At 71.4% G+C, this 56,705-nt stretch carries 48 protein-coding genes and 1 pseudogene (2 of these 49 only partly in view); 28 read left to right on the top strand and 21 right to left on the bottom strand.

Features of this window, described 5'->3' with window-relative positions:
* The 3 genes from IB242_RS14035 to IB242_RS14025 form a co-directional block, all read right to left on the bottom strand.
* A protein-coding gene (locus IB242_RS14035) for a hypothetical protein (protein WP_192280443.1) crosses the window boundary here: on the bottom strand, window positions 1-503 show its 5' portion. 88 nt of this gene lie to the left of the window's left edge; the window shows 503 of its 591 coding nt (coding positions 1-503); it begins with the start codon at window positions 501-503; its stop codon lies off the left edge, out of view.
* Window positions 504-888: 385 nt separating this feature from the next.
* Window positions 889-2,109, bottom strand: a complete 1,221-nt coding sequence (locus IB242_RS14030) for a diguanylate phosphodiesterase (RefSeq protein WP_192280441.1) — start codon at window positions 2,107-2,109, stop codon at window positions 889-891.
* 296 nt (window positions 2,110-2,405) lie between these two features.
* Window positions 2,406-3,257: a plasmid replication/partition related protein gene (locus tag IB242_RS14025; RefSeq protein WP_192280439.1), complete on the bottom strand. Its 852-nt coding sequence runs from the start codon at window positions 3,255-3,257 to the stop codon at window positions 2,406-2,408.
* Window positions 3,258-4,047: 790 nt separating this feature from the next.
* On the opposite strand from IB242_RS14025, the gene IB242_RS14020 reads away from it, so the two are divergent.
* The 5 genes from IB242_RS14020 (at window position 4,048) to IB242_RS14000 (ending at window position 7,794) form a co-directional block, all read left to right on the top strand.
* Window positions 4,048-4,569, top strand: a complete 522-nt coding sequence (locus IB242_RS14020) for a hypothetical protein (protein WP_192280438.1) — start codon at window positions 4,048-4,050, stop codon at window positions 4,567-4,569.
* Window positions 4,570-4,577: 8 nt separating this feature from the next.
* Window positions 4,578-5,255: a hypothetical protein gene (locus IB242_RS14015; protein WP_192280436.1), complete on the top strand. Its 678-nt coding sequence runs from the start codon at window positions 4,578-4,580 to the stop codon at window positions 5,253-5,255.
* A 60-nt stretch (window positions 5,256-5,315) separates the two neighbouring features.
* Window positions 5,316-6,383 (top strand): suppressor of fused domain protein, encoded by a 1,068-nt coding sequence (locus IB242_RS14010; protein WP_192280433.1) that lies wholly within the window; start codon window positions 5,316-5,318, stop codon window positions 6,381-6,383.
* A 108-nt stretch (window positions 6,384-6,491) separates the two neighbouring features.
* Window positions 6,492-6,896, top strand: coding sequence for a hypothetical protein (locus IB242_RS14005; RefSeq protein ID WP_192280430.1), 405 nt, complete (start codon window positions 6,492-6,494; stop codon window positions 6,894-6,896).
* Window positions 6,897-6,969: 73 nt separating this feature from the next.
* Entirely contained in the window at window positions 6,970-7,794 is an 825-nt protein-coding gene (locus tag IB242_RS14000; RefSeq protein WP_192280427.1) for an N-acetylmuramoyl-L-alanine amidase, read from the top strand.
* A gap of 45 nt (window positions 7,795-7,839) precedes the next feature.
* Here the strand turns inward: IB242_RS14000 and IB242_RS13995 are convergent, their stop codons facing one another.
* From IB242_RS13995 to IB242_RS13985, 3 genes are read right to left on the bottom strand one after another with little or no spacing between them, the layout of a single operon-like run.
* Window positions 7,840-10,125 (bottom strand): xanthine dehydrogenase family protein molybdopterin-binding subunit, encoded by a 2,286-nt coding sequence (locus tag IB242_RS13995; RefSeq protein WP_192280424.1) that lies wholly within the window; start codon window positions 10,123-10,125, stop codon window positions 7,840-7,842.
* Window positions 10,122-11,168, bottom strand: coding sequence for a xanthine dehydrogenase family protein subunit M (locus tag IB242_RS13990; RefSeq protein WP_192280642.1), 1,047 nt, complete (start codon window positions 11,166-11,168; stop codon window positions 10,122-10,124). Before IB242_RS13990 ends, IB242_RS13995 begins: the two co-directional genes overlap by 4 nt.
* On the bottom strand, window positions 11,141-11,731 hold the full coding sequence (locus tag IB242_RS13985; RefSeq protein WP_192280421.1) for a (2Fe-2S)-binding protein: 591 nt from the start codon (window positions 11,729-11,731) through the stop codon (window positions 11,141-11,143). Before IB242_RS13985 ends, IB242_RS13990 begins: the two co-directional genes overlap by 28 nt.
* Before the next feature lie 174 nt (window positions 11,732-11,905).
* Between IB242_RS13985 and IB242_RS13980 the strand changes: the two genes are divergently transcribed.
* Together IB242_RS13980 and IB242_RS13975 are read left to right on the top strand one after the other, a co-directional pair.
* A complete protein-coding gene (locus tag IB242_RS13980) occupies window positions 11,906-12,316 on the top strand; it encodes a hemerythrin domain-containing protein (protein ID WP_192280418.1) in 411 nt (136 codons plus the stop codon).
* A gap of 72 nt (window positions 12,317-12,388) precedes the next feature.
* On the top strand, window positions 12,389-13,021 hold the full coding sequence (locus IB242_RS13975; protein WP_192280415.1) for a hypothetical protein: 633 nt from the start codon (window positions 12,389-12,391) through the stop codon (window positions 13,019-13,021).
* A gap of 51 nt (window positions 13,022-13,072) precedes the next feature.
* Here IB242_RS13975 and IB242_RS13970 read toward each other — a convergent pair whose 3' ends face one another.
* A complete protein-coding gene (locus IB242_RS13970) occupies window positions 13,073-13,987 on the bottom strand; it encodes a hypothetical protein (RefSeq protein ID WP_192280412.1) in 915 nt (304 codons plus the stop codon).
* 135 nt (window positions 13,988-14,122) lie between these two features.
* Here IB242_RS13970 and IB242_RS13965 point away from each other — a divergent pair, with 135 nt between their 5' ends.
* The 3 genes and pseudogenes from IB242_RS13965 to IB242_RS13955 all read left to right on the top strand — a co-directional run.
* A complete protein-coding gene (locus IB242_RS13965) occupies window positions 14,123-15,757 on the top strand; it encodes a serine hydrolase (protein WP_192280409.1) in 1,635 nt (544 codons plus the stop codon).
* Window positions 15,758-15,865: 108 nt separating this feature from the next.
* Entirely contained in the window at window positions 15,866-17,113 is a 1,248-nt protein-coding gene (locus IB242_RS13960; protein WP_192280406.1) for a putative DNA modification/repair radical SAM protein, read from the top strand.
* Window positions 17,110-17,913 (top strand): annotated as a pseudogene (locus tag IB242_RS13955) (TIGR03915 family putative DNA repair protein); the annotation flags it as partial. The gene IB242_RS13960 and the pseudogene IB242_RS13955, both read left to right, overlap by 4 nt.
* Before the next feature lie 110 nt (window positions 17,914-18,023).
* On the opposite strand, the gene IB242_RS13950 reads toward IB242_RS13955, so the two are convergent.
* Window positions 18,024-18,782 (bottom strand): SDR family oxidoreductase, encoded by a 759-nt coding sequence (locus IB242_RS13950; RefSeq protein WP_192280401.1) that lies wholly within the window; start codon window positions 18,780-18,782, stop codon window positions 18,024-18,026.
* A 137-nt stretch (window positions 18,783-18,919) separates the two neighbouring features.
* Here IB242_RS13950 and IB242_RS13945 point away from each other — a divergent pair, with 137 nt between their 5' ends.
* The 8 genes from IB242_RS13945 (at window position 18,920) to IB242_RS20500 (ending at window position 28,735) form a co-directional block, all read left to right on the top strand.
* Window positions 18,920-19,804 carry an AraC family transcriptional regulator gene (locus IB242_RS13945; protein WP_192280398.1) on the top strand — a complete coding sequence of 295 codons (885 nt, stop codon included), beginning with the start codon at window positions 18,920-18,922 and terminating at the stop codon, window positions 19,802-19,804.
* Between the two features lie 138 nt (window positions 19,805-19,942).
* Entirely contained in the window at window positions 19,943-21,205 is a 1,263-nt protein-coding gene (locus tag IB242_RS13940) for an HlyD family efflux transporter periplasmic adaptor subunit (protein ID WP_192280395.1), read from the top strand.
* Window positions 21,206-21,223: 18 nt separating this feature from the next.
* Entirely contained in the window at window positions 21,224-21,988 is a 765-nt protein-coding gene (locus IB242_RS13935; RefSeq protein WP_192280392.1) for an ABC transporter ATP-binding protein, read from the top strand.
* Window positions 21,985-24,423 (top strand): ADOP family duplicated permease, encoded by a 2,439-nt coding sequence (locus tag IB242_RS13930; RefSeq protein ID WP_192280390.1) that lies wholly within the window; start codon window positions 21,985-21,987, stop codon window positions 24,421-24,423. Before IB242_RS13935 ends, IB242_RS13930 begins: the two co-directional genes overlap by 4 nt.
* A gap of 68 nt (window positions 24,424-24,491) precedes the next feature.
* Window positions 24,492-25,229 (top strand): hypothetical protein, encoded by a 738-nt coding sequence (locus IB242_RS13925; RefSeq protein WP_192280387.1) that lies wholly within the window; start codon window positions 24,492-24,494, stop codon window positions 25,227-25,229.
* Between the two features lie 118 nt (window positions 25,230-25,347).
* Entirely contained in the window at window positions 25,348-26,046 is a 699-nt protein-coding gene (locus tag IB242_RS13920; protein WP_192280384.1) for a CPBP family intramembrane glutamic endopeptidase, read from the top strand.
* A 9-nt stretch (window positions 26,047-26,055) separates the two neighbouring features.
* Complete coding sequence (locus IB242_RS13915; RefSeq protein WP_225540577.1) at window positions 26,056-27,447, top strand: sigma-54 dependent transcriptional regulator; 1,392 nt, start codon at window positions 26,056-26,058, stop codon at window positions 27,445-27,447.
* 814 nt (window positions 27,448-28,261) lie between these two features.
* The gene (locus tag IB242_RS20500) at window positions 28,262-28,735 is read left to right on the top strand and encodes an ATP-binding protein (RefSeq protein ID WP_225540662.1); all 474 of its coding nucleotides are present in this window, start codon (window positions 28,262-28,264) and stop codon (window positions 28,733-28,735) included.
* Window positions 28,736-28,888: 153 nt separating this feature from the next.
* On the opposite strand, the gene IB242_RS20670 is transcribed toward IB242_RS20500, so the two are convergent.
* Genes IB242_RS20670 through IB242_RS13900 form a run of 3 tightly spaced genes read right to left on the bottom strand, consistent with a single transcriptional unit; the run spans window position 28,889 to window position 32,294 of the window.
* Window positions 28,889-29,011, bottom strand: coding sequence for a hypothetical protein (locus IB242_RS20670; protein ID WP_255523463.1), 123 nt, complete (start codon window positions 29,009-29,011; stop codon window positions 28,889-28,891).
* Window positions 29,008-30,159: a PepSY-associated TM helix domain-containing protein gene (locus tag IB242_RS13905; protein ID WP_192280379.1), complete on the bottom strand. Its 1,152-nt coding sequence runs from the start codon at window positions 30,157-30,159 to the stop codon at window positions 29,008-29,010. The genes IB242_RS20670 and IB242_RS13905 overlap by 4 nt, the downstream gene beginning before the upstream one ends.
* Complete coding sequence (locus IB242_RS13900) at window positions 30,159-32,294, bottom strand: TonB-dependent receptor (RefSeq protein WP_192280376.1); 2,136 nt, start codon at window positions 32,292-32,294, stop codon at window positions 30,159-30,161. Before IB242_RS13900 ends, IB242_RS13905 begins: the two co-directional genes overlap by 1 nt.
* Window positions 32,295-32,405: 111 nt before the next feature.
* On the opposite strand from IB242_RS13900, the gene IB242_RS13895 reads away from it, so the two are divergent.
* From IB242_RS13895 to IB242_RS13880, 4 genes are all read left to right on the top strand, one after another.
* A complete protein-coding gene (locus IB242_RS13895; RefSeq protein ID WP_192280373.1) occupies window positions 32,406-33,215 on the top strand; it encodes a polysaccharide deacetylase family protein in 810 nt (269 codons plus the stop codon).
* A gap of 62 nt (window positions 33,216-33,277) precedes the next feature.
* Window positions 33,278-33,469 carry a hypothetical protein gene (locus IB242_RS13890; protein WP_192280370.1) on the top strand — a complete coding sequence of 64 codons (192 nt, stop codon included), beginning with the start codon at window positions 33,278-33,280 and terminating at the stop codon, window positions 33,467-33,469.
* Window positions 33,466-34,728 (top strand): NAD(P)/FAD-dependent oxidoreductase, encoded by a 1,263-nt coding sequence (locus IB242_RS13885; RefSeq protein ID WP_192280367.1) that lies wholly within the window; start codon window positions 33,466-33,468, stop codon window positions 34,726-34,728. The genes IB242_RS13890 and IB242_RS13885 overlap by 4 nt, the downstream gene beginning before the upstream one ends.
* Window positions 34,729-34,826: 98 nt before the next feature.
* Complete coding sequence (locus IB242_RS13880) at window positions 34,827-35,705, top strand: GAF domain-containing protein (RefSeq protein WP_192280364.1); 879 nt, start codon at window positions 34,827-34,829, stop codon at window positions 35,703-35,705.
* A gap of 88 nt (window positions 35,706-35,793) precedes the next feature.
* Here IB242_RS13880 and IB242_RS13875 read toward each other — a convergent pair whose 3' ends face one another.
* From IB242_RS13875 to IB242_RS13855, 5 genes are read right to left on the bottom strand one after another with little or no spacing between them, the layout of a single operon-like run.
* Window positions 35,794-36,741, bottom strand: a complete 948-nt coding sequence (locus IB242_RS13875) for a BadF/BadG/BcrA/BcrD ATPase family protein (protein ID WP_192280361.1) — start codon at window positions 36,739-36,741, stop codon at window positions 35,794-35,796.
* The gene (locus IB242_RS13870) at window positions 36,738-37,898 is read right to left on the bottom strand and encodes an SIS domain-containing protein (protein WP_192280358.1); all 1,161 of its coding nucleotides are present in this window, start codon (window positions 37,896-37,898) and stop codon (window positions 36,738-36,740) included. The genes IB242_RS13875 and IB242_RS13870 overlap by 4 nt, the downstream gene beginning before the upstream one ends.
* Entirely contained in the window at window positions 37,885-39,174 is a 1,290-nt protein-coding gene (locus tag IB242_RS13865; protein ID WP_192280355.1) for a D-tagatose-bisphosphate aldolase, class II, non-catalytic subunit, read from the bottom strand. The genes IB242_RS13870 and IB242_RS13865 overlap by 14 nt, the downstream gene beginning before the upstream one ends.
* A gap of 27 nt (window positions 39,175-39,201) precedes the next feature.
* Window positions 39,202-40,113, bottom strand: a complete 912-nt coding sequence (locus tag IB242_RS13860) for a DMT family transporter (RefSeq protein WP_192280352.1) — start codon at window positions 40,111-40,113, stop codon at window positions 39,202-39,204.
* Complete coding sequence (locus IB242_RS13855; RefSeq protein WP_192280349.1) at window positions 40,110-42,206, bottom strand: glycoside hydrolase family 36 protein; 2,097 nt, start codon at window positions 42,204-42,206, stop codon at window positions 40,110-40,112. Before IB242_RS13855 ends, IB242_RS13860 begins: the two co-directional genes overlap by 4 nt.
* A gap of 122 nt (window positions 42,207-42,328) precedes the next feature.
* On the opposite strand from IB242_RS13855, the gene IB242_RS13850 reads away from it, so the two are divergent.
* A complete protein-coding gene (locus IB242_RS13850) occupies window positions 42,329-43,453 on the top strand; it encodes an amidohydrolase family protein (protein WP_192280346.1) in 1,125 nt (374 codons plus the stop codon).
* Window positions 43,454-43,628: 175 nt separating this feature from the next.
* On the opposite strand, the gene agaR is transcribed toward IB242_RS13850, so the two are convergent.
* Window positions 43,629-44,408 carry a transcriptional repressor AgaR gene (gene agaR / locus IB242_RS13845; protein WP_192280345.1) on the bottom strand — a complete coding sequence of 260 codons (780 nt, stop codon included), beginning with the start codon at window positions 44,406-44,408 and terminating at the stop codon, window positions 43,629-43,631.
* Window positions 44,409-44,542: 134 nt separating this feature from the next.
* On the opposite strand from agaR, the gene IB242_RS13840 reads away from it, so the two are divergent.
* Window positions 44,543-47,395 (top strand): TonB-dependent receptor, encoded by a 2,853-nt coding sequence (locus IB242_RS13840; RefSeq protein ID WP_343237147.1) that lies wholly within the window; start codon window positions 44,543-44,545, stop codon window positions 47,393-47,395.
* Between the two features lie 195 nt (window positions 47,396-47,590).
* Here IB242_RS13840 and IB242_RS13835 read toward each other — a convergent pair whose 3' ends face one another.
* Window positions 47,591-49,816 carry a methyl-accepting chemotaxis protein gene (locus IB242_RS13835; protein ID WP_225540661.1) on the bottom strand — a complete coding sequence of 742 codons (2,226 nt, stop codon included), beginning with the start codon at window positions 49,814-49,816 and terminating at the stop codon, window positions 47,591-47,593.
* Between the two features lie 186 nt (window positions 49,817-50,002).
* Between IB242_RS13835 and IB242_RS13830 the strand changes: the two genes are divergently transcribed.
* Together IB242_RS13830 and IB242_RS13825 are read left to right on the top strand one after the other, a co-directional pair.
* Window positions 50,003-51,298 (top strand): glycoside hydrolase family 2 TIM barrel-domain containing protein, encoded by a 1,296-nt coding sequence (locus IB242_RS13830; protein ID WP_192280340.1) that lies wholly within the window; start codon window positions 50,003-50,005, stop codon window positions 51,296-51,298.
* A gap of 182 nt (window positions 51,299-51,480) precedes the next feature.
* A complete protein-coding gene (locus tag IB242_RS13825; RefSeq protein ID WP_192280337.1) occupies window positions 51,481-51,990 on the top strand; it encodes a hypothetical protein in 510 nt (169 codons plus the stop codon).
* Window positions 51,991-52,049: 59 nt separating this feature from the next.
* On the opposite strand, the gene IB242_RS13820 is transcribed toward IB242_RS13825, so the two are convergent.
* The 3 genes from IB242_RS13820 to IB242_RS13810 are packed head-to-tail and all read right to left on the bottom strand — an operon-like array spanning window position 52,050 to window position 54,925.
* The gene (locus IB242_RS13820; RefSeq protein ID WP_192280335.1) at window positions 52,050-52,409 is read right to left on the bottom strand and encodes a GFA family protein; all 360 of its coding nucleotides are present in this window, start codon (window positions 52,407-52,409) and stop codon (window positions 52,050-52,052) included.
* Between the two features lie 17 nt (window positions 52,410-52,426).
* Complete coding sequence (locus tag IB242_RS13815; RefSeq protein ID WP_192280333.1) at window positions 52,427-53,314, bottom strand: TIGR01777 family oxidoreductase; 888 nt, start codon at window positions 53,312-53,314, stop codon at window positions 52,427-52,429.
* A 60-nt stretch (window positions 53,315-53,374) separates the two neighbouring features.
* On the bottom strand, window positions 53,375-54,925 hold the full coding sequence (locus tag IB242_RS13810; protein ID WP_192280331.1) for an EAL domain-containing protein: 1,551 nt from the start codon (window positions 54,923-54,925) through the stop codon (window positions 53,375-53,377).
* A 389-nt stretch (window positions 54,926-55,314) separates the two neighbouring features.
* Here IB242_RS13810 and IB242_RS13805 point away from each other — a divergent pair, with 389 nt between their 5' ends.
* Together IB242_RS13805 and IB242_RS13800 are read left to right on the top strand one after the other, a co-directional pair.
* Window positions 55,315-55,914, top strand: coding sequence for a nitroreductase family protein (locus IB242_RS13805; RefSeq protein ID WP_192280329.1), 600 nt, complete (start codon window positions 55,315-55,317; stop codon window positions 55,912-55,914).
* 262 nt (window positions 55,915-56,176) lie between these two features.
* Window positions 56,177-56,705, top strand: partial view of a TIGR00366 family protein gene (locus tag IB242_RS13800; RefSeq protein ID WP_192280327.1) — the 5' portion only. Its footprint extends 776 nt past the window's final position; the window shows 529 of its 1,305 coding nt (coding positions 1-529); it begins with the start codon at window positions 56,177-56,179; its stop codon lies off the right edge, out of view.

Here is a 56,705-nt window from a genome sequence, read left to right as displayed (position 1 = left end):
CCACGGCCGAACATGATGCCCTGCTGGTTGACGAACAGCGCGTCGTAGCGCGTCTCCAGGACCGCACGGCGGATGTCGGGCGTCATGAATTCGGCGTAGCGCGCGGCGAACGCCCGTTCGTCCTCGATGGCGACCTGGCGTCCACCGATCTCGACCTCGATCGGATAGCGGACCAGCGCCGCCACGGCCGCCGCATCGTCGTCCGCCACCGCGGTCTGCAGGCGCTCGATCGCCTCGCGGTAGCGCGCAGGATCGCCGAGCAGCTTCTCGATGGTGGCGTCCATGCCGCGCTCGGCCTCGCTGCGCGTCGCATCGACAGCGGCGGGCGTGCTGGCGGTCGTTTCCGGTGCGGTCGGCGACATCGGCGCCGCTGGCGGCGTGGTCTCCTGCATCGGGGCGGAAGGCGGTGCGTCGGCTGGCGTGGCCGCCGGGTCCGCGGGTGCGCCGGTGCCGCAGGCGGCCAGCGACAGGGCGATCGGCAGCAGGAGCAGATGCGGTTTCATCGGTGTTCCTTCATGGCGACGTTGCCCCGTTGTAGACCAGACCCGGTGCGTCCGGGGTGAGCGTCGGCCGCCGGGCGATGCCGGCGCGACGCTGATCGGGCACATCACGCAGCCGACCTCGCGCCTGCCACGCAGACGCGCGCGCGACGCGCGCAGCATGCCTGCGCTGTCGGTACATGCAGCACCGACACCCCATCGGCATGCGACCGTGACCGGCAGGACGCGTCGGTGGATGGGAGTGCGGCTGGAGCCTTCCGAGTGCAGCGGCGCATCCATCGTGGCGGCCAGGACGAACGCAACCCACGCACCGGCCTCGAACGGTGGTTTCGCGGAGCGGGATCGACCGTGACCGTGACCGCCGCGCGGCCTGGAACCCGCGACGCGCTCAGGCTGCGGCGTCGACCGCGACCGGCCAGGTCACCGGCGACACGCCGTCGAGCACCGGGCGGGCGAAGAGGAATCCCTGGAACAGGTCGATGCCGGCCGCCTGCAGCCAGCACCACTCGTCCGCGGTCTCCACGCCCTCGGCCACCGTGGTGATCCCCAGCGAACGGCAGCAGGCCACGATGGCGCGCACGATCGCCTGGCGCGGGCCATCGGCGTGGATGCCGCTGACGATCTGCCGGTCGATCTTCAGCTTGTCCGGCTGGAACCGCGACAGCAGCGACAGCCCGGCAAAGCCGGCACCGAAGTCGTCGATCACCACGCTGATGCCCAGCTCGCGCAGCCGCCGCAACGCGGCCTTGAACGGCACCAGGTGGGTGATCGCCTCGTCCTCGGTGATCTCGACCATGATCTGCTGCGGCTTCAGGCCATGCAGGGCGATCAGCTCCGCCAGCCGCTGCACCGCGTCGGGGATCTGCACCAGCGACATCGGCAGCAGGTTGATCGACAGCTTGCAGCTGCCGATGCCGACCTTCGAGGCCAGCTCGAACGCATACGCCTTCGATTCCAGGTCGAAGCGGTAACGCTGCTCCTGCGTCATTCCGGCGAAGCAGACGTGCGGCGGCTCGTTGCCGGGCCCGCGCATCAGCGCCTCGAGCGACGAGATGCGGCCATGGGTGGTGTCCACGATCGGCTGCAGCGCGAAGCGGCACGGCGCGGAGGACGGCATCGACACCATCGACTGCGGGAACGGTGCGGCGCGGCGCACGAACCGCCAGTGCGCGGCATCGTCGCTTTCGGTGGCGTGGTCGCGCCAGCGGCCGGCGGCGAACAGCTGCATCAGCTTGTAGGCACGGTCGCCGATCAGGGTGTCGGCGCCCGGGGTGGCGTCACCGAGCAGCAGATGATCCATGCCCTGCGGATGGGTGCGCAGATCGACCAGGCGCATGCCGCACTCCGCAAAGCGACGGCGTGGTGCGTAGTCCTGCAGCAGCCTGACGATGTGCGTGTGGCGGCCGTCTCCGGCGATTCTTTCGTAGACCGCCTGCACGGCCTGGTCGGGGCCTTCCAGCATCTGCAGGAAGTAGACGCCGTCGAACAGCAGGATGCCGGTCACCGCCCGCGCGTCGTTCGCGCCGCGGGCCAGACGCACCAGTTCGGCCAGTTCGGCCTGCGCGAGCTGGCCGTTCATGCGGCTGCGGTAGATCAGGATCGACAGCATGCGTTCTTGATCCTGCAAGAGGTCGCCTTGGCACGATAGGACCTGCTGCGTGCAGGTGGTGCGAGCTGGGCCGGCCTCGCAACGCGATGGATCGGGGCCGGATGTCCACAGCGCCCTGAGACGTATCGGCGCCGTGCCGCGTTTCCTGAGCCGCGGGCGCTGCGGCGCATGAACGGCTCAGTAACGGGCGGCAGATGCGCGCGCGTAGCTGCCGCGGACGCGGCGTCGGCAGCCGGCACACGCGATGTGCTGCGCGACGCATCGCGTGGTTCCATGCCCGTGATGGTCGTGTGCGCTCAGCCGCGCAGCCTGACCAGCTGTTCCTGCAGCGCGGCCACCTGCCTGCGCAGCAGTTCGTTCTCGCGTTCGAGTTCGGCGACGCGCCGTGCCAGCGCCCTGGCGTCCGGCGCGGACGCCTCGCCCTCGCCCTCGCCGTCTTCCCCGGTCGCCGTGGCCTTCGGCTTCTTCTTCGCATCGCGGGCACGCCTGGCCGCCTGCTTCAGTTCGGCCTTGCCGGCCTGGGCCGCGCTGCGCTGTTCGTCTTCCGGCAGGCTGGCCACCGCTGCGGCGGCGCTGAGCGAGATGTCGCCGGCCTTCAGCGCCTGCACCACTTCCGGCGCCGCCTGGCTGTGGATGCGTTCGATCATCACCACCTGGTTGTTGCTCAGCCGGGCCTCGCGCGCCAGCTCCGCGCGGCTGACCGGAGGCGCCTCGTCCCACGGCGGCAGGTCGTCGTCCGCGGGCGGCGGCGTGGCGGCATCGGCGGCGATGGCCTGCTGACGGGCCTGGGCGTCGCGCAGCTCGGCCTCGCGCTGGGCCTGCTGACGCGCGCCGAGGATCGCGCGCTTGCGCAGCGCCAGTACGCCGCGCTGGTAGTCGGACACGCTGCGCCGGCCCAGATGCTGTTCGATCATCCACAGGTGCACGTCTTCCATCGATTGGAAGCGGGTGTTCTGCACCGTGCTGAACGGCAGGCCATGCTTCTGGCAGATGCCGTAGCGGTTGTGCCCATCGACCAGGATCTCGCCCCACAGCACCAGCGCGTCCCGGCAGCCCTCGGCCAGCAGGCTGCGCTCCAGCGATTCGTGTTCGTCCGGGGTCAGCGGATCGATGTAGGCCTTGAGTTCTTCGAGAACGACGATGTTCATGGGTACGGCTGCGGAACGGGGGGCGCGCATTGTAGTGCGCTCGCGCCGGGGCGGTACGTCGGCCCGACGTCCCAGTGGATCGGCGCGACGTGGCGCTGTCGCGCTGTCGCGCTGTCGCCGAAGGGCGACGGGCGGAGGGCGGAGGGCGTCGCGTCGCTGCCGCGGCCCATACGCTGGCTGGCGGGCGCGATCGTGTGCGTGCCGTCGCGATCAGGCGCCGGCGTTCACCGGTGCAGCGGCGGGGTCGTCGCGCTCGACGACCCGGAGGGTGATCTCGTCGCCTTCCCAGCCGCGCCTCATGCCGGCGGCGGTGCCCGCCGTCGCGCCCGACGAGCCGTGGCGCCGGGCCGGTAAGGCCTGGACTCCAGCCGCACGCCGTCGGCCCGGTCCGCGGTGCAGGGCGAGGCGGTGCCGGGTACGCCGTGTGCGGTCAGCGTGTAAGCCGGCACGCCCGGGTCGTCCGCCCCGGCCCGCCCCGGCTCACGCGAGCGGCTGGCCATGGACACGCAGCTCGAACCCGATCACCTGCGTTCCCCAGCGTTCTCAACGCCTCGCGCGCGGCACGGCGTGCCGGACCCGCAGGGTGCCACGACAGGATGGCCGCCGATCCGGCGCCCGGCCAGCGGCAGCGGCGAGGCGCTGAGCGGCGATGCGGCGCTGTGCGTGCGACGCCGCATCGCCGGTGGCGCCGGAGCGTGGACGCGCCGCCACGCCAGCGCCGAAGATGGGCGCCCGCCCGCCGCAGGAGCGCCGCTCCCGCGCCGCCAGGCGGGTCGAGAACGGAGCTGCGATGCGCGGGAAACGGAAGCATGCGGGACGCGGGGCGGCGGTGTTCGCCGCAGTGCTGGGGTGCACGGCGGCCGCGGCCGCCACGGCGCCGGACGCGCCCTCGCTCTACGCCCGGCCGCACGTGCGGTTCGATCCGCTGGCCGATCAGCGCTGGGCCGTGCCGGAGGCCGACCTGAAGCGGCTGCTGGCGTACCGGGACGCGGCACCCGGGCCGCACCATGTCTGCCTGCTGGGCTACCGCTGGCCCGACGGGCATGAATTCGTCTCGGCGCACTGGCGCGAGGGCCGGCTGATCGTGCGCTGGTACGGGCCGGGCAGCTGGGACGAGACCGCGCTGGCCTGGTACATCCACAAGGGCGTCGATCTGGTGACCGGCGTGGTCGAGGGCGACGACACCGGCGGCAGCACGTTCCTGGAGACGCGCCGCAATGTGGAGGCCGGCATCGCCGACTGCGAACGCGAAGGCCGCGTGGTCGTGATCGAGCATGTCGCCCCCGACGCGTCCACGTCGGGCGACGACTGAGCACGCGCATGCCGACGGATGCGGAACATGTGCCGCCCCGGCACCCGGCCGTACCGCACCACCGGCCTGCGCGTCTGGTGCGCGCGGCAGGCGCGGTTCCGGATGCGGCGACCGCGGCCGGTTTCCTGCTGCTGTGGTGGGCGCCGCACTGGCTGCCCGACCAGGCACTGCAGACCGCGGTGGCGGTGATGGCGGTGGAGTTCATCCTGCTGCATGCCACGGCGATGCTCGGCACGCGCGCGCTGTCCGCGGGCGGTGGCGTGCCGGCGCGGTGGCGCGGGCTGGCCGGCCTGGTGCTGGTCTATCTGCTGTTCGTCGCGGTGTGGGCCTGGATGTTCCAGGCGCTCTGGCCGCTGCTCGCCTTCGCCTGGCTGCTGCTGGGCAAGCTGTGGCTGCTGGTACGGCCGCCGGCCGGCGATGCGCGCCGGCAGTTGCTGTCGGACTGGGCGCTGGCCTCGCTCGCCTATGTGGGTGCCTGCCTGACGACCGCGCTGCTGCCGCTGCCGCGGCTTGGGCTGACGCCGGAGGTGGTCGCGGCGTCGGGCCTGCAGGGCGGAGGCCTGTGGGTCGAGCAGCCGCAGACCGTGGCCGTTGCGGGGCTTCTGTACTTCGCGCTGGTCGCCGTCGCGCGGATGTGGGGCTGGCGGCTGCCGCTCGAACCGACCGGGACGCGCGCACGGCGCTGATACACCCTTTCGACACGGGATGCCGGTACCGTTCGACTTCCTTCCAGAGGACACGCACGCATGACCGAACACGAGCAGGACCCGCCGGCGCATGGCTGGGACGCCATCGACGCCGCGCTGGCGCCGATCTACGGTGCGCAGCGCCCGCGGCATTACGGCAGCGCCATTCCGGCGATGCTGGGCGGCAACGACCCGCTTCAGGGCATCAGCGCGTACTGGCGCGATGCGCCGGTACCGCACTGGCACTTCGTCACCTACGGGTTCTCCGAGCTGTACGACAAGGAAAGCGACGACCCGGAGGTCAGCGGCTTCGGGTTCGAGCTGAGCTTCCGGCTCGCCGCCGACGTGGCCACCGACGAGCCGCCGATGTGGGCGCTGAACTTCCTGCAGAACATCGCGCGCTACGTGTTCCAGAGCGGCAACACCTTCGATGCAGGCCACTACATGAACCTCAATGGCCCGATCGCGCTGGAGAACGACACGAAGATCCGCGCGATCGCCTTCGTCGAGGATGCCGAGCTGGGCACGATGCAGACACCGAACGGCCGCGTCGATTTCCTGCAGGTGGTCGGCATCACCGAGCCGGAGGAGCTGGCGCTGATGCGCTGGTCGGGGCGCAAGGCGCTGGCCGCGTTCGGCGAGCGGCTGCCGCTGCATGTCACCGACCTGGCGCGCGGCGATCTGCTGGCCGACCCGGCGGTGGCGGCATTGCTGGAGCAGGGCACCCGCGAGGAGGGCTCTTCCACCGGCTTCCTGTTCGTCGACGAGCTCGGCTGGGAGCGGCACAAGCGACTGCTGCGCGGCGATGCCTGGAGCCTGCGCGTCGGTGCGCGCCAGGTGCCGGTGATCGTCGACCTGCTGCTGCTGCGGCTGCCGTTCGAGCGGCCGTTCGCGCTGATCGGCAGGACCGCGAAGGTGCGTTTCGTGCCCGGCAGGACGTTCTCGGCCAGGGTCGATGGCGACGACCTCGAGGTGACCCTGGATCCGGCGTCGGTGCAGGCGCTGGCCGCCGCGGTGCCGCCGGTGGCTGGCCGTTACACGCTGCCGGGCGTGCCTGAGCTGACCTTCGAGGTGGTGCAGACCCACATCCGCAACCAGCAGGGCGAGGTGGTCGAGACCATCGGCTGATCCGGCGATCCGGCTGGCATGTGCTGGAAGTCGCAGGGCTTCCGGCACATGGTGGAGCCCCGGTGGCCTGCAAGACTGCGGGCATCTTCCCGACCCGTGAGAGTCAGCGTGGCCGATGTCTCCCTGCTGCGCCTGCACCTGCTGCGCGCGATGTATCTGCTGATCGCCATCGGTCTGGGGCTGACCGTGTGGCCGCTGATCGTCGCACCGCCCGAACTGTTGACCGATTCGCGCAGCATCGTGCGGGCGATGCTCGGCGCACTGGCGCTGGTGTCGCTGTTGGGCCTGCGCCATCCGCTGCAGATGCTGCCGCTGCTGCTGTTCGAGCTGGCCTGGAAGCTGGTCTGGGTGTTGTGCTTCGCATTGCCGGCATGGCTGGGGCCCGGGCTGGATCAGACCGGCTGGGAGAACCTGTTCGCCTGCATGCTGGGTGTGGTGCTGGTGCCGATCGTGCTGCCGTGGCGGTATGTGATCCAGCGGTATCTGGTGGCACGCGGTGAGCGCTGGCGCTGAGCCGGCGGGCACTGCTGTCGCCGCATCGGGCCGCGCGTGTAAGGTGGCAGATCCGCCCAGCACGTTCTCTGCCATGCACCGCCTGCTTGTCACCATCACAGCCGCACTGCTGCTGTCCGCCTGCGCCTCGCAGGGGCTGCGCATCGATGACCGCCACGTCTCGCAGAACCAGCACAGCCGCGTGCAGTACCTGGTGCTGCATTACACCGTCGCCGATTTCCCCGATTCGCTGGAGATCCTGACCCGCTCGCCGCGCGGCGTGTCCTCGCACTACCTGGTGCGCGACACGCCGGTGGAGATCTACCGCCTGGTCGACGAAGGCCGGATGGCACGCCACGCCGGCGACAGCTACTGGGCCGGCGCGAGCATGCTCAACGCCGGCTCGGTCGGCATCGAGATCGTCAATCCCGGGTATGTGGACACGCCGGCCGGTCGCGTCTATGCGCCGTATCCGCAGGCGCAGATCGACCAGGTGATCGCGCTGTCGAAGGACATCGTCGCCCGCCACGGCATCCGCCCCGAACACGTCCTCGGCCACGCCGACATCGCGCCCGGCCGCAAGCAGGACCCCGGTCCGTTGTTCCCTTGGAAGCAGTTCGCCGAAGCCGGGCTGATCCCGTGGCCGGACCAGGCCCAGGTCGCGGCGAAGCTGGCGCACTACCAGGCCGGCCCGCTGCCGGATGTGGCGTGGTTCCAGCAGCGGCTCGCCGCGGTCGGCTACCGGGTGCCGCAGGGCGGCGAACTGGATCCGGCCACGCGCGACGTGATCAGCACCTTCCAGATGAAGTACCGCCCCGGCGACATCGGCGGTCTGCCCGACAGCGAGACCGCCGCGCTGCTGGACGTGGTGTCCACCCCGGGCGGCCTGCGCATGCTGGTCGACGCCGGACTGCCCTGAGGCGCCGCGCGCCGCGGCGGCCCGCGGCGCACGGCCGGTGCCGGCTCACTCCTGCCGCATCACCATCCACGGCAGGATCGGCGTGCTGCGGATCCGGTTGCCGGTGGCATGGAAGATCGCGTTGCAGACCGCGGCGGACACGCCGACCAGGCCGATCTCGCCGACGCCCTTCGCGCCCAGGCTGCTGACCACGCGGTCGTCCTCCTCGACGAACAGCACGTCGATGTCGTGGATGTCGGCGTTGGCCGACACGTGGTACTGGGCCAGGTCGCGGTTCATGAAGCGGCCGAAACGGTGATCGGATTCGGTGTGCTCGTGCAGCGCCGCGCCGATGCCCCAGACCACGCCGCCGACGATCTGGCTGCGCGCGGTGACCGGGTTGAGGATGCGGCCGGCCGCGATCGCGCTGACCACGCGGGTGACCCGCACCGTGCCCAGCTCCTCGTCCACGCGCACCTCCACGAACACCGCGCTGTGGGTGGCGCGCACGTACTTGCGCTGCCTGGGCAGGTTGGGCAGCAGCAGGTACTTCGCATCGAGCCGTTCCTTGCCGGCCGTGCGCATGAGGTCATCCAGGGCGATGCCGGTGGACGGATCATCGCGCAGGGCGATGCGTCCACCGGCGAAGACCACGTCCTCCAGCCTGGCACGCGACAGCGCGCTGCCGCGCATGCGCCGCGCCAGCGCCAGCAGTTCGCGGCACAGCTTCTGGCAGGCGCCGTGCACGGCCGAGCCGACCGTGGTCACGTGCGAGGAGCCGCCCTCGATCGGCGCGACCGGCAGGGTCGAGTCGCCCAGGACGAAGGTGACCTGCTCCAGCGGCAGGCCCAGCGCCTCGGCGGCGATCATCGCCATGACCGTGTAGGTGCCGGTGCCGATGTCGCTGGCCGCGCTGGACACCACCAGGCGGCCATCGGCGTGCAGCACCGCCTCGGCGCGCGCGAACATCTGCATCGCGTCCCATTGCCCGGTGGCCATGCCCCAGCCGACCCACTCGTGGCCCTCGCGGCGCGCGCGCGGCTGCAGCGGCCGTCGTGCCCAGCCGAAGCGCTCGGCGCCCTGGCGGTAGCAGTCGCGCAATGCCTTGGTCGAAAACGGCTTGCCGTCGGCCGGGTTGGTCTCGGCGTAGTTGCGCAGCCGCAGCTCCAGCGGATCGATGCCGACTTCGTAGCTGAGCTCGTCCATCGCCACTTCCAGCGCGTGCATGCCGTGCGCCGCGCCCGGCGCGCGCATGTCGATCGGCGTGTACTGGTCCAGGTCGACCAGGCGGTAGCCCAGGTGCACGTTGTCGCAGCGGTAGAGCTGGCCGCTCCAGTTCACCACCACCTCGACGTAGTCCTCGATCCGCGAGGTCTCGGCGATGGCCTCGTGCCAGATCGCCTGCAGCCGCCCGTCGCGGTCGGCGCCGAGCTTGATCCGCTGCACCGTCTCCGGGCGGTGTCCGAAGGTGAACATCTGCTGCCGGGTCATCACCACCCGCACCGAGCGTTCCAGCGCCAGCGCGCCCATCACCGCCAGCGGCAGCTGGTACTGCGGACGCAGTCCGGAACCGAACGCACCGCCGACGTAGGGGTTGCGCACCGTGACCTTGTCCTTGGACAGCCCGAAGACGTGAGAAACGTACCAGCGGCTGTTCTGCGAGCCCTGGGTCTTGTCGTAGATGGTCAGGTGGCCGTCGTCGCCGCGGATCACGGTGGTGGCGAACAGCTCCATCGGATTGTGGTGCTCGACGCCGTTGTAGTAGTCGGCCTGGTGCTGGCAGGCGGCGTCGACGAACGCGGTCTGCGGATCGCCGGTGTCCGACGGTGGCGCGGAGAAGCCGGCCTTGAGCGGCCTGGGTGCGTGGGCGCGATCCAGGCTGGTCATCAGGTTGGTGTCGTGCGGCTCCTGCGCGTAGTGCACCCGCACCAGGCTGGCCGCGTGCCGGGCGGCCTCGAAGGACTCGGCCAGCACCAGCGCGACCGGCTGACCGCTGTACAGCACGCGTGCATCGTGCAGCGGCCGGAACGGGCGGCCGGCCGGCGCGGTCATGTCCTTGTAGAACAGGCCGAGGCTGCGCATCTTCGGCCGGTCCAGGTGGGTGAGGATCGCCAGCACGCCCGGGACCGCGCGCGCGGCATCGAGCGCGAAGCCTGTGATCTCGCCCCTGGCGATCGTGCTGTTCACCGCCACGCCCCACGCCAGGTCCGGCGCCGGCCACTCGGCGGCGTAGCGGGCCTGGCCGGTGACCTTGGCGCGGCCATCGATGCGCGGCGTGCCGGTGCCGGTGGGGACATGCCCGGTGCCCGGTTCGGCCACCGGCCACTGCGGTTCGAGGATGCGTGCGTTCATCCGGCGGCCTCCGGCCGATGGCCGCGGTTGTCGATGGTGCCGGCGGTGGCCGCTTCCAGCGCACGCACCACGGTGCGCCGCGCCAGGACCGGCTTGAAGGCGTTCTGGCCGTCGACCTGCGCGCCGGCGAGCAGGCGCTCGGCGGCCGCCTCGAACGCCTCGCGTCCGGGCGTGGCACCGGCCAGCAGCGCTTCGGCATCCGCGCGCCGCCATGGCTTGTGGGCGACGCCGCCCAGGGCCAGCCGCGCCTCGCGGATGCGGCCGTCCTCGCCGATGTCCAGCGCCGCGGCGACCGACACCAGCGCGAACGCGTACGAGAGCCGCTCGCGGATCTTCAGGTAGGCGCTGTGGGCGACGAACTGCGGGGCCGGCGGCAGGGCGAGGTGCACGATCAGCTCGTCCGGCGCCAGCGTGCTGTCGCGGTCGGGCGTGTCGCCGGGCAGGCGGTGGAAATCGCCGAATGCGATCACCCGCTCGCCGCGCGCGCTGCGCACGTGCACGCGCGCCTCCAGCGCGGCCAGCGCCACGCACATGTCGGACGGATGGGTGGCGATGCAGTGCTCGCTGCCGCCGAGGATGGCGTGGTACTTGGTCAGCCCGCCGTGCGCGGAGCAGCCGCTGCCGGGATCGCGCTTGTTGCAGGGCGTGGCGTGGTCGTAGAAGTAGCTGCAGCGCGTGCGCTGCAGCAGGTTGCCGCCATTGCTGGCCATGTTGCGGATCTGCGGCGAGGCGCCGGCGAGGATCGCCGCGGTCAGCAGCGGATAGTCGCGCGACACCAGCGGGTGGTAGGCGGTATCGGCATTGCGGGCGGTGGCGCCCAGGCGCAGGCCGCCGTCGTCGGCCACCTCGATCGCATCCAGCGGCAGCCGGTTGATGTCGAGCAGGGCGGGCGGCTGCATGATCTGCAGCTTCATCAGGTCCAGCAGGTTGGTGCCGCCGGCCACCGGCCTGCATGCCGGGGACAGCGCGGCCAGCGCCTGCTCGACCGCCTCGGCGCGCTGGAACGCGAGCGGGATCATGCCGGCACCGTCCCGGGCGTCCAGCGGCATGGCCCGCCGCGATCGTCGTCGTCCTGCCCGGCCGGGTTCCCCGCATCCTGGCGCAGCACCGACAGCACCGCGTCGGTGATCTGCGGATACGCGCCGCAGCGGCAGATGTTGCCGCTCATCAGCTCGCGCACCTGGTCGCGGTCGTGCGCCTGGCCTTCGTTGATCAGGCCCTGTGCCGAGCACAGCTGGCCCGGCGTGCAGTAGCCGCACTGGAAGGCGTCATGATCGATGAAGGCCTGCTGCAGTGGATGCAGGCGCTCGCCGTCGGCCAGTCCCTCGACGGTGACGATGTCCGCGCCGTCCTGCATCACCGCCAGGGTCAGGCAGCTGTTGATGCGGCGTCCGTCGACCAGCACGGTGCAGGCGCCGCACTGGCCGTGGTCGCAGCCCTTCTTGGTCCCGGTCAGCAGCAGGCGCTCGCGCAGCAGGTCGAGCAGGCTGGTCCAGGTCTCGACCTCGAGCGTGTGCGCCTGGCCGTTGATGCGCAGGTGCACCTGCAGCGTCGGCGGCGGTCGCAGCAGCGCTGCATCGTCGTGAAGGGAGTGGCTGGCGGACATGCTGGCTCTCGCGGGCTGGGACCTCAGGCGACCTTGCCGCCGCCGCCGTTGGCAGAGGGTGTAGGACCGATGCATGTGTTGCGAAAGAACGCGCGCGCCATCGCGGATTCAAAAAACGCGGCCGGCGGCCGCTATCGGGTCCGACCCATCCGCTTCACGCAAGGCACCACCGTCATGGACATCCAGCGCTACCACCAGGACCACGCCGACATCCTTCGCCAGATCGAGGCACTGCGGGAGCTGTCCCGCGCCGGCATCGCCGACAATGCCGAGGCCATCGGTGAACTGATCGTCACCACCGCCAGCCGGATCAAGTTCCACCTGGCCGCCGAGGACCAGGTGCTGTATCCGGCGCTGGTGCAGTCCGGCGACACGCAGGTGGCTGCGCTGGGCGCGCGTTACCGGGACGAGATGCACGGCCTGGCCGAAGAATTCGCCGGCTTCGTCGGCAAGTGGCGGGTGCCGGCACGCGTGGCGGCCGATCCGGAGGGATTCCGCGCCGGTGCCAACACAGTGCTGCGCCGCCTGTTCGAGCGGCTCAAGCGCGAGGATGCCGAGCTGTATCCGGCGGCCGAACAGCTCTGAGGCCGGCACGCGGCTGCCTCGGAGCGGGTCGATCCGCGCTAGCATCGCGCCCGACTCCCGGCCGGCGATGCCATGATGCGATGTCCCGCGATGTTCTTCAGCGTGCTGGCGGCACTGATGCCGGCCGCGCCGGTGCAGGCGGCCGACATCGTCGCGGCGCGGATCCTGCCGCAGGCCACGTCCGCAGGGTCGTTCGCCGGCTGGCAGAGCGATGGTCCGCTGACCGGCGACGCCGGCGTGCCGCTGGAACTGGGCGATGTGATCGATGGCGCCACGCTGCAGCTGCAGCCGGCCGATCCGCAGGCGAGGCTTCGCGTGCGCATCCAGTACGAGACCAGCCTGGTGCTGTCCGACGAGGGGCCGCATCTGGACCTGGAGGACTGGAAGCACTGCCGGTCGGACTGGGAGGACGCCGAGCCGCTGGATGAGGCCGCGCATGCGTTCGTGCTGCCGACGGCATCGCCGGACCAGCACGCGTGCTTCCCGGCCTACGGCCAGGCCGAGCTGGAACAGGCGATCGCCGCGCATCCGCTCGTCGTCGGCGATCCGGAGGCGGCGCAGCGCTGGATCGCGGTATCGCGCCGGCCGGAGCGGCAGGCGCATGTGGTGGTCATCAGCACCATCCGGATGCGGGTCGACGTACGGCGCGACGGACGCTGGAGCGAGGCGGCGACCGTCGACTTCAGGCCGCCGCCGGGCTGCTGAGCGTCCCCCAGCACGGGGAATCCCGCTGCGCTGCCCGATTCCCCGCAGGCCTCACCGGGACGGAGGCGGTGCCGGTGCCCAGCGCCAGGCCTGCAGCGTGTCGTCGCGCAGCCGCGGCATTAGCAGCAACTGCTGGTCGGGCAGGTAGTGGATGTCGGCGGTGCCGATGCTGAGCGTCAGCAGCGTGGTCACGGCGCCCTCGGCGGTGACGTGCAGCAGCCGGCCCGGGGTGAAGTCGGTGAGCAGCCAGCCGCCCTGGCCATCGGGCTCGATGCCGTCGATGTGCCCGATCGGCGTGGTGCCGATCCGGTCCATGCGGCGGTCGGCCAGGTCGAAGGTGGTCAGGTGGCCGAGCTGCTCGCCGTCGGCGCCCGGCACCCGCCAGCTGCCTGCCAGCAGGCGCGCGCCGTCGGCGCGCAGGCCGTTGAACTTGCCGGTCACCTGCGTGTCCACCTTCACCCAGGGCGCGAACGTGCCGCCGGACAGGCGGTAGAGCGTGTCCAGGCGGCTGCTGAACACGTAGACGTTGCCGTCGGCATCGGCGGTGCTGTCGTTGAACTGGCCCGGGCCGCCGTCCTCCGGCGCGTGCCGGGCGATCACCGCGCCGGCGTCCAGATCGATCTCCAGCAGCGCGTCGTCGTCGCCGGCGTACAGGCGGCCGTTGGCCAGGCTCAGGCCCTTCGGATTCTCCAGCCCCTCGATCCACTTCAGTTCGATGATCCGCCCGTCCAGGCCGACCCGGCTGATGAAGCCGTCGCCCGGTGTCGCGCCTTCGCCGCGCGTGGCCATGTTGGACACGTAGTACTGCCCGCGCTGCGGGTCGAGGACGATGGATTCGGGCGCGGAAAAGCCGCGGGTTTCCCACAGCAGCTCGGGCGTGGGCTGCGCGGCGTGCGCGGGTGCGGCGCTCGCGCCGAGGATGGCGAGCGCGGCCAGCGGCGCGGCCAGGCAGGGGGGGCGGGACATCGGCGTTCTCCATCGACAGGCAGGCCGCCGATGATACCGGCCGCCTCCACGCCGGCCCGCGCAGGGATGACTTCCGGCCCCTCCGTGGGCATGGCCGCGCTGCTAGGGTCCGCTCTTTCGCAACGGAGCGCTGCGATGGACCACCGGATGCGCAGGACGATGCTGGCGGCGGGGCTGGTCATGGTGATGGCCGTGCCGGCCCACGCGGCCGCGCCGCCGGAGCCGGCGGTGGATGCGCTGTTCGCCGCATGGTCGGGCACCGGCACGCCGGGCTGTGCGGTCGGCGTGGCGCGCGCCGGCGATCCGCTGCTGCTGCGCGGGCATGGCATGGCCAGCCTCGAGCATGCGGTGCCGATCATGCCCGATACGCCGTTCCATGCGGCATCGGTGGCCAAGCAGTTCACCGCGTTCGCGATCGGGCTGCTGGCCCGGGACGGGCGTCTGCGCCTGGACGACGACGTGCGTCTGCATCTGCCGGAACTGCCGGACCAGGGCCATGTCATCACGCTCGAACAGCTGGTCCACCACACCGCCGGCCTGCGCGAGCAGGGCGTGCTGCTGTCGCTGGCCGGCTGGCGCGGCAGCGACCTGGTCACCTGGGACGACATCCTCGGCATCGTCGCGCGCCAGCGCGGGCTCAACTTCGTCCCCGGCAGCGAGCTGGGCTACGGCAACGTCGGCTATACGCTGCTGGCGCAGGTGGTCGAACGGGTCTCCGGCCAGTCGCTGCCGGCCTTCGCGCAGGCGCGCATCTTCGCGCCGCTGGACATGCGCCATACCCGGATCGTCGACGACCCGGGCCACCTGGTCCACGGGCGCGCCAGCGGCCATCGCGCCCTGGCCGAGGGCGGCTGGGCGCTGAGCCAGCCGATGTTCGCCCACACCGGGCCGAGCAATCTCTCGACCACGGTCGGCGACCTGCTGCGCTGGCAGCGCAACCTCGCCGATGGCCGCGTTGGCGGGCCGGCGCTGCGCGACTGGATGCGCAACAGTGGCCGCGTCGATGGCGACGAGACCGGCTACGCGGGCGGCCTGATCCTGGGCGCCCACCGCGGCCTGCGGACGTTCGGGCACGACGGCATGGATGCGGGCTATCGGGCCAATGTGGTGAGTTTCCCGGCCCAGGCGCTGGACGTGGCCGTGCTCTGCAACGCCAGCGGCATCGACGCCGAGGCGCTCAGCCTGCAGGTGGCCGACCTGTACCTGGATCCGCCGCTCGCACCGCGGGTGCCGGCCGCCATCGCATCCGCCGGCCCGCCGGCCACGGCATGGGCCGGCATCTACTGGAGCGAACGCAGCGACGAGGTCATCCGCCTGGAGGCCCGCAACGGCGCGCTGCGCCAGCACGGCGGACCGGCCGCGTTCGTGCCGATCGGGCCCGGGACCTTCCGGCCCGGCGAATCCACGCATCGCTGGCGGTTCCGCGCGCTGGAGAACGGGGGTGCGGAACTGACGCTGTGGGACCACTGGCCGGCACCGCGCCGCTTCGTCCGGATCGCCGGGACCGTGCCCGATGCGGCCGCGCTCGCCCGCTTCGCCGGCCGCTACCGCAGCGACGAGGTCGGCACCACGTTCGAGGTCGCGCTGCGCGGGAGCGGGCTGGAACTGGCGTGGCCACGTGGCCAGCGCGCGGTGCTGCAGCCGGTCGGCGGCGACCGCTTCGTGCTGCCGCTGGGCACGCTGACGTTCACCCGCGCGCAGGACGGCAGCGTCGATGGCTTCAGCCTCAGCAACCGCCGCCTGCGCCGCCTGCCGGTGCCGCGCCTGTAGCAGGGCCGGCGGTGCGGTGCCCGATGGCGCGCGCGCGAAACCGAACCGTTCAGATGCGCGTGCCGCCGCGTCTCACGGATCGAGACGCGGACGTGCCACCGTGCGCGCATGGAACTGACCGAGAAGCTGGCCGTGCTTGCCGATGCCGCCAAGTACGATGCGTCCTGCGCGTCCAGCGGCGCGGGCAAACGTCACTCGCTGGGCAGCGGCGGCGTCGGCAGCACCGAGGGCATGGGCATCTGCCACTCGTACACGCCGGACGGGCGCTGCGTGTCGCTGCTGAAGATCCTGCTGACCAACTTCTGCGTCTACGACTGCGCGTACTGCGTGAACCGGGTCAGCAGCAACGTGCGCCGCGCGCGGTTCGCCACCGACGAAGTCGTGCGGCTGACGCTGGATTTCTACAAGCGCAACTACATCGAAGGCCTGTTCCTCTCCAGCGGCATCATCCGCAACGGCGACTACACGATGGAGCAGCTGGTCGAGGTCGCGCGCAGCCTGCGCGAGGACCATCGCTTCGCCGGCTACATCCACCTGAAGACCATTCCCGAAGCGTCGCCCGAGCTGCTTGAAAAGGCCGGCCGTTATGCGGACCGGCTGAGCATCAACGTCGAGCTGCCGACCAGCGAGGGCCTGGCGAAGCTGGCGCCGGAGAAGCGCGCCGACGGCATCCGCACCGCGATGGGCGAGCTGCGCTGGCGGATCGACGAGAACAAGGAAGCACGGCGGCAGCAGGCGGCCATCCGCGCGAAACCGCCGCGCTTCGCGCCCGCCGGGCAGAGCACGCAGATGATCGTCGGCGCCGACGGGGCGGACGATGGCGTGATCCTGCGCGCGAGCAACGCGCTGTACGGCGACTACCGCATGCGCCGCGTCTACTACTCGGCCTTCAGCCCGATTCCGGATGCCTCGGCCCAGCTGCCGCCGAAGTCGCCGCCGCTGGCGCGCGAACACCGCCTGTACCAGGCCGACTGGCTGCTGCGCTTCTACGAATTCAGCGTCGACGAGATCGTGCCGCCGGGCGAGGGCGGCGGCATGCTCGACCTGGACATCGACCCGAAGACCGCCTGGGCGCTGCGTCATCCCGAGCGCTTCCCGGTGGACCTGAACACCGCCCCGCGCGAACTGCTGCTGCGCGTGCCCGGACTGGGCGCGCGCAACGTGCAGAAGCTGGTCGCCGCACGCCGGCATGGCCGCTTGCGGCTGGACGACCTGGGCCGGCTGCGCGCGCCGCTGAAAAAGATGCTGCCCTTCGTCAGCGTGCTCGACCATCATCCGCGCCGGCGGCTGGACGACGCCGGCCGGCTGCGCGCGCAGCTGGCGCCACCGCCGCGCCAGGCCGACCTGTTCGGATGAGCGCCTACCGCGCGACCGTCGATCCAGCCTGGGGCCTGGATGCCTGGCGCCACGCCGCGCGCCAGGCCTGGGAGGCCGCGCTGCCGCCGGACCAGGTGGACTGGGGCGGCGATGCGCAGGCCGGCCTGCTGCCATGGCCGCCGCTGGAGCAGGCACCGCGCGTGCGTGGCGGGCTGTCGGTGCCGGGCGCCTTCATGGCGATGGCCGCGGCCGTGCTCTGCCACCGCGACCCGCAGCGGCACGCGTTGCTGTACCGGATGCTGTGGCGGATCGGCGAAGGCGAGCGGCACCTGCTGGAGCGGGCGACCGACGCCGACGTGGTCCGCGCGCAGGCGCTGGAGAAGGCGGTGCGGCGCGACACGCACAAGATGAAGGCCTTCGTCCGCTTCCGCGCCGTGCCCGGCGAGGACGAGACCTACGTGGCCTGGTTCGAACCCGGGCACTGGATCGTCGACCGCGTGGCGCCGTTCTTCATGCGCCGCTTCGCCGGCATGCGCTGGACCATCGTCACCCCCGACCGCAGCGTGCGCTGGGATGGCGCGCAGCTATGGGCCGGACCGGGTGGCGCGCGCAGCGACGTGCCGGCCGAGGACGCGCACGAAGACCTGTGGCGCACCTACTACGCGCACATCTTCAACCCGGCGCGGCTGAACACCACGATGATGCGCCAGGAGATGCCGCAGAAATACTGGCACCTGCTGCCCGAAGCGCAGCTGCTGCCGGACCTGGTCCGCCAGGCTGGCGCACGCGTGCGCGACATGGCCGAGCGCGAACACCAGCCGGCGCGCCGGCGGATCCCGGGGCGTGCGCGCGTCGAGGCGGCGCATCCCGCACCGCCGCGCGATGGCGGCGCCTGACTCCGCGCGTCGCCACCGTGCGCAGCGCGTGGTGACGCCGGCGCGGATCGGCCTCAGATCGCCTGTCCGCCGGAAACCTCGATGCGCTGCCCGGTGACCCAGCGATTGTCCGGGGAGAGCAGGCTGGCGATCATCGGCCCGATGTCGTCGGCCACGCCGACCCGGCCCAGTGCGGTCATGCCGGCGAACGCCTGGTTGAGGTCGGGCATGTCGCGCACCGCGCCGCCGAGGAAGTCGGTCTCGATCGCGCCGGGCGCCACCGTGTTCACGGCGATGCCGCGGCTGCCGAGTTCCTTGGCCAGGTACACCGACAGGATCTCCACCGCGCCCTTGGCCGCGGCGTAGGCGGCGAACCCCGGATACGACACGCGGGTCAGGCCGGTGGACAGGTTGACGATGCGGCCGCCGTCGGCGATCAGCGGCAGCAGCGCCTGGGTGAGAAAGAACACGCCCTTGAAGTGCACGTCGACCAGCCGGTCGAACTGCGCTTCGGTGGTCTCGGCGACCGACGCCATGTCGCCGTGGCCGGCGTTGTTGACCAGATGGTCGATGCGCGTTCGCTGCCAGGCCTGCTGCAGCGCCTCGCGCAGGCGTGCAGCGAAGCCGGCGATGCCGACGGTGCTGCCGATGTCCAGTTGGAGTGCCAGCGCGCGGCGGCCGAGCGCCTGGATCTGCGCGACCACGGCCTGCGCCTGGTCCGCATTGTGCTGGTAGGTGACGATGACGTCGCCGCCGCGGCGGGCGATGGCCAGCGCGGTGTTGCGGCCCAGGCCGCGGCTGGCGCCGGTGACGAGCGAGACGGTGGTGGTCATGGCGGACTCCGTGTGGTGGTGGACGTGTCACCAGTCTCGGCATCGCCCTGCCTGCCGCGTTGCGCGATCGGCGCCGATGCTTGCCCATTCCTCCAGCGTGCGGCCGGCGCTCGCAGGTGCGCTGCATAATCGCGGCCATGCTCGACGACCTGGTCCATGCGGTCCGCCGTTACGCCGACGCGCATGCCGACGGCGAGGGTGTCGCGCGCGCGCCGCTTCCCGGCCTGGCGCTGGTCCGCGCGGTTGCGCCCAGCGAAATGCAGTACGCGATCAACCGCCCGCTGGTCGCGCTGGTGCTGCAGGGGAACAAGCACGTGACGATGGGGCGGCAGGCGTTCTCGTTCGGTGCCGGCGATTCGCTGCTGATCGCCGCCGACGTGCCCACCGTCAGCCGGATCACCCACGCCAGCGCGGCCGCGCCCTACCTGTCGCTGGTGCTGGAGCTTGACCTGGCACTGATCGCCGGACTCGCGGTGGACATGCAGGGGCTGCCGCACGCCGAGGCCGCGGTGCACGTCGAGCCGACCGATGCGGACGTCGCCCATGCCGCGCTGCGGCTGATGCGGCTGTTCGAGCGCCCGGACGCGGTGCCCGTGCTGGGCGCGCAGTTGCTGCGCGAGCTGCACTACTGGCTGCTCGCAGGCCAGCACGGCACCTTGATCCGGCAGCTGGGTCGCCCGGACGGCCAGGCGCGGCGCATCGCGCGGGCGGTGGCGATCCTGCGCGAGGAATTCGCCTCGCCGCTGCCGGTCGAGCGGCTGGCCGCCGCTGCAGGCATGAGCGCCTCGGCCTTCCACCGGCATTTCCGCAGCGTGACCACGCTGTCCCCGCTGCAGTTCCAGAAGCAGCTGCGGCTGATCGCCGCACGCCGGATGATGCTGGCCGAGGGTGCGGCCGCCAGCGTCGCCGCGCATGCGGTCGGCTATGCCAGCGTGCCGCAGTTCACCCGCGAGTACGGGCGCATGTTCGGCCAGCCGCCGGCACGCGACGCCGCCGACGCGCGCGGTCGCGCACGCGGCTGAGCCGCCCGGCCCGTCCGTTTGCGGATGGCTGATGTACGGAATCGGACGCGTCGCCGCCTGCTGTCGGCGCCGGCTTCCGGGAAAATCAACCGCTTGCGCTGCGGCCGATGCTGGCACGCGTCCTGCTCCTGTACTGGCATGGATATCGCCAAGCCCGCTGCATCGTCGTCCCGCTGGTTCCGCCCGCGCCCCCGCACCTGGTGGCTGGCCGGTGGGGCCGTTTCCATCATCGGCGTGGCCGCGCTGGGGCTGGTCGGGCTCGGCCAGGCGGCGCCGGGCGTGGCCCGCACCAGCCTGTGGATCGACCGCGCCGATCAGGGCGACATGGTCCGCGAGATCCGCGCCAACGGCCTGCTGGTGCCGCGCGACATCCGCTGGATCACCGCCGGTGCGGTGGCCACGCTGCAGCAGGTGGTGGTCGAGGCCGGCGCGCGGGTCGAGGCCGACACCGTGATCCTGCGCATGGCCAACCCCGAGCTGCTGGCCAATCAGGAAAAGGCCGAAGCCGCGCTGGCCGGCGCCGAGGCCGATGTCGCCGCGGCACGCACCGCGCTGGCCTCGCAGCTGCTCGACCAGCAGGCGGTGCAGGCCCAGGCCGAGTCGGAATGGAAGATCGCCCAGGTCAAGGCGCAGGCCTACGAACGCGCGCATGCGGCCGGGGTGATCTCGGCGATCGACCTGCGCGAGGCGACCATCACCGAGGAACAGCAGGAAGGGCGTGCGCGGATCGAGACGCGCCGCGTCGCCGCGTTCCGCGAGAACATGGCCGCGCAGCTGCGTGCCGCGCAGGCCCGCCGCGACGAGGCCGCCAGCGTGCTGGCGATCGCGCGCCAGCAGGTGGCGGCGCTGGAGGTGCGCGCCGGCAGCGCCGGCATCCTGCAGCAGGTCGACGTGGAGCCGGGCCAGCAGGTCGAACTGGGCGCCAAGCTGGCCCGCGTCGCCCGCCCGGAAGAACTGATCGCGCGCCTGCAGGTGCCCGAGGTGCTGGCCAAGGACCTGCTGCTGGACCTGCCGGTGCGTGTCGACACCCGCAACGGCGTCGCCGAGGGCCGGGTCAGCCGGATCGACCCGGCCGTGCGCAACGGCAGCGTCACCGTCGACGTCGCTCTGGGCGAACTGCCGTCCGGTGCGCGTCCGGACCTGTCGATCGAGGGCCGCATCGGCCTGGGCACGCTGCGCGACGTGGTCAGCATTCCGCGCCCGTCGCTGGCGGTGCCCGACAGCGACGGCGAGCTGTTCGTGCTCGCGTCCGGCGACGACGAGGCCCGGCGCGTGCCGGTGCGCTACGGCGCCGCGTCCAGCGACCGCATCCAGATTCTCGAAGGCCTGCGCCCCGGCGACCAGGCCGTCCTGTCCGACACCACGCAGTGGGCGCAGTCGCCGCGCCTGCGCCTGCGCTGACCCATCACGGAGACCACCATGCAGCCCACCGAAACGCCCGCCGCTTCACCGCTGATCCAGCTCGACGGCCTCGGCAAGGTGTTCCACACCGACGAGGTCGAAACCCATGCGCTGGCCGAGATCGCGCTGCGCATCGCGCCCGGCGATTTCGTCGCCATCACCGGCCCATCGGGCTGCGGCAAGTCGACCCTGCTGTCGATCCTGGGCCTGCTCGACGCGCCCAGCCATGGCCGCTACCTGCTCAACGGCCGCGATGTCGGCGGCCTGGACGCGCGCGGCCGCGCGCGCATCCGCAACGGCGAAATCGGCTTCATCTTCCAGGCCTTCAACCTGATCGCCGACCTCACCGTGGAGGAAAACGTGGCGCTGCCGCTGACCTACCGCGGCGACGCCGACGGCCGCCGCATCGCCCAGCGCGTGCGCGAGGTGCTGGAACTGGTCGGCATGGCCCACCGCAGCCGCCACTACCCGGGTCAGCTGTCCGGCGGCCAGCAGCAGCGCGTCGCGGTCGCGCGCGCGCTGGTCGGCAACCCCTCGATCCTGCTGGCCGACGAACCGACCGGCAACCTCGACAGCCGCAACGGCGAAGCGGTGATGCAGCTGCTCGAACAGCTGCACGAGAACGGCACCACGCTGTGCATGGTCACCCACGACCCGGCCTTCGCCCGGCGCGCGCAGCGCATCGTGCACATGCTCGATGGCCGCATCGTCGACGAGGACACCTTCGAGCGGCTGCGCCACGAGCACGACGTGGCCCTGCCGGGGCTGGAGGCTGGCGCATGAGCATCGCCATCCTCTGGCGGGAAACGCGCCAGTCCTGGCGCGGCCTGCTGCGCCGGCCCGGTTACCTGCTGCTGGCGGTGCTGACCCTGGCGCTGGGCGTGGCCACCACCACCGGCGTGTTCGCGCTGCTCGACCAGGCGCTGCTGAAGCCGCTGCCGTTCCCGCAGCCGGACCGGCTGGTGACGCTGGGCTACCCGATGGGCCCGGTCCGCAATGTCGCCGCGCCGGGTTACTACCCGCCGCTGCAGCGCCTGCCTGGCGTGCAGTCGGCCGGCCTGCTGCGCGCGTTTCCGGTCAACACCAACATCGCCCGCGGCGATACCGCCGAGGTGGTGAGTTCGATCTCGGCCGACCGCGGCTTCCTGGACACGCTCGGATTGCCGCTGGCGCACGGGCGCAACTTCAACGACGAGGAGAACCGGCCTGGAGGTCCGAAGGCGGTGATCCTGGGCCACGGCTTCTGGCAGCGCCGCTTCGGCGGTGATCCGGCCGTGATCGGGCAGACCCTGCAGGTCGAAGGCCGGGCGGTGCCGGTGATCGGCGTGCTGCCGGCCGGTTTCCAGTGGGCCGACCCCTTCGACATGATCCAGAGCCTGCAGCCGGATCCGAACGCGACCGACCTCTCCACCAATGAGCTGATCGTGGCGCGGATGCGTCCCGACGCCGACCTGCGCACGGTGTCGGCGCAGACCGCCGAGGCGATCAAGGGCCTGCTGCGCAACCATGCCGCGATGAACGAGCGCTGGTGGCAGCGGCTGCTGGAAGATCCGCCGAACGCGGTGCCGCTGAAGGGCAGCGTCTATACCGCGCAGAGCGGCAACATGCTGTGGCTGTTCTTCGGCGCGGGCGCCTGCGTGCTGCTGATCGCGGCGATCAACCTGGCCAGCCTGATGCTGCTGCGCGCGCTGGGCCGCAGCCACGACAGCGCGGTACGCGCCGCACTGGGTGCGCCTTTGGGCCGGTTGAGCCTGCCCGCGCTGGCGGAAGGGCTGCTGGTCGGCGTGCTCGGCAGTGCGGTCGGGCTGCTGCTGGCCTGGGTCGGGCTGCGCCTGTTCGGCGGGCTGGTGCCGGTGGACTGGCTGCGCGGCGAACCGGTCCGGCTGGGCGCGACCAGCGTGGCCTTCGCGCTGGGCGCCGGCGTGGCCAGCGCGCTGCTGGCGGCGCTGCTCGGCGTGCTGCGCGGACGTCGCCGCAATCTGGCGGCGGAACTGGTCGGCGGCGGCCGTGGTGGCTGGAGCCTGCACGCCGGCCGGCTCGGCCGGGCGCTGGTGATCGCCCAGGTCGGCGTGGCGGTGTTCCTGCTGGTGGTGGCGGCGCTGTTCGGTCGCACGCTGCAGACGCTGTCCGCGATTCCGATGGGCTTCGAGGCGCGTTCGGCGGTGACCTTCACCATGGCGCCGGTGAGGGAGCGCTATGCGACCGCCGCGGACGCGATCGCGCTGGGCGAGCAGGTGACCGAACGTCTGCGGCGGATGCCCGGCATCGCCCAGGCGGGGCTGTCGTCCAATCCGCCCGCCGGCCGCCAGCTCAACTGGAACGTGTCGGTGGCCGAGGGTCAGGACATCACCGTGCAGTACCGGCTGGCCACGCCGGGCTTCCTGGACGTGTTCCGCATCCCGATCCTGGCCGGGCGCGATGTCGCGCAGACCGATGCGGCCGGCGCCGAGCCGGTCTGCCTGGTCAGCGCCGCGTTCGCCGAGCGCTATCTGGATGGCGACGCGCTGGGCAGGATCGTGACCCTGCCCGACGACGGCGGCGGCAACAGCCTCCGCATGCGCGTGGTCGGCGTGGTCGGCGACATCCGCCAGGCCGGCCCGGCCGAACCGGCGCCGCCGATGGTCTACCAGCCGATGGCGCAGATGACCGAACCGATGTGGCAGCTGCTGCGCGGCTTCGGCGCGATGACCTTCGCCGTGCGCACGCAGGCCGAGGGCCTGGGCGCGGACGAGCGCGCGCTGCGGCAGGCCATCGCCGAGGTGGCGCCGCAGCAGCCGATCGCCGATCTGGAGCCGATGGCGCTGACCGTGGCCGCGACCACCCGGGAACAGCGGCTCAGCCTGCTGCTGGTGGGCCTGTTCGCCGGCCTGGCGCTGCTGCTGGCCGCGGTGGGCCTGTACGCGGTGATGGCCACTGCCGTGGCCGCCCGCACGCACGAGTTCGGCGTGCGCGCCGCGCTCGGTGCCGAGCCGGCACGACTGCTGCGCCAGGTGCTGCGCGAGGCCGCGCTGCAGATCGGGATCGGCCTGGCGATCGGCCTGGGCATCGCGATGGCGCTGTCGCGGCTGATCCAGCGCCTGCTGTTCGGCGTGCAGGTCGCCGACCCGGTCGCGATCGGTCTGGTGCTGCTGATCCTCGGCGGGGTCGGCCTGCTGGCGGCGCTGGTGCCGGCACGGCGTGCGGCGGCGGTGTCGCCGATGCAGGCGCTGCGGACCTGAGCGCGGCCCACGACGTCGCCGATCACACGTCTCCCCCCTTTCTCGTTTTCGCACAGGAGCATCGCGCCATGTCCCATGACCTCATCCAGCAGCTGCAGCGGCAGAACCGGCTGCTGCGCGGCCTGCTCACCGTCTGCGTGGTGGCCGCCACAGGCGCATTGCTCACCGCTGCTGCGTCCACCGGCGGCAAGGCGCGTTTCGCCGAGATCGACGTCGAACGCATCAACATCGTCAACCCGGACGGCTCGCGCGCGATGGTGCTGGCCGGTCGCGGGCGCCTGCCCGGGCCGGTGATCGACGGCAGGGAAGAGGCCCGCGACGGCGACGACCGGCCGGGGATCGCGTTCTACAACGCGGAGGGCAACGAGGTCGGTGGACTGATCCATGACGGCCGCATCGACGAGAACGGCAAGCCGGTCGGCGGCGTGCACTTCTCGATGGACCGTTACGGTGGCGACCAGCAGATGGCGCTGCACCACTACGAGCGCAATGGCCTGATGCAAACCGGCCTGACCGTGTTCGACCGCGGCCTGCAGGCCGAGTACGCACCGCTCTACGACGCCTACGAGAAGGCGCCGCCGGGGCCGGAGAAGGACGCCCTGCTGCAGCGCTGGAAGGAGGCGGGTGGGCAGCAGACCAAGCGCCTGTTCGTCGGTCGCACCGCCGGGAAGTCGCCGGCGGTGGTGCTGGCCGACCCGCAGGGACGGCCGCGGATCATGCTGCTGGTGACGCCGGACGGCGAGCCGTCGCTGCAGTTCATGGATGAAGCCGGCCAGGTCATCCAGCAGCTGCCGAGCGCGCAGTGAGCGTGCCGGCGCACTGGTGCGCATCGGACCTTCGCCGATCACCGTGCCGGTGCCCGTCACCGCCGCTGCGCCATGCGGCGCAGCGGCCGTGCTCCACCCCGGCAAGGAATCCCACACCATGATGTCGCTGCTCTGGCGCAGTGCGGTGCTGCTGCTCGTTCTGCTGCTCGCGCCCTGGATCGGCGACCTGTGCGCGATGGCCGGCTGGCCGCTGCCGCCGCTGCGGGTTCCGTACGGCGGCGCGATCGTCGACAACCTGCTGTCGGTGACCGCCGTCTGCATCGCCGCGCTCGCACTGCGCCGGGCCTGGCAGCCCGGCCTGCCACGGCTGATCGGCCTGCATTGGAACGGCCTGCGCTGGATGGCTGGTGGCGTGGCCACGTTCGAGCCGCGCGCCCTGCTGATGCTGGCGCTGCTGTTTCCGCTGGCCGAGGAGATCGTGTTCCGCGGCTTCGGCTACGCGTTCGCGCGTGGACTGGGCTGGCCGGCCGGGCTGGCGGTGCTGGTCCAGGCGCTGGCCTTCGGTGCGGTGCACTGGCTGGGGGCCGGTGGTGGCGCCGGCGAGGCGCTGCTGATCTTCGCGATCACCGCCGTCGGCGGCGCGCTGTTCGCGGTGGCCGATGCCTGCGATGGCCGCGCGATCTGGAGCGGCTGGGTACTGCATGCCTCGCTCAACGCGGCCTGGAGCGTGTTCGATGTCTCCGGCAGCGCGGCCAGCGGCCTGGCCGGCATCGCGCTGCGGATCGGCGCGGTGCTGCTGGCGATCATGCTGCTGCGGCGCTTCGTGCGCGCGCAGCAGATGCCCGTCGCTGGCTAGAATCCGCAGATGCCGATGCCCACTGCTTCCCACATTCCCCGCATCCTCGTCGTCGACGACCAGGCCGACGTGCGCGAGGCGTTGCGCCTGCTGTTCAAGACCGCCGGTTACGGCATGGTCGGCGCCGAGTCGCCGGAGGTCGCGCTGGGCTGCCTGCGCGGCGACAGCTTCGCCGCGGTGCTGGTGGACATGAACTACCACCGCGATACCACGTCCGGTGAAGAAGGTCTGGCTTTGGTCGAACAGATCGCCGCGCAGTGGCCGGGCCTGCCGGTGGTGGCGATGACCGCCTGGGGCAGCATCGAGCTGGCGGTGGCGGCGATGCAGCGCGGCGCGGTCGACTTCATCGAGAAGCCCTGGCAGAACGCGCGCGTGCTGGCGGTGCTGGACAGCCGCATCGCGCTGGACCGCAGCCGTCGCGACACCGAGAAATTCGGCCAGGCGCAGGCGGCGCTGCTGCGCGACGCCGGCCAGGGCTTCATCGCCGAGTCGGTGCCGATGCGGCGTCTGGTCGAGGACCTGATGCGGATCGCCGACAGCGACGCCAACCTGCTGCTGCTCGGCGAGAACGGCACCGGCAAGAGCCTGCTGGCCGGCTTCGTCCACCAGTGGTCGCAGCGCCGCGACCAGCCCTTCGTCAAGGTCAACATCGGTGGGCTGGCACCGACCCTGTTCGAGGCCGAGCTGTTCGGCCATGTCCGCGGCGCCTACACCGATGCGCGCCAGGACCGTGCCGGCCGCTTCGAGCTGGCCGATGGCGGCACCCTGTTCCTGGACGAGATCGGCAACCTGCCGCTGGAGCAGCAGCCCAAGCTGCTGCGCGCGATCGAGGACGGCGAGTTCGAGCGGCTGGGGTCCTCGCGCAGCCAGCGGGTCGATGTGCGGATCGTCGCGGCGACCAATGCCGATCTGGATGCGGAGGTCGCGCAGGGCCGTTTCCGCCAGGACCTGCTGTACCGGCTCAACACCTTCCAGCTGCGGGTCCCGGCGCTGCGCGAGCGCGGCGAGGACATCGTGCCGCTGGCCCGGCATTACCTGGCCGCCGCCTGCACACGTTACCGGCGCACGCTGCCGCAGCTGGGCGCCGATGCCGAGCGCGCGCTGCGCGCCCATGCCTGGCCGGGCAACGTGCGCGAACTGGCGCATGTGATGGAGCGCGCCGCGCTGCTGGCCGATGGCGGCCTCCTCGACGCGGCGGCGCTGCGCCTGGCCGGCGATGGCGACGCCACGATGCTGGGCCCGCGGATGACCCTGGAGGAAGCCGAAGGCGCGCTGCTGCGGCGTGCGCTGAACGATCACGACGGCCACCTGCAGCGTGCCGCCGATCAGCTCGGCATCACCCGGCAGAGTCTGTACCGGCGGCTGGAGAAGCACGGCCTGCGCAGCGATGCCGTCGACTGACCGGCATCGCGAGCGGCGCCGTCTGCCCTGGGTGGTGGCGCCCGCCTTGCTCGCGCTGGCGAGCGTGCTGGCGGTCGGTAATCCGCGTGCGTTCGAGTCGGTGCTGCTGCTGGGCTGCGTGCTGCTGCTGACCTGGGTGGTGTGGCGCTGGCAGCGGCATCGCGACGGCCTGCGTCTGCGCACGCTCGGCGGCCTGCTGGATGCACTGCACGAAGGCGACTACGGCGCGCGCGCGGCGCCCGCCGCCGGCGGCGAGGTCGCGCGGGTGATGCAGCGCTTCAACCTGCTCGCGCAGCGGCTGCAGGACGAACAGCGCGATGCGCACGAAAGCCTGCAGCTGCTGAGCAAGACCCTGGCCGCGCTGGATGGTGCGGTGTTCGCGTTCGAGCAGGACCAGCGCCTGCGCCTGGTCAATCCCGCCGGCGAGCGCCTGTTGGGGCAGAACGCCGGCGCGCTGCTCGGCCGCAGCGCGGAGGAACTGGGACTGGCGCCGCTGTTCGCGGTGGACAGTGGACAGATCCACGCGCATGCGTTTCCCGGACAGCAGGGTCGCTGGCAGGTCGCGCACGCCAGCCTGCGCAGCCGCAGCCAGGCCGGGCGGCTGCTGGTGCTGCAGCCGATGGAGCGCGCGCTGCGCGACGAGGAGGCGCAGGCGTTCCGGCGCCTGCTGCGCGTGCTCAGCCACGAGACCAACAACTCGCTGGCCCCGATCGCCTCGATGGCCGACACCCTGGCGCGGCTGCTGCCGCCCGGACTGGAGCCGGAACTGCGCGAGGACCTGCAGGGCGGCCTGCAGCTGATCGAGCAGCGCAGCCTGGCGCTGCAGCGCTTCCTGGCCGGCTACGCGCGGCTGGCGCGGCTGCCGCCGCCGCAGCCGGCCGCGACCGCGCTGGCGCCGCTGTGCGAGCGGGTGCTGCCGCTGCTCGACGCGGCACGGATCGCGGTCGACATCGATCCGACCCTGGTCGTCAGCGCCGATGCCGACCAGCTCGAACAGGTGCTGATCAACCTCGTGCGCAACGCGCTGGAGGCCGGCGGCGACGCGCCGGTGCGGGTCGAGGCGGTGCGTGCCGGGGCGCAGGTGCTGATCCGCGTGCTCGACCGCGGCCAGGGCCTGCCGTCCAGCGACAGCCTGTTCGTGCCGTTCTTCACCACCAAGCCCGGCGGCTCGGGCATCGGGCTGGTGCTGTCGCGGCAGATCGTCGAGGCCCAGCAGGGCACGCTGGAGCTGCTGCCGCGCGAGGACGGCGCCGGCAGCGTGGCCGAGATCCGGCTGCCGGCGGACTGACTGCCCTGGCCGGCAGCGCATGCCGGCAGCGGCGGTCGATCGCGGCACATGCAGCCGCGCGCGCAGGAACCGACGGTGGTCGTGTCGGCATCCCGCCGGTTGCTGCGGCTCCACGCCGGCGCGTGCCGGCATCGCGGGCCGACGCAGGCAGGCCTACTTCGCGAACTCGCCCGGCATCAGGTACAGCCACACCAGCAGCAGCGCCAGCCACAGCCAGCGCCAGCGGCCCATGCCGTGCCAGGCCAGCGCCCAGGGGCCGCGGGGTTTTCCGCTCATGCCGGCTTCCTCCTCTGCGCCGAGCGCAGCGCGTCGGCCACGCGCAGGCCGTACAGGTACACGCCGGTGAAGCTCAGCGCGGTCAGCGCCGCACCGAACAGGAACCACAGCAGCCGCACCGGCCAGCCGCCGAAACTACCGAAGTGCAGCGGGTCGGCCATCTCCGAGATGCGCTGGTGCACGCCGAGCTCGCCGCCTTCGTGGCGGCCGAGCAGGCGGCCGTCGCGCAGGTCGATGCCGGCGACGTTGGCGCGGTCGCGTACCAGCCAGGCCTGTGCCTGCCCGTCGAGCACCAGCGCGCCGCCATCGGGGCTGACCTCGACGCCGCGGATCTCCAGCGCCGGCCACTGCGCGCCCAGCGTGGCGACCGCACGATCGATCGCGGCCGCATCGGCGGGGGCGGTCGGCCCGGGCTCGGGCAGGGCGATGTCCCGCTGCGGCGGCGCCTTGCCGCCCAGCGATTCGATCAGGTACCAGCCGCCGGTCAGTGCGATCAGCGCGACGAACCACAGGCTCCACACCCCGAGCAGGCGATGCACGTCGCCCCACAGCCGGCGCGGCCGGTCCGCGCGCGGCCAGCTGAAGAAGCCGCGCCACCAGCGCTTGTAGATGTACAGGCTGCTGAGCAGCGAGAGCAGCAGCGGCAGCGACAGCGCCGCCACCAGCGGCACGCCGTACTTCGTCGGGATCATCAGGTGGCGGTGGGTGTTGCGCAGCAGCCGGTGCGCGCTGAACCAGTGCGTGTCGCCGGTCACCTGGCCGCTGTACGGATCGATCCAGACGAAGCGGCGGCGGCCATCGGGCCGGCGCATCTGCGCCTTGGCCGCGAAGTGCGAGGCATGCGGCGCGCGCAGCCCTTCCAGCACCCAGTCCGGGTGCGCGCGCTGCGCGGCCGCCACCAGCGTGCCCCAGCTGGCGTGCTGGTCGGTCGGCGTGACCCGCATCTGCGGGTGCAGCAGCCAGTCGATCTCGGCGGCGAACACCGCCAGCGTGCCGGTCAGGCAGATGAAGCCCATGAACAGGCACAGCTTGAGGCCGACCCAGCTGTGCAGGTCGAACCACAGGCGCCGGCCGCCGCCCTTGCCTGGCTTGGCGGCTTTCGCGTTGGCGCTGGTCGCTGGCGTCGGCTGGCGTGCGGTGGCGGACATCAGAACGTGTAGGCCGCCTGCAGGTACAGCCGGCGCGGTTCGCCGGGGAAGTGGCCGGTGCGGCCGGTGAAGCCGCTGGCCGCATAGACCTTGTCGAACAGGTTCTTGACGTTGGCCTGGAAGTGCCAGGCGTTCCAGCGCGTCTGCCAGCTCAGGTCGAACACCGTGTACGGCTTGACCCGCTGCCCGTCCAGGCTGATCCGCTCGTCGGTGTAGTCGGCGCCGAAGCCCACCGCCGAGGCGATCGCCGGCAGGTCGTAGCGGGTCCACAGGCCGAGCTTGTTGCGCGGCGCGTTGGCGAAGCGGTCGCCGGAGGCATTGGTGATGCCGCCGCTGCCGGCATCGACCACGCGCGCGTCGTTGTAGGCGTAGGCCAGGTTCAGCACCCAGCGTTCGGTCAGGTCGGCCAGCAGGTCCACTTCCACGCCCTTGCTGCGGACCAGCCCCAGCGTGGCCAGCTGGTTCACCCCGCCGACGACTTCGCCGGTGGCCTGCACGATGTTGCTGCGCTCGATCCGGTACAGCGCGGTGTTGAGGGTGTAGCGCCCGCCGAGGACGCTCTTCAGGCCCACCTCCCACTGCCGGCTCTGTTCGGCGTCGAACGGTCCGCCCGCGGTCGGGTCCTGGTTGGCGGTGGACTGCGGCACGAAGCCGCTGGCCAGGCTGGCGTAGGCGTTGATGCCCTCGCGCAGGACCACGGTGCTGCCCAGGCGCCAGCTGGTGTCGTGGCCGTCCACGCGTTGCCCGCTGACCAGGTCCTCGTCCTCGAAGCCGTCCCAGCGCAGGCCGGCGAGCAGGTGCCAGCGCGGGGTCAGCGTGACTTCGTCCTGCAGGTAGCCGCCGTAGCGCAGCCCGCGGGTGTGGGTGTCGCGCCACGGCAGGCCGGCCAGCCCGTAATCGCGGAACGAGGTGACCCCGTAAACCGGCGCGAACAGGTCGATGCCCGGCACCGGGCCGGCGTTGCGCGCCAGGTCGGCGCTGTTGGCGGTCTGCGCGCGGAAGTCCGCGTCCAGCCGGTACCAGTCGCCGCCGAACAGCAGCTTGTGGTCGATGCCGCCGGTGGAGAAGCGCCAGACCGCGTTGGCGTTGGCGGTGAAGCCCTCGTTGTCGCGGTACTGGTTGCGCAGCTGCCGGGTCATCCACTCGGCCACGCCGTCGCGGTCGCGGTCGATCAGGCCCATCGGCTCGTGGTAGATCTGGTGCTCGCTGTTCTCGAACCAGCGTGCGGCCACGTCCACGTCCCAGGCCTGCGACGGCGAGAAGCGGTACTGCGCCAGCGCGATCCTGGCGCGCATGTCGAGGAAGTCGCTGGCCTCGTTGTGGTTCCAGCGGCGGCTGGTCAGGAACTGGCCGGCGTCGTTCACCGGCACGCCGCGCAGGCGGTTGCCGCCCAGGTTCTGGGTGATGTCGGTGAACTGCAGCACCAGCTCGCCGGTCTGGCCGACGTCGAAGGCGATCGAGGCATCGCCGATCACGCTCTCGCTGTCGGCGTTCCAGCGCACCCCCTCCTCGCTGTCGGCATAGGCGCCGAGCCGGTAGCGCACGCCGCCATCGGCGGTCAGCGGGCCGGTGGCCTCGATCGAGCCGCCGAGGAAATCGGCATTGCCCAGCTGCAGCTCGACCCGGCGGCGGGCCTGCGCCTGCGGCTTGCGGGTCACGTAGTTGATGACGCCGCCGGCATCGCCGCCGCCGTACAGCGCGCCGGCCGGGCCCTTCAGCACCTCGACCCGCTCGATGTTGAACAGCTGCGGCACCGAGAAGCCGGCGTAGGGATCGCCGCGCAGCCCGTCGTACAGCACGTTCTCCTGGCGGAAGCCGCGCAGGGTCACGCCGGCATAGCTGAAGAAGCTGATGCCGCTGATGCTGCGGTACAGGTCGGTGACCTGGCGCGCGGCCTGGTCGTCGATCAGTTCGCGCGGCAGCACCTGCACCGACTGCGGCACCAGCGCCAGCGGCGTGTCGGTGCGGGTGCCGACCGCGGCATCGTCGGCCTTGTACAGGGTCTGGGCGCGGCCCACGACCTGGACCGAATCGAGCTCGGTGACCGGCGAACGCGCGTCCTGCGCATGCAGAGGGGCGGAGGCCAGCAGCAGGGCGCTGGCGAGCAGGGACAGGCGGGGTACGGAAGAGGGCATTGGTTGCGAATGAGAATGAATACCAGCCGCAAAGCGTAGCATCTTCGACCACCCCACATACACTGCCGCCACCGCATCGGCCCGGTCCGATGCCCACGCAAGAGGCGTCGCATGAGGTGCAGATGGGCCCTGATGCTGGTCGCGATGGCGGTCACGCTGCCTGCAACCGCGGCCGGGCCGACCGCGTTCGCCTGGCCCGATGGTCGCCGTGCGGCGGTCAGCCTGGCCTACGACGACGCGCTCGATTCGCAGCTTGACACCGCCATCCCCGCGCTGGACCGCCACGGCCTGAAGGGCAGCTTCTACCTGACCCTGTCCGCCGAGCCAGTCCGGTTGCGCATGCAGGAATGGCGCGCGGCCGCGGCCAACGGCCATGAACTCGGCAACCACAGCCTGTTCCACCAGTGCTCGGGCAAGGGGCCCGGGCGCGCATGGGTACAGCCGCAGCGCGACCTCGATGCCACCAGCGTCGCGCAGATGCGCGACCAGCTGATCGTCGCCAACACGCTGCTGCAGGCGCTGGACGGGCACAGCGAGCGCAGCTTCACTGCGCCCTGCGGCGACCGTCAGGCGGCCGATGGCGACTACATCGCCGCGGTCGGCGACCTGTTCGTCGGGATCAAGCTGGTCGGCGGCGCCCACGTCGACGACCTGCGCACGCTGGACCCGCTGGCGGTGCCGGTCACCGCTCCGGTCGGCGCCAGCGGCGCGGACCTGATCGCGATGGTGGAGGAGGCCGGCCGCCGCGGCACGATGGTCAACTTCACCTTCCATGGCATCGGCGGCGACCATCTGGCCATCAGCGCCGAAGCGCACGAGGAACTGCTGGCCTGGCTGGCTGCGCATCGCGACCGCTACTGGACCACCACCTTCATCGAGCAGATGCGCTGGGTGCGGCAACAACGTGGGCTGGCGCGCTGACGCTGGCCGGCTTGGCAGCGGCGCCGGATCCTGAAACCATCCGCTCGCCGGCCGGAACAGGGATGACGATGCAGCAGACAGCGGACAGGGACGCACCTTCGCAGGAACTCGGTTTCACGCTGCTGGAAGCGCGCATCGCAGGACTGCCGGACGGACCGGTGTCGATGTATGCGACGCCGCCGGGGATCGCCTCGCGCCTGCTGCGCCTGATCGATGGCGATGGGGCTTCCCGCGCCGCGGAGCCGACACCATGACCCCCCTGCGCATCGCCATCGTCGGCTACGGCAGTGCCGGCCAGGCGGCGGCGTTGCTGCTGTCGCGCGACGGACATGCGGTCAGCGTGTTCGAGCGCGTGCCGTCGCCGGGGCCGGTCGGTGCCGGTTTCCTGCTGCAGCCGACCGGCCTGCAGGTGCTGTGGAAGATGGGCCTGCTCGAGCAGGTGCTGCGGCATGGCGCACCGGTCAGGCGGCTGTACGGCGACACGCCGTGCGGGCGCGCGGTGATGGACATGCGCTACGCCGGCCTGGATGAGCGCCTGTATGGCGTCGGCCTGCAGCGGGGCGCGTTGTTCTCGCTGCTCGACAACGCCTGGGCCGGGCGCGCGCAGTCGCTGCTGGCCGGGCACGAGATCGTCTCGGTGGATGCGCAGGCCGGGCTACTGCAGGACCGCGATGGGCGCACGCACGGCCCGTTCGACCTGGTGGTCGTGGCCGATGGCGCGGCATCGCTGCTGCGCGGCCACGTCGACACACCGCGCATCGACCGGCCGTATCCCTGGGGTGCGCTGTGGTGCCTGCTGCCCGCGGGCGACTGGGCGCACGTGGATGAACTGCGTCAGCGCTACGTCGGTGCGCGCCGGATGATCGGACTGCTCCCGGTCGGTGGCTGTCCGGCCGATCCGACGCGGCGGCTCAGCTTCTTCTGGAGCCTGCGCACCGACCGCTTCGCCGACTGGGAAGCGCAGGGGCTGGCACCGTGGCGCGAGGAGCTGCACCGCCTGTGGCCGGAGGCCGAGGCGGTGTTCGGCGGCATCGCCGACGCGGCGCAGCTGGCGCGCGCCCGTTACCGCGACACCTTGATGCGGCGCTGGCACGGCGGGCGTGTGGTCCTGATCGGCGACGCCGCGCATGCGATGAGCCCGCAGCTGGGCCAGGGCGTGAACATGGCGCTGATGGACGCCGATGCGCTGGCCGGCGCGCTGCGCACCCAGCCGCCCGCGCAGGCGCTGGCCGTCTTCCAGCGCGAGCGCCGCGCGCACGTCTGGATCTACCAGCTGTGGAGCCGCTGGCTGACGCCGCTGTTCCAGTCGGATGGCGATCTGGCCGCGCAGCTGCGCGACATCAGCTTCCTGCCGATGGGACGGGTGCAGCCGGGGCGGGGCCAGATGCTGCGGGTGCTGACCGGTACGCAGCGCGGCGTGTTCGGCACGCTGCCGCTGGAGCCGGCGTTCCTCGAGGCGATGGCCGCCGCGTCGTCGACGCCGGGCGCGGTGCAGGCCGCTGCGCCGGCCTGAGCGGCCAGGCTGTACGCAGGCCGGCAGCAGACTGAACGCGTCGCCAGGTGGCCGGATCCGCGCATCCGGTGCGGAATCGCCGATGCTACTCTCGGCCCATGACACGTCCTTCCACCGATCCGCATTGCCCCGGCATCGTCGGCGTCGATCTCCCCGCATCCGGGGCGGTCGGCGAACAGGAGCTGATGGTGCTGCTGGACATCGCGCCGTCGGCCGCCTGGCGGGAGCTGTTCGGCGGACACGCCGATGCCTTCATCGCCGCCCATGGCCTGCGCGCGCTGGGTGTCAGCGGCCGCGCGGTGAACGCCGTCGGTGCGATGGGCGACGGCCGTGCGCTGGCCGCCGATCTCAAGGCACTGGTCCATCGCGTCTCGCGGCAGTGCCTGCAGCAGCGGATGGTGGTCGGGATCGGCGAGGACGAATCGGCCTGGCCGCGTCCGCGCACGCCGCGGACCCCAGCACTGCTGCGCGACCTGGTCGCGATCGCGGAGATGCCCGGCGTGCCGGTGCTGCTGGAGACGGTGAGCCGCGCCACCGGCATGCGCTTCGTCGCCATCGCCCGCATCACCGACGACCGCTGGACCGCCTGCGCGGTGCACGACCAGCTCGCGTTCGGCCTGCGTCCCGGGCAGGAACTGGACCTGGACACCACGATCTGCAGCGAGATCCGCCAGCATCGGCGCACCATCTTCTTCGATCGCGCCAGCGCCGATGCGGTGTATTCCGCGCACCCCACGCCGGCCATGTACGGCTTCGAGAGCTACGTGTCGGTGGCGATCGTGCGCCGTGACGGCAGCTTCTTCGGCACGCTGTTCGCGTTCGACCCCGAGCCCGCGCTGCTGGATGCCGAAACCATCCGCACGCTGGAGATGCTGGCGACGATGATCGGGCAGCAGCTCGTGGACGAGGGCGACGCCACGGTCCCGCCCGTGCGCGAGGCCGGCTCCTGCAGCGTGGCGGCGGCCTCGGGCGCCTGATCACGGTGCGATCCCGCGCTGGCCGCGCGCCCGGCGTCGCCGGCCCTCGGCTCCTACCAGGGCCGCGACGGTCCGCCCGTGCAGCAGCTCAGGATCCGGCGTCGCCGGCCAACCGCATCGCATACAGCGCCGCGCCGTAGTGCGGCTCGTGCAGCGGCATGCGCAGGTCGAAGCCCACGCAGCGGGCCTTCAATGCGTCCTCGAACGGATCCAGCAGCAGCGCACCGGCGCTGAATGCGCCGCCCGACCACGACAGCGGCACGGTCTCGTCCTCGCCGAAGCCCAGGGTGCGGCGCAGCGCGTCGGCGATCAGCGCCAGCTCCTGCCCGGCGCGGGCGTAGATGCCCGCGGCCATCGCGTCGCCGTCGCGTGCGGCCTGCGCGACCAGCAGCGACAGGCGCGCGATCTGGTCGCGGGTGAAGGCGTGCTCGCCATGGATCCGCGCGCACAGGTCGAGATCGTCGCCCAGCGCGAAGTGCGCGTTGAACGCCGCATGCAGCGGGCCGCGCGGCAGACGGCCGTCGCTCATCCTGGAATAGGTGTTCAGGCCCTGCACCGCGATCCAGTAGGCCGAGCCCTCGTCGGAGAACACCTCGCCCCAGCCGCCGGCGCGGGCATCGCGGCCCTGGCGCTGGCCGTAGCCGATCGAGCCGGTGCCGGCGACGATGTTGATGCCGTCGGCGCAGGCGAGCGAGCCGGCCCAGCCGCAGACCATGTCGTTGCCGCAGGTGTAGCGGTCGTGGCCGAGGATCGCTGCCGGAATCGCATCCAGCTGCGGCGTGACCGCACTGTCCTCGCCGTGCGCGGGCAGGCCGAAGAAGGCGTGCCCGATCGCCGCCGCATCGAGACCGGCCAGCTGCAGCACCTCGCCGATGCCGTCGGCGAGGATGGCACGCACCCCATCCAGCCCGACCTGCGGGTGGTAGGTGGTGCCGCGCTGCGTCTGCGCGACGATGCTGCCGGCGGCATCGACCAGCACGAAGCGGGTCTTGGTGCCGCCGCCGTCGACGCCGAGATAGGCGCTGCCGGTGCTCATGAGGCCAGCGGATGCAGGCGCACGCCCTGGACCACGCGGTTCACCGTGCCCTGCGTGTTCGGGCTGTCCGGGCTGATGCCCGAGGCGCGCGAGGCGTGGAACGCGAACAGCTGGGCCACGGCCACGTACGGCCACAGCAGGTCGACATCGGCGGCGCCATCCAGACCGGGCACCACCACCGCGTCGCGGGCGTCGCCATGCGGCGTGCCGGCGGTGATCTCGATCACGCGTCCGGCGGCGCGGTCGCCGCGCAGTTCGTCGAGCAGATCGAGGTCGTAGCGGCGGGTCAGCGCGTCGTTGGAGACGAACACGAACACCAGCGTGCGCGCGGTGACGAAGGTCTTGGGGCCATGACGGAAGCCCATCGGCGATTCGAAGCAGGTCGCGACGCCGCCATTGGTCAGCTCGCCGAGTTTCAGCGCGGCCTCGCGCGACAGGCCCTTGAACAGCGCGCTGCCGAGGTAGACCACGCGGTCGAAGCCGTGCAGCGCCAGTTCCTGGGTCAGCCCGCGCGCGTTCTCGAGCACGCGGGTGGTGGCCGCGGTGATCGCGCTGATGCGCGCGTCCAGCGTCGCCGGGCCGCTGAGTGCGGCCAGCGTGGCGTACATCATGCAGCTGAAGCTGGAGGTCATCGCGAAGCTGACGTCGTGGGTCTCTTCCGGCAGCAGCACGGTCATCGCCTGGCGCACCGCGACCCGGCCGAGCGCGCCTTCGGCGTTGCAGGTGACGACCAGGTGGCGCACGTCGGCGACCAGCGCCTCGGCCAGTTCGACCGCGGCCACGCTCTCGGGGCTGTTGCCGGAGCGGCCGAACGAGACCAGCAGCAACGGCTGGGCCGGATCCAGGTACAGCCGCGGCGCGCTGACGATGTCGGTGGTGGCGACCGCGTCGACCCGCGCGGCGAGCTGGCGGTCCAGCAGCGGCGCCAGGCACTCGCCGATGTAGGACGAGGTGCCGGCGCCGGTGAGGATCACCCGCGCGGCCGGATTGCCGGTGACTGGACCGGCGAACGCGGCGAGCTGCGCGGCGAGGTCGCTGACCAGGGCGTGGGTGCGGGCGAGCATGCGCGGCTGCTGCTCGATCTCGCGCGCGGTCCACAGCGCGCCGCTGGCGGACAGGTCCGCCTCGGGAATGCCGAGGTGCTCAGTGCTGGTCATGGGGGAGGCATGCATGGAGGTAGTCGTCGAGGGTGGTTGCGATGTGGGCCATCACGAGAGCGGCCGGGTCGAGCGGGGCGTGGCCGGCGCGCAGCGCGCGCAGCGCCTGCGGCAGGTACTGGCCGACCAGCGGCATCGGGGGCGGGGTGTCGCGCAGGTTGGCGAACAGGCGCTGGCAGGCGGCGTCGATCAGCGGATCGGGCCAGTAGTAGCGGATGCGGTCGCTGAGGCTGTACTGCAGGTCGATCGTCAGCGCCTCGCCCTGGCTGTGGTAGTAGCGCTGCCAGTAGCCGGGCTGTTCGCGCAGGCGGGCCAGCGCGGTGTCGCGCAGGTTGGCGCGCCGTTCCGGGGCGATCCATTCGCGCTCGATCGCATCCAGCGCCCACAGCGCCTCGCGCAGCGCGAAGGTCAGGCCAGGGCCGACCTTGAGGATCGCGAAGTGGTCGCGGACCAGGGCGGCCAGCGCGTCGCGGGTCTGGTAGTCGGTCGAATGCGCCTCGAACACCAGGCCGGGCGCATCGGCGATCGCGTCGCTGAGCGCGCGCGCATCGGCCGGCGCGTAGTCGATCACCTGGTGGTGGTCGAACTCCACGCCTGGTTGCACCACCGAGGCGATCACCCGCGTCCATGCGTCCTGCAGGCCGGCGTCGGCGAAGGCGACGCGGTGCGCGTCGATCGTCGCCAGCGCGGCGGCCGGCGTGGTCACCTGCAGGCCTTCGATGTCCTCGGTGGCGCCGCCCGGCACCGGCACTTCGGTGCCGATCACGTATACCGGCGGTTCGCCGCCGGCCTGCGCGTACGCGGCCTCGGCCGCGCGGCACAGGCGCACCGCGCGTTCGACGATCACCGGTTCGGGCAGCGGCACCGGATCGCCGGCACAGGACATCGAGCAGTCCAGGTGGATCTTGCGGAAACCGGCGACGACATACGCAGCGACCATCACTTCGGCCCTGGCCATCGCCGCGTCGCCATCGAGCGCGGTCCACGGATTCGGGCCCAGGTGGTCGCCGCCGAGCGCGATCCGCGCCGGGTCGAAGCCGACCCGTGCGGCGATGCCGTGGACGAAACCGACGAAGTCGGCCGGGGTCATGCCGGTATAGCCGCCCTCCTGGTTGACCTGGTTGCAGGTGGCCTCGATCAGGACCAGCGGCAGGGCGTGGCGCTGCGCATGGCGCAGCGAGGCCTCCAGCACCAGCGGATGAGCGCAGCAGATGGAGGTGATGCCGACGGCATCACCGCGCTTGTGGCGCGCGACCAGGTCGAGCAGGGCGTGCATCGCGATTCTCTTTCTTTGGGGGAGTCTTCAGTCGGCCGGGCTGTCGCGTTCCGGCTCCAGCGCCAGCAGCACCGAGGCGATCAGCGCCATCACCAGGCCGACGATCTTCAGTGGGCCCGGCACCACGCCGGCCAGGATCAGCGACAGCACCGCGGTGATCAGCGGGCCGCCGGCATTGGTCAGCGGCGCGACCACGATCGCCTTGCCGTAGCGGAACGCATACACCAGGCACAGCGCACCGACCGCATTGAGCACCTGCACCGCCGCGACCAGCCACGGCCCGTCCAGTCCGGTGGCGATCGGCTGGCTGAAATCGGTCATCCGCCAGGCCACCGGCGCCAGCACCAGCGCGCCGACGGTCATGTAGAAGAAGATGCTTTCGGCTCGCACCACGGTGTTGGCGCGCTTCATGAAGTAGGCCTGCACGCCCCACGCCGCCATGATCAGCAGCGACAGCACGAACCAGCCCAGGCCTTCGGCACCAGCGTTGTCGAACGACAGGTCCAGCAGCGGCAGCGCGAGCAGGGCCAGCGCGACGCCGACCGCGCCGATCCGCGTGGTGCGCTCGCGCAGCAGGCTGAAGGACAGTGCGATGGTGATCACCGGCGACAGCGAGATGATCGGGAAGATGAAGTAGGCCGGGCCGCTGGCCAGCGCCTTGAACAGCAGCATCTGCCCGCCTGCGCCGAGCAGGCCGATCATCATCCCGTACCAGATCGCGCGCGGGCTGCGGTCGATCGTCCAGCCGTTGCGCCACAGGATGAACAGCGTCGGCGGCACCATCGTCAGCGCCCACACGCAGTACACCAGGGTCTCGGGAAAGGCCGGGCTGGCGGTCAGCCCGGACAGCGTGCCCCAGACGCCCCACAGCAGCACCGTGGACAGTGCGAACCACAGCCACGCGCGGTGGCCGGTGGGCGCGGCGGCAACCGTGCTCATGCGGCACCTTCCGGCGTGGCCTGCAGCAGCAGGAAGCTCTGGAACGGAGCGGAGGCCAGGGTGTTGCTGCGCGCGTCGACACTGCCGAAATCGGTGCCGTTGAACAGGTCGCGCACCCGGTAGCGGCCACGGCCGAGGCCACGCAGCTGCAGCGGGCCGTCCCACTGCTCGGCGTAGAACGCGTAGTACAGCGCGCCGTCCTTTCCGATCACATGGGTCTCGGGCCTGTCGAAGCCGATGTCGTACAGCGTGCCCAGGTAGTCGCCCTGCGGCAGCATGTGCGCGCGGTACAGGTCGATCCACTTGCGCCACAGCGCTTCCTTTTCAGGATTCAGCACCAGGCCGCCCGGCGGCATCGCCAGCTTCGGGTCGGGGATGTCGTGCGGCCAGGTGAACTTGGTCGAGATCACCGCGCCGATGCCGACGCTGGAGGCGAAGTCGCGGCCGCCATCGGCCAGCTCGACGTGGTCGCCGGCGTAGCTGCCGCGCTTTCCGATCAGCGCCTTGATCGTCTTGCCCTTGTGCCGCACCTGCCACGAGGACAGCGGATCGGACGAGGGGTACTGGTCGGTCGCCGGCATGTTGTGGAAGGCGAACGCGGTGCCGCAGGGGCACAGTTCGACCACTGCATCCGGGTTGGCCTCGTGCGCGGCGTCATGGATGGCCTGCCAGAACGTGGCCACCGCCTCGCAGGACTCCATCGGGTCGGCGTGGTTGTGGGCGGGGTTGTAGCAGGGCGCGACGGCGTTCAGGTGCTGGCCGTCCAGCTTCAGGCCTTCGAAGCCCCAGTCGCCGATCGCCTTCTTCACCAGCGCCACGTAGAAATCCACGGTCGGCTGGTAGCCCGGGCACTGGGTGAAGGCGTTCCACCAGGTCACGTTCTGGCTGGCGCCGTCCCGGTCCAGCAGCAGCATGTCGGTGTGGCGGTACAGCACTTCGCTGCCGGGATCGGCCGCCAGCGGTGCCAGCCACAGGCGCGCGCGCAGGCCCTGGGCCTTGATCGCCTGCACGAAGGCGCGCATGTCGTCCTCGCCGCGCGGGAACTTGCGCGTGTCGATCCGCCAGTCGCCCTCGTTGGTCTGCCAACCGTCGTCCAGCACCACCCATTCGAAGCCCAGCTCCTTCACCTTCGGCAGCGTGCCCAGCACCTGCTCGGTGGTGAAGTCGCGCTCGTAGCCCCAGGCGCACCAGATCGGCGCGAACGCCGAGGCCGGCACTTCGGGCGCGGCGATGCCCTCGTCGGCCATGTAGCGGGTGTAGTGCAGCAGGGCGGCGAAGTAATCGCCGGTGTGCACGCTGATGAAGGTCCGGTCGCTGGCCAGGCTGGCGCCGGGCGCGAGCGTGTCGGCGCGGGTGCTTTCGATCGCGATGCGGGCGCCACCGTCGTCGCTGCGCGCGACCGGCAGGTCGAGCAGGCGCGGCTTGGGTTCGACATGGCCGACCGCCAGGCCGACATCGCGGCGCCAGATGTTGGCCACCGGCGTGCCTCCGCCGTAGTCGGAGGAATCCATCGCCAGCGTGTTGCGCTGGTCGAAGCCTTCGCCCAGCGGCTGTACCCAGTCGCGGCGGTCGGTGTGGGTGGCGCCGGAGAAGCTCCAGAAGCCGTCGCCGGCATCGGCCATCGCATGCGCGCCGTTGCGCCAGCCGGCGATCTCCAGCGGCGCGGCGCCCGCATTGAGATAGCGCGTCTGCAGCAGGGCCATGCCGGGATGGCGCTCGTGGAAGGTCAGGATCACGGTCTTCTCGACGCCGTTGCCGGCGCGGCCGCGCACGGTGTGGCGGCGGCCGGGGCCGTGGCGGCGGTCGCGCACGCGTTCGATCCGTTCGTCGACGAAGGCGAAGTCCTCGACCGTACTGCCGTTTGCCAGCAGCAGCGCCTCGCTGGCGTCGAAGCCGGTGATCGCCTGGCCCTTCGCCGAGATCCGGGTCTTCAGCGCGTGATCGAACTCGACCGACAACAGGCTGTCGTTTGCGACCGCGCGGGATGCGGCGGTGCTGGCGGGGATGGCGGCCTGGACCAGCGGCAGGGCGGCGGCATAGGCGGCACTGCCGGAGACGAGCTTGAGAACGGTGCGGCGACGGATCGGCAGCATGGGCTGGCTTTCCCCTTTCGGTCGGTTTCGCCGGAGTCTGCCCCGAACGCCGAACCGCTGCAACAATTTTCTTTCGTTATGTGTTAGAAAGGTTTCGTTTAGAAACTGAGCCGAGGTGAGGCATGCGTCTGTCCAGCACTGTTCCGGTGGCCCTGGCGGCCTGTCTGCTCGCCGCCTGCGGTCGCGGCCAGCCGCCCGCGCAACCCGTCGCAGCGCCGCCCGCCCCCGACACCACGACCTATGCGATGGACGACTTCGCCTCGGTGCGCAAGTTCGATGCGCATGTGCACGCCAATGCCGATTCGACGGCCTTCCTCGAGCAGGCGCGGTCCGATGGATTCGAGCTGCTGTCGATCAATGTCGATTACCCGGCGTTCCCGCCGGTGGCCGACCAGCACGCGATCGCGCTGAAGCAGGCCGCCGCCGACCCGGCCCGTTTCCACTGGGCCGCGACCTTCACCATGCAGGGCTTCGGCGATGCCGGCTGGGCCCAGGCCACCGGCAATGCGCTGGCGGCCGAGGTCGCCAGCGGCGCGCGCGCGGTCAAGATCTGGAAGAACATCGGCATGGTCGAGAAGGACGCCGATGGCCGCCTGATCATGCTCGACCATCCCGGCCTGGAGCCGGTGGTGCAGCGGATCCAGGCGCTGGGCATCCCGCTGATCGGCCACCAGGGCGAGCCGCACAACTGCTGGCTGCCGCTGGAGCAGATGACCACCGACAACGACCGCGAGTACTTCGGCAACCATCCCGAGTACCACATGTACCTGCAGCCGGATCAGCCCGGCTACGAGGACCACATGGCGGTGCGCGACCGCTTCCTGGCCGCGCATCCGCAGCTGCGCTTCGTCGGTGCGCACATGGCCAGCCTGGAATGGGATGTGGAGCGCCTGGGCGCGTTCCTGGACCGGTTTCCGGATGCGACCGTCGACCTGGCCGCGCGCATGGCCCAGGTCCAGTACCAGGCGGTGCGCGAGCCGGCCAAGGTCCGCGACTTCTTCATCGCCTACCAGGACCGGCTGTTGTACGGCACCGACCTGACCCAGGATCCGGCCGGCGATCCGGCGGCGTTCAAGGCCGCGGCGCACGATGTCTGGCGCTCGGACTGGATGTTCCTGGCGACCGATGGCGTGCAGCGGATCGACACGATCCGTGCCGACGTGCCGGGTCTCGCGCTGCCGCGCACGGTGATCGACAAGGTCTACTACGGCAACGCGGCGCGGGTGTTCGGCGCAGGTGCGCGCTGAGGCCGTGTCCGCCTGCTGCAGCCGCTCCTGCAGGAGGAAGCCTGGCCCCGACCGCCATCACGCCGCTGCGGCGCTGCGCTGGGCGGATGCATCGCGGTCGGCCTCCAGTGGAGGTCTCGCATGGCGCGGTCGTCCGGAAGGGGCGCTCGCCCGATCCCGACCTGCGGCGGCGGGCTCAGGCCAGCTGCAGGTCCACGCCGAGCTGGCGCACCGCCTCGCGCAGTTCGTCGGGCGTGCCGTTGTCGGTGATCAGCGCATCCAGGCCGGACACCGGGATGATCCGGTGCAGGCAGATGCGGCCGAACTTCGAGCTGTCGGTGATCGCCACCACCTTGCGCGCGGCCTCGACCATCTTGCGGTTGAGCATCGCCTCGGGCTCGTGGTGGGTGGTGATGCCGCGCTCCAGATCGAAGCCGTCCACGCCCAGGAACACCACGTCCACGTGCAGCGCGTCGAGCGCATCGACGGTCAGGCCGCCGTAGAAGGCCATGTTCTTGCGGCGCAGCTCGCCGCCGAGCATCACGATGTGGATGTTGCTCTTGGGGGTCAGTGCGGTCAGCACGCCGAAATCGTTGGTGACCACGGTCACCTCGATGTTGGGCAGCGCCTCGGCCAGCTGGATCGCGGTGGTGCCCGAGTCGATCGCGATGATGTCGCCGGCCTTGACCAGGGTCGCGGCACGCCTGCCGATCCGGCGCTTCTCGTCCAGATGCACGGTGCGCTTGGCCTCGTAGGCCGGCTCGGCCACCGGGCCGCCGACCACGCTGCTGTCGATCGCCCCGCCGTAGGCGCGGGCCATCACGCCGCGTTCGGCCAGGTAGCGCAGGTCCTTGCGCACGGTCTGCACGCTGACCCCGAACCGGTCCGCCAGCGTCGCCACCTGCACGCTTCCGTGCTGGCGCACGAGCTCGCTGATCTGCAGACGGCGTTGGCTGGTGTCGCGGCGTGCGGTCATGGTGGCTCCATCCGTGTGCCGAAAGTATGACCCTTTTCGTTAAATTTCGCTATTGATGCATAACGAAACATAAGATAGTCTCGCTTTCGTTTGTTAAGCCCCCGCTACAGCTACCGCCTTCGAGGAGAGACGAAGTGACGACCGCACTGCACCGGAACACGCTTTTCAGCTGCATCGCCCTGGCCCTGCTGGCCGCCCAGCCCGGCCTGTCCCACGCCCAGTCCGCCGACACCGGCGCCACGGTGCCTCCCGACCCCTCGGTCGACACCCTGGACACGGTGGTGGTCACCGGCGTGCGCGCCAGCCAGGCCCGCGCGATCGAACTCAAGCGCGAGGCCGGCACCGTGCAGGATTCGATCAGCGCGCTGGAACTGGGCAAGTTCCCGGACGACAACGTCGCCGACTCGCTCAGCCACATCACCGGCGTGTCGATCAGCCGCACCGCCGGCGGCGAAGGCCAGAAGGTCTCGGTGCGCGGCCTCGGCCCCGAGTACACGCTGACCACCTTCAACAACCGCATCCTGGCCACCGACGGCGCAGGCCGCGACTTCGCCTTCGACGTGCTGCCGGCCGACGTGATCAGCGGCGCCGACGTGGTCAAGGGCGCGCAGGCCTCGCTGACCGAAGGCGCGGTCGGCGGCCTGGTCAACCTGCGCTCGGCCAGCCCGTTCGACCAGAAGGGCCAGCATGGCGTGGTCCGGCTGGAAGGCGACCGCAACCAGATGTCCGAGGAGAACGGGCACAAGGTGTCGGCCGTCTACAGCAACACCTTCGCCGACGACACCTTCGGCATGGTCCTGGGCGTGGTCTATGCCGACCGCCGGGACCGCACCGACATCGCCGGCAACGACGGCGGCTGGACCCGCAACCCGGTGCCGGGCACCGACTGGTCCGGCAATGCCTGGGGCGGCAACATCGACCTCGACGGCAACGGCGAGCTGGATCCGGACGAATACGGCCTGATCGCACCGGGCCAGTTCCGGATCGGCTCGATCATGGAAGAGAAGAAGCGCCGGGCCTACTCGGCCAAGTTCGAGTGGCGCCCGACCGACGACATCAAGGTGGTGTTCGACGGCCTGAAGACCCGGCTCGATTCGCCGCAGGTGGGCTACCAGCAGTCGTACTACCCGCTGTTCGCACCGGGCCGCTGGTCGGACATCACCGTGCAGAACGGCATCGTCACCGGCTTCACGATGGACAACCCCGACCCCGAGCAGCGGCTCAATCCGGAGCTGCTCAACCAGACCGAGCACCGCGTGGTCGACACCGACCTGTACGGCCTGAACGCGCAGTGGGACGTCAGCGACAGCCTCACGCTGAGCGGCGACGCGTACCGCTCCACGTCCAAGCGCTATTCCGGCGGGCAGGACACCTACGTGGTGCTGCGCATGAACCAGCCCAACGTCGCGCGGATCTGGCTCAACGGCGGCATGCCGAACGTGGAGGCCACCTTCGCCGACGGCCGCGACCTGGCCGGTGGTCTGGCCAACGGCGAGTTCGACGGCTCGGACTTCAACACGCACTACATGGAACTGCGCGGCGACGACATCCGCGACGAGATCACCGGCGGCACCCTCGGCGGCAAGCTCTACGTGGGCCGCGGCGTGTTCGACACGCTGCACGCGGGAGTCACGCTGACCGACCGCAGCAAGTCGCGCGACCTGGTCAACAACACGCTCAACGGCGGCGCCGACTACTACTCGTCCGACAACGCGATCAACGTCGGCGAGCTCGGCGGCAACGTGCTGTCGCACAGCTTCAGCCTGCCCAACTTCATGCGCGGCGTCGGCAGCACGTTCCCGCGCACGTTCCTGGCCTTCGACGTGCCCAACTACCTGGCCCAGCTGCGCGCGTACGACGGCAAGCTGCGCCCGGACGGCAGCGCCTACGACTTCTCCAACGCCGCGCCGAAGTGGAATCCGCTGGAGAGCTACCGGGTCAGCGAGAAGACCCGCGCGCTGTACGTGCAGGCCGACCTGGCCGGCGAGCGCTGGAGCGCCGACGTCGGCGTGCGCCTGGTCAAGACCAGGACCCAGGCCGAGGCCTGGGACGCGAAGATCCTGAGCATCACCGAGTACGGTGCGTTCAACTACACCGCCCAGTACGCCGAGCCGACCCCGATCCGCCAGGAGGGCGACTACAGCTTCGTGCTGCCGTCGGCCAACTTCACCTGGCGTTTTACCGACGACCTGCAGCTGCGCCTGGGCGCGGCCAAGACGATGGCGCGGCCGGCGGTGAACCAGCTCGCGCCGACCAACACCACCGCCAGCGTGTCCTGGGGCGAGTTCACCCAGATCTACGGTGGCAACGTCGACCTGCAGCCCTACAGCGCCCGTCAGGCGGATGCCTCGCTGGAGTGGTACTTCACCGGCAACTCGATCGCGAACATCGCGGTGTTCCAGAAGCGCATCGAGAACCAGATCACCACCAGCTGGGAACCGGGCCAGGACATCGGCGTCGGCCCGATCCTGGGCACCGACGGCAGCCCGGTCAGCAGCGGCCCGACCCTGTTCAACGTGATGCGCCCGATCAACGGCGACCACGCCAAGGTGCACGGCATCGAGGCGGGCCTGCAGCACTTCTGGGAGAGCGGCTTCGGCGTGCGCGCGCAGTACACCCGCAACTGGTCCAAGAGCTTCGTCGGCGGGCTGGAGCGGCCGCTGGAAGGCATCGCGCCGTCGGTGTATTCGCTGGGCCTGATGTACGAGAAGGGGCCGTGGTCGCTGGGCGCCACCGCCGACCACACCGATGGCTTCGTCACCGCGATCAACGTGCTGGGCGAGGGCTACAACGAGCAGGCCGATGCGATCACCTGGCTCACCGCGCACGTGTCCTACACCCTCGACGATACCTGGACGTTCTCGCTGGAGGGCAGCAACCTGCTCGACGACGAGCAGACCTACAGCATCAACGGCAACCCGCTGCTGTCGCAGGGCTACTACCGCTATGGCCGCGGCATCACCCTGGGCGTGAGCCTGCGCTTCTGACCGCCGTGGCGGACATGGGCAGCGCTGTCCCGTACCCGCCGCGCCGTGCCGGCGGAACCGTGGCGTTGACCGCGGCTGTCGGGCCTCCCTGACGGAGCCGGAGCGCAGGGACGCACGCCCTGCGCGCGCGCATCGACGCGCCGCCATCGCAGGCTGCGTGCGGCGGCCCGGAGCCTGCCGCACGCAGCCCGTCGATCAGAACTCCGCCCAGTCCGCGTCCTGAGCCAGCGCGGTGTTGCCCACCATCGGAGCGGGCCGTGCCGGAGCCGGCCTGCGTGCCGGCGTCGCGGAGGTGGCCGCAGGACGTGCCGCCACCGCGGGCGTGCGCACGTGGCGCGGTGCGGCGCCGTCGATCCGGAACACCGATACCGCCTGGGTCAGCCCGGCGGCCTGGTCTTCCAGGCTGCGCGCGGCCGCGGTGGCCTCCTCGACCAGCGCCGCGTTCTGCTGGGTGACCTGGTCCAGGTCGACCACGGTGCGGCTGACCTGCTCGATGCCGGCGCTCTGCTCGGTGCTGGCCGCGGTGATCTCGGCCATGATGTCGGTGACGCGGCGCACCGAGGTCACCACCTCGTCCATCGTCGCGCCGGCGCGGGTCACCAGCTCCGAGCCCTGGCCGACCTTCTCGACCGAGTCGGAGATCAGCGTCTTGATCTCCTTGGCCGCCTCGGCCGAACGCTGCGCCAGGCTGCGCACCTCGGAGGCGACCACCGCGAAGCCGCGGCCCTGCTCGCCGGCGCGCGCGGCCTCGACCGCCGCGTTCAGCGCCAGGATGTTGGTCTGGAAGGCGATGCCGTCGATCACGCCGATGATGTCGCCGATGCGCGAGGAGGCGCTGCTGATCGCCTGCATCGTGCTGACGACCTGGGTCATCACCTCGCCGCCGCTGGTGGCCACGTTGCCGGCGCCCAGCGCCAGCTGGTTGGCCTGGCGCGCGTTCTCGGCGTTCTGGCGCACGGTGGAGGTCAGTTCCTCCATCGACGCGGCGGTTTCCTCCAGGTTGGCCGCCTGCTGCTCGGTGCGCGCCGACAGGTCGGTGTTGCCGGTGGCGATCTCGCCGGAGGCGGTGCTGATCGATTCGGCCGACTGCTGGATGCCGCGGACGATGCCGGTCAGCTGCTCGGCGGTGCTGTTGGCGGCGCTGGCCAGCTCGCCGAACGCGCCTTCGTAATGGCGTTCGACGCGCTGGGTCAGGTCGCCGGCGGCGATCGCGCCGATGATGCGGCCGACGTCGGCCAGGCCCGAATCGGCCTGCTGCATCAGCCGGTTCAGCGCAGCGACCATGTCGCGGAAGGCGAACGCATAGCGGGCCTCGTCGCCGCGCGCGCTGAAGTCGCCGCGGGCGGCGGCGTCGGCCAGCTGGCGGATCTCGGCGTTGATGCCCGACAGGTTGCGCTTCACCGCGTCCAGCGACTCGTGCAGGACCGCACGCTGGCCCGGCAGGCGGCGCATGTCGCGGCTCAGGTCGCCGCGGCCGTAGTCGTCCATCACGCCGATCGCGTCGTTCATCGCGTCGATGTGCTCGAACAGCGCCTCGTTCACGCCCTGCGCCATCGTGCCGTAGTCGCCCGGGAAGTCCTCCGGCATGCGGTGCGCGACGTTCTCGCCCTTCTGCAGCGCGATCAGCTGCTGCATCTCCGCGTTGAAGCGCTGCAGCTGGGTCTGCATCTGCTGCATGCTGGCCAGCAGGCGGCCGGTCTCGTCGCGGGTGTCGGCGACGATGTCGTTGTCGAAGCGGCCGGCGGCGATCGCCTCGGCGGTCACCGTGGCCTTGCGCAGCGGATTGCCGATCAGGGTCGCGATCAGCCAGCACAGGCCGGCGAACACGGCGATCAGGCCGGCGCCGATCGCGGTCAGGATGCGGGTGAACTGCCAGGCGCTGGCCTGGATGTCGTCGGCGTACACGCCCATCGACAGCGTCCAGTTCCAGGCAGGGAACACCTGCGAGTAGCCGAACTTGGGCTGCTGGCCCTCGCTGCCCGGCTTGGGCGCGCTGTACTCGGTGAAGCCGTCGCCGCTGGTGGCCGCGGCGAGCAGGTCGCGGTAGACGTACTGGCCTTCCTCGCTGCGGTAGTCGCTCATGTCGGTGCCGGCCGGGCGGGTCGGATGCAGGACCAGCCTCAGCTCGGGATCGACCGCGAAGAAGTAGTCGACGCCGCCGTTGGTGCGGACCTGGGCCAACGCTTCCAGCGCCGCGGCCTTGGCGGCGGCCTCGTCCAGGTCGGTGCGTCCGGCGTAGTACTCCAGGATGCTCATGCCCATCTCGACCTGGGTCTTGACGCTGGCCTTGCGGGCCTCGACCAGGTCCAGGTACTGCAGGCGCGCGGCCGCGACCGCCAGCGTGACCACACCGATGGTCAGCAGGATGCAGAGGAGGATGAACTTGCGGGCCAGCGACAGGTTGGCCACGCCTCGGCGCAGGGAATGCAGCGACTTCATGGAACGGATCCGGGGACAGGGGGCCCCCGGGTTAGCGGCTGCGGGACGGAGGCATTGAATGAACCGCGTTCAGGAGGCTGACTGCCTGTTCATCGCCGGCTGGATCACCGCGGGTTTGCACCGTTCAGGTGCATTGGCATCATGGCCTCCTTTTCGTCGGGAGCCTGCATGTCGTCGTCGTTCCGCCTGATCCTCGCCGGCCTGGCGCTCTGCGCGGCCATGCCGCTGTGCGCCGCGCCGTCCCAGGTCCGCATCGTCGCGCACGATGGCGCGCACCATCTGACCATCGATGGTCAGCCGTTCCGCGTGCTGGGCGCCGGCCTGGCCGATGGCGACCAGGAAGCGCTGGCTGCGCGCGGCGGCAACGCGTTCCGCACCTGGAGCAGCAGCGGCGACCCGGCCGGGGTCGAGGCCATGCTCGATCGCGCGCAGCGCAACGGGCTGATGGTGGCGATGGGCCTGGACGTGGCCCGCGAGCGGCACGGCTTCGACTACGACGATGCGGCCGCGGTCGAGCGCCAGCTGCAGCGCGTGCGGGACGAGGTGCTGCGCTACAAGGACCATCCGGCGGTGCTGATGTGGCTGGTCGGCAACGAGCTGAACCTGGAAGCGCGCAATCCGAAGGTCTGGGATGCGGTCGAGCAGATCGCGCGGATGATCCACGCCGTCGATCCGGCGCATCCGGTGATGACGCCGCTGGCCGGCTTCGATCCTGCGGTGGTGTCCGAGGTCGTCCGGCGCGCGCCTTCGCTGGATCTGCTGGGCCTGCAGCTGTACGGCGAGGTCGACGAACTGCAGCACCTGCTGCAGGCCAGCGCCTGGCGTGGCCCGTACATCGTCACCGAATGGGGGCCGACCGGGCACTGGGAGAGTCCCGCGACCGCCTGGGGCGCGCCGATCGAGGACGATGCCTCGACCAAGGCAAACCTGCTGCAGCGCCGCTACCGCGAGCAGATCGATGCCGACCGCCGGCGCGGCCTGGGGTCGTTCGTGTTCCTGTGGGGGCACAAGCAGGAGCGCACGCCGACCTGGTACGGCCTGTTCCTGCCCAGCGGCGAGACCACGCCCGGCATCGACGCGATGCAGTACGCCTGGACCGGCCGCTGGCCGGGCAACCGTGCGCCGTCGACCTCGCCGATCACGCTCGACGGGCGCGCTGCCACCGACAGCGTGGTGCTGCAGGCCGGCCGCGGCTACCGCGCCGCGGTGCAGGCCGGGGACGCCGATGGCGATCCGCTCCGGTACCGCTGGAGCGTGCGCGAGGAGAGCACCGCGACCTCGATCGGCGGCGATCCCGAAGCATTGCCGCGCCTGGTGGAGGCCGGCCTGCGCGAGACCGGCGACGGCCGCGTGCAGCTGACCGCGCCGACGGCGCCCGGCGACTATCGCCTGTTCGTCGAAATCCACGACGGCCGGGGGCATGCCGCCTATGCCAACTTCCCGTTCCAGGTCCGCGCGGACTGAGCCGGATCGGCCGCCTGCGTCCGCCGTGCGGGCGTCTCCGATACGATGCACGCACCCTGATCGCGGCGGCCGCCATCGGTTCCCGGCCTGGCGGCGACGGTGCAGCCACGATTCAAGCGGGGCCTGCTAGCGTCGCCCTGTCGTTCCGTTCCGCCGCCACACTCTTTCGTCGAAGGTCCACCATGCGTCCGATTCCGCTCTGTGCCGCGCTCGCCCTGTCGCTGTGGCTCGCCGACGCATCGGCGATGGACGCGACCTCCCCTGACGCGGGGACGGGCCTGGACCTGAGCGTGCCCGACGATGGCGCGCGGCCGACCTGGGGCAAGGGCGATCCGCCCGGCACCTGGTACGGCGACACCTCGGGCGTGCCGGCCAGCGAGCAGAAGCCGCGCGACGTGGCCACGGTCCGGCGCGCGGCCTGTCCGACCGCGCCGGACGGCAGCGACAGCACGGTCACCGGCAGCCTGACCACCGGGATCGGCACCAGCCGCGCCGGCACCAGCCGCTGGAATGCGGCCAGCGTGAACGTGTGCAAGGAATACACGACCGACAGCGGCCGCAGCGGCACGATGAACCTGCAGATCAACGTCGCCGAAGGCGACGGCCCGGGCCTGTATCACGGCCCGTACCACGGCTTCGGCCGGATGCATGGCCCGTACCCGTACTACCGGGGCGTCGGCCCCGGCTACTGACACGCTGGCGCACCGGTCGCAGCGACGGCCGGGCGGCATCGGATCCGGGGGCGGGCCGATCAGTCCAGATACTTGCCGGTGTCGGCACCGTCGCGGTGGCGCACGCGCAGCGCCGCGAGCACGGCCGGCGGAAACAGCCGCGCATTGATGCCGCGTCGGACGCGGCCGGGATCGCGCGGCGTCCAGTGGGTGACGCAGCCGCAGTGCGCGCAATGGTGGAAATCGACGTGGCGGCCGTTCCAGGCGTAGGTCCGGGTCAGCGAGGCCGCCGGCAGCGCGACGATCTGCGCGGCATCGCAGTAGGCCCACAGCACGCCGTAGCAGGTGCACAGCGAGCAGTTGCAGGCGGTGACGCTGTCGGGCAGCGCGTCCAGTTCGATCCGGACGGCGCCGCAATGGCAGGACGCGGTGTGGGTCATGGGCGTGCTGTCCGGCATCAGCGCAGGATCTCCTGCAGCGCCTCGGCGAGGCCGGGATGGCGGAACGCGAATCCGGCCTGCTGCGCGCGCTGCGGCAGCACCCGCTGGCTGGCCAGCAGCAGGTCGGCCATCTCGCCGAAGGCCAGGCGCAGCGCGGTCGCCGGCAGCGGCAACAGGGCCGGGCGGTGCAGGGCGCCGGCCAGCTCACGCACGAACGCGTCATTGCGCACCGGCTCCGGCGCGGTGCCGTTGAACGGCCCGTGCAGATCGCCCTGCAGCAGCCACGCGACCAGCGCGACCAGGTCGTCGCGGTGGATCCAGCTCATCCAGTGCCGGCCATCGCCGAACCGGCCGCCCGCGCCGAGCCGGAACGGCGGCAGCATCCGCGCCAGCGCACCGCCATCGGCGGCCAGCACGATCCCGGTGCGCAGCAGGCACACCCGTGGCCCGAGCGCGGCCACGCGCAGCGCCTGCGCCTCCCAGTCGCGGCACAGCTGCGCGGCGAAGTCGTCGCCAGGCGTGGCGGTCTCGTCCAGCGCCGTGTCGCCGCGGTCGCCGTAGAAGCCGATCGCCGAGCCGGAGACCAGCACCCGCGGCCGCTGCGCGCCCGGCTGCGCGGCGATCCAGTCGTGCAGCCGGGCCGTGGTGTCCAGCCGCGACTGCCGGAACCGCCGCTTGCGTGCGGCGGTCCAGCGGCCGTCGCTGAGGCCCTCGCCGGCGAGATTGACCACCGCCTCGGCGCGGCCTGCGGTCTCCAGCCGATCGACCAGCCGGACCTGCGGCATCGCCGCAGCGAAACGCGCAGGGGAGCGGCTGAGGACCGTGACCCGGTGCCCGTCGGCCAGCAGCCGCGCACACAGCGGGCGGCCGATGAAGCCGGTGCCTCCGGTGACCAGAACGTCCATGCGTGCCTCCGTGTCTGAAAGGCGAGTATCCCCGCGCGACGATGAAGGCGGCGGCGTGCCTCAGCGGGCCGGCAGCACCGGGCCCGGCACCGGATGGCCGAGCAGCCAGCCTTGGCCGATGGCCTCGGGCAGCAGCTGGCGGATGTGCTGGACCTGGGGCTCGGTTTCGACGCCTTCGACCACCACCCGCACCCGGAGGATGCGCGCCATCGCGCAGATCGGCTCGAGGATCTGGCTGATCGGCGAGCCGGTGCCGATCGACGCGGTGAAGCGCTTGTCGATCTTGATCCCGTCCAGCGGCAGGTCGGTCAGGTAGGCCAGGTTGGAGTAACCGGTGCCGAAGTCGTCGATGAAGAAGCGGAAGCCCTTGTCGCGCAGGGCGCGCATGCGGCTGGCCAGGTCGGCGTGGGCCGCGGTCGAGCGTTCGGTGATCTCCAGCACCACCGCCGAGGCGGCGATGCCGTGGCGGGCGCACTGCGCCTCCAGCCAGGCATGGAAGCGCTCGTCCATCAGGTCGTCGGCGGTCAGGTTGAGGCTGACGTAGATCGCGCTGCTGGCGCTCAGGCGCGGCGCGAGCTCGGCGAATGCCTTGCGCACCACCTGGCGGGTGAGCGCACCACCCAGGCCCATCCGTTCGGCCATCGGCACGAAGACGTCCGGTGGCACGCTCTGTCCCTGCCGCAGCCGCCAGCGCGCCAGCACCTCGACCCCGACCAGCACCCGGCTGTCGAGCTGGCGCAGCGGCTGGTAGACCACGTCCAGGCCATTGCCGCGGATGGCGCGGCCCAGCTGCGCCTCGATCGAGATGCGGTTGCGCGCCGTGTGCGACAGCAGCGCGGCCAGTCCGGCGCCGGCCAGCCCCCCGAGCAGGCCGATGCCGAGCAGCAGCCACGGCGAGGCGCCGCCCAGTCCCGAGCCGGCCTTGCGGGCGGCCACGCAGATGTCGAAGGCGCTGCTGCAGCGGCTCTGCCGGCGGGTGGGGCCGACCTCGTAGAAGGCCTCGCCGATGCCGGGCTCCAGGGCGCGCGTGTTGCCGAACATCTGGAACACGTGGCTGCCGTCGCGGCTGGACAGCAGCAGGGCGGTGTCCGGATGCAGCTTCTCCATGCTGCGGAACGCATCGGGTGCGGTGACCACGACCGCATCGCCCTTGCCGGCCATCTGCGCCGAGATGCGCGGATCGACGATGTCCGAGACCGCGTTCCACAGGTGGTGGCCCCCGGGGGTGATCCGATCGGGCGGCGGCAGCGTCTTCGGTGCGTCCAGCCGGCCCCAGGTGGCCGAGCAGACCAGCTGCCCAGCGCGGACCCGGCCGACGTCGCGGACGTTGCGCGCCAGGAACGCCAGGAAGCGCAGTTCGGCCAGGTCCGCTTCCGAGCACGGCTCGGTCGTCAGCGCATGGGTGGCCTGCAGGGTCCTGGCCGACTCGAGCGCGACGTCGTCGGCGTCTTCGAGCAGGCGCTGGGTCAGCTGGTCCAGCTGCACCCGGTCGCGCTGGACCAGGGCCAGATGCGTGCACAGCAGCGACACCGCCGCCGTGGACGCCACCAGTGCGGCCACGACCAGATGCCGGCGCGCGAGCACGCCTTCATAGAACCGTTGGATGGGCAATGCCGGGTTCTCCTCCGTGGGCGGCACCGTACCCTCGGGCCGTACGGCGATCCCCGGGACGTCCATTCCATAAACAGCGCCTATTGCTAACAGCGGTCCGGTGCGAGGGGAAGAGGCTGGATCATGGCGTGCGCGGGGCGAGTGCGGAGCTGTGAGATGCGTCACATTCGCAGCCGTGGTTCCGGTGCCGCGGTCACCTCGCAGCCCGCCGTGGCGAGCCGCGCAACGGATCGTTCCACCGCCTGGCGGCACGATCGCGGCAAGGCGCCGACAGGGCGGGGTGCGGGTGTGGTGCATCTGGAGCAACGATTCGTCCCGTCGATCGTTCTGGCGGTGGCGGTGCGCGGTCCATAAGCTCCCCGGCGACCTTTCACCCACAGGCAGCCGTCATGTCCACTTCGCTGATCGATGCTTTCAAGACCCGTCGTACCCAGTACGCGCTCGGCAAGTCCCTGCCGCTGTCGCAGGACGCCACCACCGCGCTGATCCAGGAGGCGGTGCGCCATGCGCCGTCCTCGTTCAACTCGCAGAGCTCGCGCGCGGTGATCCTGTTCGGCGCGCAGAGCGACGCCTTCTGGGACATCGTCCGCGACGAACTGCGCAAGATCGTGCCGGCCGACGCCTTCGCCGCCACCGAGCAGAAGATCGCCGGCTTCGCCGCCGGCGCCGGCACCGTGCTCTTCTATGAGGACCAGGACGTGGTCAAGGGCCTGCAGGAGCAGTTCCCGCTGTATGCCGACAACTTCCCGGTCTGGTCCGAGCACGCCAGTGGCATCGCCCAGTACGCGGTCTGGACCGTGCTGGCCGATGCCGGCATCGGCGCCAGCCTGCAGCACTACAACCCGCTGCCGGACGCGGCCGCTGCCGCGCGCTGGAACCTGCCGGCCAGCTGGAAGCTGCGCGCGCAGATGCCGTTCGGTTCGCACGAGGCGCCGATCGGCGACAAGAGCTTCATCGACGACGCCGTGCGCTTCCGCGTCTTCGCCTGAGTCATGCGGCCGGCACCGGCGTGATGCCGGTGCCGACCCTGCCGGAATCCACGCGCCGCGCCGATGCAATGCCGGCGTGTCCGGCCCGCCCGCCGGAATGCGCGCACCTGGCGCAGGCTCCGTGGCGCATCGCGCGCTGCGGGTCGGCACATCGTTCGCCCTGTGCGGGCATGATGCGCCGCGGCGCACGACCATGGTCTAGCTGACGCTTCCACGCGTGGCCGCCATGCTTGCCTGTCGACCACCCCACGGCCGACCCGCCATGTTCCAGCGCGCCACCCGCCTGTGCGTTCGCCTCGTCGAGCGTTTCCTTCCCGACGCCTACGTCTTCGTGCTGATCTTCACCGCGCTCGCGGCGATCGCGGCGTTGGCGATCGAGCGCGCGCACCCGCTCGATCTGGTCCGTTACTGGGGCACCGGCTTCTGGGAACTGCTCGGCTTCTCGATGCAGATGCTGCTGGTGCTGGTCACCGGCTTCATCCTTGCGAAGACGCCGCCGGTGAAGCGCGGCCTGACCTGGCTGGCCTCGCGCTGCCGCACGCCGAAGAACGCGATCGTCGTCGTCACCCTGGTGGCGCTGGCCGCCAACTGGATCAACTGGGGCTTCGGCCTGGTGATCGGCGCGCTGTTCGCGCGCGAGGTCGCCCGCCACGTGCGCGTGGACTACCGGCTGCTGGTGGCCAGCGCGTATTCGGGCTTCATCATCTGGCACGGCGGCCTGTCCGGGTCGATCCCGCTGACCATCGCCACCGAAGGCCACTTCCTGCACGAAGCCATCGGCGTGATCCCCA

Source organism: Xanthomonas sp. XNM01, assembly GCF_014851915.1.
Classification (GTDB): Bacteria; Pseudomonadota; Gammaproteobacteria; order Xanthomonadales; family Xanthomonadaceae; genus Pseudoxanthomonas.
This window is presented reverse-complemented; position numbering and strand designations above follow the sequence as displayed.

Bases quoted from the DNA above. Each gene is read 5' to 3' on its own strand.
- IB242_RS13940 (WP_192280395.1), top strand. From the start codon at position 19,943: ATGGATATCGCCAAGCCCGCTGCATCGTCGTCCCGCTGGTTCCGCCCG.
- IB242_RS13950 (WP_192280401.1), bottom strand. From the start codon at position 18,782: ATGACCACCACCGTCTCGCTCGTCACCGGCGCCAGCCGCGGCCTGGGC.
- IB242_RS13885 (WP_192280367.1), top strand. From the start codon at position 33,466: ATGACCCCCCTGCGCATCGCCATCGTCGGCTACGGCAGTGCCGGCCAG.
- IB242_RS14015 (WP_192280436.1), top strand. From the start codon at position 4,578: ATGCCGACGGATGCGGAACATGTGCCGCCCCGGCACCCGGCCGTACCG.
- IB242_RS13945 (WP_192280398.1), top strand. From the start codon at position 18,920: ATGCTCGACGACCTGGTCCATGCGGTCCGCCGTTACGCCGACGCGCAT.
- IB242_RS13980 (WP_192280418.1), top strand. From the start codon at position 11,906: ATGGACATCCAGCGCTACCACCAGGACCACGCCGACATCCTTCGCCAG.
- IB242_RS14020 (WP_192280438.1), top strand. From the start codon at position 4,048: ATGCGCGGGAAACGGAAGCATGCGGGACGCGGGGCGGCGGTGTTCGCC.
- IB242_RS13900 (WP_192280376.1), bottom strand. From the start codon at position 32,294: ATGCCCTCTTCCGTACCCCGCCTGTCCCTGCTCGCCAGCGCCCTGCTG.
- IB242_RS14000 (WP_192280427.1), top strand. From the start codon at position 6,970: ATGCACCGCCTGCTTGTCACCATCACAGCCGCACTGCTGCTGTCCGCC.
- IB242_RS13875 (WP_192280361.1), bottom strand. From the start codon at position 36,741: ATGAGCACCGGCAGCGCCTATCTCGGCGTCGACGGCGGCGGCACCAAG.
- IB242_RS13870 (WP_192280358.1), bottom strand. From the start codon at position 37,898: ATGACCAGCACTGAGCACCTCGGCATTCCCGAGGCGGACCTGTCCGCC.
- IB242_RS13915 (WP_225540577.1), top strand. From the start codon at position 26,056: ATGCCGATGCCCACTGCTTCCCACATTCCCCGCATCCTCGTCGTCGAC.
- IB242_RS14025 (WP_192280439.1), bottom strand. From the start codon at position 3,257: ATGAACATCGTCGTTCTCGAAGAACTCAAGGCCTACATCGATCCGCTG.
- IB242_RS13965 (WP_192280409.1), top strand. From the start codon at position 14,123: ATGGACCACCGGATGCGCAGGACGATGCTGGCGGCGGGGCTGGTCATG.
- IB242_RS13975 (WP_192280415.1), top strand. From the start codon at position 12,389: ATGATGCGATGTCCCGCGATGTTCTTCAGCGTGCTGGCGGCACTGATG.
- IB242_RS13920 (WP_192280384.1), top strand. From the start codon at position 25,348: ATGATGTCGCTGCTCTGGCGCAGTGCGGTGCTGCTGCTCGTTCTGCTG.
- IB242_RS13855 (WP_192280349.1), bottom strand. From the start codon at position 42,206: ATGCTGCCGATCCGTCGCCGCACCGTTCTCAAGCTCGTCTCCGGCAGT.
- IB242_RS13825 (WP_192280337.1), top strand. From the start codon at position 51,481: ATGCGTCCGATTCCGCTCTGTGCCGCGCTCGCCCTGTCGCTGTGGCTC.
- IB242_RS13865 (WP_192280355.1), bottom strand. From the start codon at position 39,174: ATGCACGCCCTGCTCGACCTGGTCGCGCGCCACAAGCGCGGTGATGCC.
- IB242_RS13860 (WP_192280352.1), bottom strand. From the start codon at position 40,113: ATGAGCACGGTTGCCGCCGCGCCCACCGGCCACCGCGCGTGGCTGTGG.
- IB242_RS13850 (WP_192280346.1), top strand. From the start codon at position 42,329: ATGCGTCTGTCCAGCACTGTTCCGGTGGCCCTGGCGGCCTGTCTGCTC.
- IB242_RS13935 (WP_192280392.1), top strand. From the start codon at position 21,224: ATGCAGCCCACCGAAACGCCCGCCGCTTCACCGCTGATCCAGCTCGAC.
- IB242_RS13805 (WP_192280329.1), top strand. From the start codon at position 55,315: ATGTCCACTTCGCTGATCGATGCTTTCAAGACCCGTCGTACCCAGTAC.
- agaR (WP_192280345.1), bottom strand. From the start codon at position 44,408: ATGACCGCACGCCGCGACACCAGCCAACGCCGTCTGCAGATCAGCGAG.
- IB242_RS13930 (WP_192280390.1), top strand. From the start codon at position 21,985: ATGAGCATCGCCATCCTCTGGCGGGAAACGCGCCAGTCCTGGCGCGGC.
- IB242_RS13960 (WP_192280406.1), top strand. From the start codon at position 15,866: ATGGAACTGACCGAGAAGCTGGCCGTGCTTGCCGATGCCGCCAAGTAC.
- IB242_RS13880 (WP_192280364.1), top strand. From the start codon at position 34,827: ATGACACGTCCTTCCACCGATCCGCATTGCCCCGGCATCGTCGGCGTC.
- IB242_RS13995 (WP_192280424.1), bottom strand. From the start codon at position 10,125: ATGAACGCACGCATCCTCGAACCGCAGTGGCCGGTGGCCGAACCGGGC.
- IB242_RS13895 (WP_192280373.1), top strand. From the start codon at position 32,406: ATGAGGTGCAGATGGGCCCTGATGCTGGTCGCGATGGCGGTCACGCTG.
- IB242_RS20670 (WP_255523463.1), bottom strand. From the start codon at position 29,011: ATGAGCGGAAAACCCCGCGGCCCCTGGGCGCTGGCCTGGCACGGCATG.
- IB242_RS14010 (WP_192280433.1), top strand. From the start codon at position 5,316: ATGACCGAACACGAGCAGGACCCGCCGGCGCATGGCTGGGACGCCATC.
- IB242_RS13985 (WP_192280421.1), bottom strand. From the start codon at position 11,731: ATGTCCGCCAGCCACTCCCTTCACGACGATGCAGCGCTGCTGCGACCG.
- IB242_RS14030 (WP_192280441.1), bottom strand. From the start codon at position 2,109: ATGCTGTCGATCCTGATCTACCGCAGCCGCATGAACGGCCAGCTCGCG.
- IB242_RS13890 (WP_192280370.1), top strand. From the start codon at position 33,278: ATGACGATGCAGCAGACAGCGGACAGGGACGCACCTTCGCAGGAACTC.
- IB242_RS13905 (WP_192280379.1), bottom strand. From the start codon at position 30,159: ATGTCCGCCACCGCACGCCAGCCGACGCCAGCGACCAGCGCCAACGCG.
- IB242_RS13820 (WP_192280335.1), bottom strand. From the start codon at position 52,409: ATGACCCACACCGCGTCCTGCCATTGCGGCGCCGTCCGGATCGAACTG.
- IB242_RS13815 (WP_192280333.1), bottom strand. From the start codon at position 53,314: ATGGACGTTCTGGTCACCGGAGGCACCGGCTTCATCGGCCGCCCGCTG.
- IB242_RS13970 (WP_192280412.1), bottom strand. From the start codon at position 13,987: ATGTCCCGCCCCCCCTGCCTGGCCGCGCCGCTGGCCGCGCTCGCCATC.
- IB242_RS13830 (WP_192280340.1), top strand. From the start codon at position 50,003: ATGTCGTCGTCGTTCCGCCTGATCCTCGCCGGCCTGGCGCTCTGCGCG.
- IB242_RS13925 (WP_192280387.1), top strand. From the start codon at position 24,492: ATGTCCCATGACCTCATCCAGCAGCTGCAGCGGCAGAACCGGCTGCTG.